Source organism: Mycobacterium sp. NPDC003323 (assembly GCF_053589535.1).
This window is the reverse complement of the sequence record NZ_JBSFSB010000006.1, coordinates 57672-114163: the sequence shown is the minus strand read 5'-3', so window position 1 is coordinate 114163 and position 56492 is coordinate 57672. Positions and strand designations below refer to the sequence as shown.

Annotated in this window: 58 protein-coding genes and 1 pseudogene (2 of these 59 cut by a window edge); 32 read left to right on the top strand and 27 right to left on the bottom strand. The window is 66.7% G+C overall.

Going from position 1 to position 56492, the window contains the following annotated elements:
* Positions 1-1609, top strand: the 3' portion of a protein-coding gene (gene aceA, locus ACWDUN_RS16345; protein ID WP_449930340.1) for an isocitrate lyase ICL2. It extends 671 nt beyond the left edge of the window; only the last 1609 of its 2280 coding nucleotides appear in the window; its start codon lies beyond the left edge, outside the window; the stop codon is at positions 1607-1609.
* A 49-nt stretch (positions 1610-1658) separates the two neighbouring features.
* Here the strand turns inward: aceA and ACWDUN_RS16340 are convergent, their stop codons facing one another.
* Together ACWDUN_RS16340 and ACWDUN_RS16335 are read right to left on the bottom strand one after the other, a co-directional pair.
* Positions 1659-3992, bottom strand: a complete 2334-nt coding sequence (locus ACWDUN_RS16340) for an esterase-like activity of phytase family protein (protein ID WP_449930338.1) — start codon at positions 3990-3992, stop codon at positions 1659-1661.
* Between the two features lie 140 nt (positions 3993-4132).
* On the bottom strand, positions 4133-5872 hold the full coding sequence (locus tag ACWDUN_RS16335) for a hypothetical protein (RefSeq protein WP_449930336.1): 1740 nt from the start codon (positions 5870-5872) through the stop codon (positions 4133-4135).
* Between the two features lie 411 nt (positions 5873-6283).
* On the opposite strand from ACWDUN_RS16335, the gene ACWDUN_RS16330 reads away from it, so the two are divergent.
* Positions 6284-6901, top strand: coding sequence for a glycoside hydrolase (locus tag ACWDUN_RS16330; RefSeq protein WP_449930659.1), 618 nt, complete (start codon positions 6284-6286; stop codon positions 6899-6901).
* A gap of 3 nt (positions 6902-6904) precedes the next feature.
* On the opposite strand, the gene ACWDUN_RS16325 is transcribed toward ACWDUN_RS16330, so the two are convergent.
* Positions 6905-8959: an alkaline phosphatase family protein gene (locus tag ACWDUN_RS16325; RefSeq protein ID WP_449930334.1), complete on the bottom strand. Its 2055-nt coding sequence runs from the start codon at positions 8957-8959 to the stop codon at positions 6905-6907.
* A 121-nt stretch (positions 8960-9080) separates the two neighbouring features.
* Here ACWDUN_RS16325 and ACWDUN_RS16320 point away from each other — a divergent pair, with 121 nt between their 5' ends.
* Positions 9081-10025, top strand: a complete 945-nt coding sequence (locus tag ACWDUN_RS16320; RefSeq protein WP_449930332.1) for a lytic transglycosylase domain-containing protein — start codon at positions 9081-9083, stop codon at positions 10023-10025.
* A 3-nt stretch (positions 10026-10028) separates the two neighbouring features.
* Here ACWDUN_RS16320 and ACWDUN_RS16315 read toward each other — a convergent pair whose 3' ends face one another.
* Complete coding sequence (locus tag ACWDUN_RS16315) at positions 10029-11027, bottom strand: zinc-binding alcohol dehydrogenase family protein (protein ID WP_449930330.1); 999 nt, start codon at positions 11025-11027, stop codon at positions 10029-10031.
* A gap of 175 nt (positions 11028-11202) precedes the next feature.
* Between ACWDUN_RS16315 and ACWDUN_RS16310 the strand changes: the two genes are divergently transcribed.
* The 7 genes from ACWDUN_RS16310 (at position 11203) to ACWDUN_RS16280 (ending at position 17311) form a co-directional block, all read left to right on the top strand.
* On the top strand, positions 11203-12582 hold the full coding sequence (locus ACWDUN_RS16310; RefSeq protein WP_449930328.1) for an FAD-dependent oxidoreductase: 1380 nt from the start codon (positions 11203-11205) through the stop codon (positions 12580-12582).
* A 371-nt stretch (positions 12583-12953) separates the two neighbouring features.
* A complete protein-coding gene (locus ACWDUN_RS16305; protein ID WP_449930326.1) occupies positions 12954-13685 on the top strand; it encodes a hypothetical protein in 732 nt (243 codons plus the stop codon).
* Entirely contained in the window at positions 13682-14017 is a 336-nt protein-coding gene (locus ACWDUN_RS16300) for a hypothetical protein (RefSeq protein WP_449930324.1), read from the top strand. Before ACWDUN_RS16305 ends, ACWDUN_RS16300 begins: the two co-directional genes overlap by 4 nt.
* Positions 14018-14113: 96 nt before the next feature.
* Positions 14114-14959 carry an SH3-like domain-containing protein gene (locus tag ACWDUN_RS16295; RefSeq protein WP_449930322.1) on the top strand — a complete coding sequence of 282 codons (846 nt, stop codon included), beginning with the start codon at positions 14114-14116 and terminating at the stop codon, positions 14957-14959.
* Between the two features lie 8 nt (positions 14960-14967).
* On the top strand, positions 14968-15687 hold the full coding sequence (gene scnC, locus ACWDUN_RS16290) for a thiocyanate hydrolase subunit gamma (RefSeq protein ID WP_449930320.1): 720 nt from the start codon (positions 14968-14970) through the stop codon (positions 15685-15687).
* Positions 15688-15698: 11 nt separating this feature from the next.
* Positions 15699-16043 (top strand): thiocyanate hydrolase, encoded by a 345-nt coding sequence (locus tag ACWDUN_RS16285; protein WP_449930318.1) that lies wholly within the window; start codon positions 15699-15701, stop codon positions 16041-16043.
* Between the two features lie 71 nt (positions 16044-16114).
* A complete protein-coding gene (locus ACWDUN_RS16280; protein ID WP_449930316.1) occupies positions 16115-17311 on the top strand; it encodes a metallophosphoesterase in 1197 nt (398 codons plus the stop codon).
* 1 nt (position 17312) lies between these two features.
* Here the strand turns inward: ACWDUN_RS16280 and ACWDUN_RS16275 are convergent, their stop codons facing one another.
* The 3 genes from ACWDUN_RS16275 to ACWDUN_RS16265 are packed head-to-tail and all read right to left on the bottom strand — an operon-like array spanning position 17313 to position 19200.
* A complete protein-coding gene (locus ACWDUN_RS16275) occupies positions 17313-17915 on the bottom strand; it encodes a CbiQ family ECF transporter T component (RefSeq protein ID WP_449930314.1) in 603 nt (200 codons plus the stop codon).
* On the bottom strand, positions 17912-18607 hold the full coding sequence (locus tag ACWDUN_RS16270) for an energy-coupling factor ABC transporter ATP-binding protein (protein ID WP_449930657.1): 696 nt from the start codon (positions 18605-18607) through the stop codon (positions 17912-17914). Before ACWDUN_RS16270 ends, ACWDUN_RS16275 begins: the two co-directional genes overlap by 4 nt.
* Positions 18604-19200, bottom strand: coding sequence for a biotin transporter BioY (locus tag ACWDUN_RS16265; protein ID WP_449930312.1), 597 nt, complete (start codon positions 19198-19200; stop codon positions 18604-18606). Before ACWDUN_RS16265 ends, ACWDUN_RS16270 begins: the two co-directional genes overlap by 4 nt.
* 106 nt (positions 19201-19306) lie before the next feature.
* Between ACWDUN_RS16265 and ACWDUN_RS16260 the strand changes: the two genes are divergently transcribed.
* The 12 genes from ACWDUN_RS16260 (at position 19307) to ACWDUN_RS16205 (ending at position 29826) form a co-directional block, all read left to right on the top strand.
* Positions 19307-20323 carry a TerC family protein gene (locus ACWDUN_RS16260; protein ID WP_449930310.1) on the top strand — a complete coding sequence of 339 codons (1017 nt, stop codon included), beginning with the start codon at positions 19307-19309 and terminating at the stop codon, positions 20321-20323.
* Positions 20324-20346: 23 nt separating this feature from the next.
* Positions 20347-21933, top strand: a complete 1587-nt coding sequence (locus tag ACWDUN_RS16255; RefSeq protein ID WP_449930308.1) for an MFS transporter — start codon at positions 20347-20349, stop codon at positions 21931-21933.
* A 130-nt stretch (positions 21934-22063) separates the two neighbouring features.
* On the top strand, positions 22064-23044 hold the full coding sequence (locus tag ACWDUN_RS16250; protein WP_449930306.1) for a Bug family tripartite tricarboxylate transporter substrate binding protein: 981 nt from the start codon (positions 22064-22066) through the stop codon (positions 23042-23044).
* 17 nt (positions 23045-23061) lie between these two features.
* Entirely contained in the window at positions 23062-23541 is a 480-nt protein-coding gene (locus ACWDUN_RS16245) for a tripartite tricarboxylate transporter TctB family protein (RefSeq protein ID WP_449930304.1), read from the top strand.
* On the top strand, positions 23538-25028 hold the full coding sequence (locus tag ACWDUN_RS16240; RefSeq protein WP_449930302.1) for a tripartite tricarboxylate transporter permease: 1491 nt from the start codon (positions 23538-23540) through the stop codon (positions 25026-25028). The genes ACWDUN_RS16245 and ACWDUN_RS16240 overlap by 4 nt, the downstream gene beginning before the upstream one ends.
* Positions 25021-25932 carry a sugar kinase gene (locus ACWDUN_RS16235; protein ID WP_449930300.1) on the top strand — a complete coding sequence of 304 codons (912 nt, stop codon included), beginning with the start codon at positions 25021-25023 and terminating at the stop codon, positions 25930-25932. Before ACWDUN_RS16240 ends, ACWDUN_RS16235 begins: the two co-directional genes overlap by 8 nt.
* A 13-nt stretch (positions 25933-25945) precedes the next feature.
* Entirely contained in the window at positions 25946-26689 is a 744-nt protein-coding gene (locus ACWDUN_RS16230) for an IclR family transcriptional regulator (RefSeq protein ID WP_449930298.1), read from the top strand.
* A complete protein-coding gene (locus ACWDUN_RS16225; protein ID WP_449930296.1) occupies positions 26677-27288 on the top strand; it encodes a bifunctional 4-hydroxy-2-oxoglutarate aldolase/2-dehydro-3-deoxy-phosphogluconate aldolase in 612 nt (203 codons plus the stop codon). Before ACWDUN_RS16230 ends, ACWDUN_RS16225 begins: the two co-directional genes overlap by 13 nt.
* 14 nt (positions 27289-27302) lie before the next feature.
* A complete protein-coding gene (mgrA, locus tag ACWDUN_RS16220; protein WP_449930294.1) occupies positions 27303-28355 on the top strand; it encodes an L-glyceraldehyde 3-phosphate reductase in 1053 nt (350 codons plus the stop codon).
* Positions 28352-28801: a heme-binding protein gene (locus ACWDUN_RS16215; protein ID WP_449930292.1), complete on the top strand. Its 450-nt coding sequence runs from the start codon at positions 28352-28354 to the stop codon at positions 28799-28801. The genes mgrA and ACWDUN_RS16215 overlap by 4 nt, the downstream gene beginning before the upstream one ends.
* A gap of 54 nt (positions 28802-28855) precedes the next feature.
* Positions 28856-29245 carry a TA system antitoxin ParD family protein gene (locus tag ACWDUN_RS16210; protein WP_449930290.1) on the top strand — a complete coding sequence of 130 codons (390 nt, stop codon included), beginning with the start codon at positions 28856-28858 and terminating at the stop codon, positions 29243-29245.
* The gene (locus tag ACWDUN_RS16205; protein ID WP_449930288.1) at positions 29242-29826 is read left to right on the top strand and encodes a zeta toxin family protein; all 585 of its coding nucleotides are present in this window, start codon (positions 29242-29244) and stop codon (positions 29824-29826) included. The genes ACWDUN_RS16210 and ACWDUN_RS16205 overlap by 4 nt, the downstream gene beginning before the upstream one ends.
* 13 nt (positions 29827-29839) lie before the next feature.
* Here ACWDUN_RS16205 and ACWDUN_RS16200 read toward each other — a convergent pair whose 3' ends face one another.
* Entirely contained in the window at positions 29840-30796 is a 957-nt protein-coding gene (locus ACWDUN_RS16200) for a hypothetical protein (RefSeq protein WP_449930286.1), read from the bottom strand.
* Between the two features lie 154 nt (positions 30797-30950).
* Between ACWDUN_RS16200 and ACWDUN_RS16195 the strand changes: the two genes are divergently transcribed.
* Together ACWDUN_RS16195 and ACWDUN_RS16190 are read left to right on the top strand one after the other, a co-directional pair.
* Entirely contained in the window at positions 30951-31811 is an 861-nt protein-coding gene (locus ACWDUN_RS16195) for an oxidoreductase (protein WP_449930284.1), read from the top strand.
* A 266-nt stretch (positions 31812-32077) separates the two neighbouring features.
* Positions 32078-32683 carry a hypothetical protein gene (locus tag ACWDUN_RS16190; protein WP_449930282.1) on the top strand — a complete coding sequence of 202 codons (606 nt, stop codon included), beginning with the start codon at positions 32078-32080 and terminating at the stop codon, positions 32681-32683.
* A gap of 6 nt (positions 32684-32689) precedes the next feature.
* On the opposite strand, the pseudogene ACWDUN_RS16185 reads toward ACWDUN_RS16190, so the two are convergent.
* The 4 genes and pseudogenes from ACWDUN_RS16185 to ACWDUN_RS16170 form a co-directional block, all read right to left on the bottom strand.
* Positions 32690-32825 (bottom strand): annotated as a pseudogene (locus ACWDUN_RS16185) (DUF3297 family protein); the annotation flags it as partial.
* 39 nt (positions 32826-32864) lie between these two features.
* The gene (locus tag ACWDUN_RS16180; protein ID WP_449930280.1) at positions 32865-34037 is read right to left on the bottom strand and encodes a Fic family protein; all 1173 of its coding nucleotides are present in this window, start codon (positions 34035-34037) and stop codon (positions 32865-32867) included.
* 175 nt (positions 34038-34212) lie between these two features.
* Positions 34213-34470, bottom strand: coding sequence for a DUF3297 family protein (locus ACWDUN_RS16175; RefSeq protein WP_449930278.1), 258 nt, complete (start codon positions 34468-34470; stop codon positions 34213-34215).
* A 59-nt stretch (positions 34471-34529) separates the two neighbouring features.
* Positions 34530-34811 (bottom strand): ribosome modulation factor, encoded by a 282-nt coding sequence (locus ACWDUN_RS16170; protein ID WP_449930277.1) that lies wholly within the window; start codon positions 34809-34811, stop codon positions 34530-34532.
* Positions 34812-35352: 541 nt separating this feature from the next.
* On the opposite strand from ACWDUN_RS16170, the gene ACWDUN_RS16165 reads away from it, so the two are divergent.
* The 3 genes from ACWDUN_RS16165 to ACWDUN_RS16155 all read left to right on the top strand — a co-directional run bounded on the left by ACWDUN_RS16165 (position 35353) and on the right by ACWDUN_RS16155 (position 39145).
* Complete coding sequence (locus tag ACWDUN_RS16165; RefSeq protein ID WP_110783354.1) at positions 35353-35811, top strand: SHOCT domain-containing protein; 459 nt, start codon at positions 35353-35355, stop codon at positions 35809-35811.
* Positions 35812-36381: 570 nt separating this feature from the next.
* Positions 36382-38025, top strand: coding sequence for a DUF6119 family protein (locus ACWDUN_RS16160; RefSeq protein ID WP_157837303.1), 1644 nt, complete (start codon positions 36382-36384; stop codon positions 38023-38025).
* A gap of 265 nt (positions 38026-38290) precedes the next feature.
* Positions 38291-39145 (top strand): hypothetical protein, encoded by an 855-nt coding sequence (locus ACWDUN_RS16155; protein WP_030133938.1) that lies wholly within the window; start codon positions 38291-38293, stop codon positions 39143-39145.
* A gap of 123 nt (positions 39146-39268) precedes the next feature.
* Here ACWDUN_RS16155 and ACWDUN_RS16150 read toward each other — a convergent pair whose 3' ends face one another.
* The 6 genes from ACWDUN_RS16150 to ACWDUN_RS16125 all read right to left on the bottom strand — a co-directional run bounded on the left by ACWDUN_RS16150 (position 39269) and on the right by ACWDUN_RS16125 (position 45680).
* Positions 39269-41392 carry a heavy metal translocating P-type ATPase gene (locus tag ACWDUN_RS16150; protein WP_141864101.1) on the bottom strand — a complete coding sequence of 708 codons (2124 nt, stop codon included), beginning with the start codon at positions 41390-41392 and terminating at the stop codon, positions 39269-39271.
* Positions 41393-41489: 97 nt separating this feature from the next.
* Positions 41490-41819, bottom strand: coding sequence for a metal-sensitive transcriptional regulator (locus tag ACWDUN_RS16145; protein WP_141864103.1), 330 nt, complete (start codon positions 41817-41819; stop codon positions 41490-41492).
* A gap of 71 nt (positions 41820-41890) precedes the next feature.
* Positions 41891-42166: a YHS domain-containing protein gene (locus tag ACWDUN_RS16140; RefSeq protein WP_141864105.1), complete on the bottom strand. Its 276-nt coding sequence runs from the start codon at positions 42164-42166 to the stop codon at positions 41891-41893.
* A 24-nt stretch (positions 42167-42190) separates the two neighbouring features.
* A complete protein-coding gene (locus ACWDUN_RS16135; protein ID WP_449930273.1) occupies positions 42191-44458 on the bottom strand; it encodes a heavy metal translocating P-type ATPase in 2268 nt (755 codons plus the stop codon).
* A gap of 41 nt (positions 44459-44499) precedes the next feature.
* A complete protein-coding gene (locus ACWDUN_RS16130) occupies positions 44500-45471 on the bottom strand; it encodes a heavy-metal-associated domain-containing protein (RefSeq protein ID WP_141864108.1) in 972 nt (323 codons plus the stop codon).
* On the bottom strand, positions 45468-45680 hold the full coding sequence (locus tag ACWDUN_RS16125) for a heavy-metal-associated domain-containing protein (RefSeq protein ID WP_030133932.1): 213 nt from the start codon (positions 45678-45680) through the stop codon (positions 45468-45470). The genes ACWDUN_RS16130 and ACWDUN_RS16125 overlap by 4 nt, the downstream gene beginning before the upstream one ends.
* Before the next feature lie 155 nt (positions 45681-45835).
* On the opposite strand from ACWDUN_RS16125, the gene ACWDUN_RS16120 reads away from it, so the two are divergent.
* Both ACWDUN_RS16120 and ACWDUN_RS16115 read left to right on the top strand, forming a co-directional pair.
* Positions 45836-46642 (top strand): alpha/beta fold hydrolase, encoded by an 807-nt coding sequence (locus tag ACWDUN_RS16120; RefSeq protein ID WP_141864110.1) that lies wholly within the window; start codon positions 45836-45838, stop codon positions 46640-46642.
* 656 nt (positions 46643-47298) lie between these two features.
* Positions 47299-47640 carry an alkylmercury lyase gene (locus tag ACWDUN_RS16115; RefSeq protein WP_449930270.1) on the top strand — a complete coding sequence of 114 codons (342 nt, stop codon included), beginning with the start codon at positions 47299-47301 and terminating at the stop codon, positions 47638-47640.
* A gap of 69 nt (positions 47641-47709) precedes the next feature.
* On the opposite strand, the gene ACWDUN_RS16110 is transcribed toward ACWDUN_RS16115, so the two are convergent.
* The gene (locus tag ACWDUN_RS16110) at positions 47710-48396 is read right to left on the bottom strand and encodes a DsbA family protein (protein ID WP_042509751.1); all 687 of its coding nucleotides are present in this window, start codon (positions 48394-48396) and stop codon (positions 47710-47712) included.
* 24 nt (positions 48397-48420) lie between these two features.
* On the opposite strand from ACWDUN_RS16110, the gene ACWDUN_RS16105 reads away from it, so the two are divergent.
* Both ACWDUN_RS16105 and ACWDUN_RS16100 read left to right on the top strand, forming a co-directional pair.
* The gene (locus ACWDUN_RS16105; RefSeq protein WP_030133928.1) at positions 48421-48804 is read left to right on the top strand and encodes an ArsR/SmtB family transcription factor; all 384 of its coding nucleotides are present in this window, start codon (positions 48421-48423) and stop codon (positions 48802-48804) included.
* 137 nt (positions 48805-48941) lie between these two features.
* Entirely contained in the window at positions 48942-49286 is a 345-nt protein-coding gene (locus ACWDUN_RS16100) for a DUF3703 domain-containing protein (protein WP_030133927.1), read from the top strand.
* A 47-nt stretch (positions 49287-49333) separates the two neighbouring features.
* Here ACWDUN_RS16100 and ACWDUN_RS16095 read toward each other — a convergent pair whose 3' ends face one another.
* The 8 genes from ACWDUN_RS16095 to ACWDUN_RS16060 are packed head-to-tail and all read right to left on the bottom strand — an operon-like array spanning position 49334 to position 55636.
* On the bottom strand, positions 49334-49927 hold the full coding sequence (locus ACWDUN_RS16095) for a TlpA family protein disulfide reductase (protein ID WP_030133926.1): 594 nt from the start codon (positions 49925-49927) through the stop codon (positions 49334-49336).
* Between the two features lie 58 nt (positions 49928-49985).
* Positions 49986-50585, bottom strand: a complete 600-nt coding sequence (locus ACWDUN_RS16090; RefSeq protein WP_269975774.1) for a cadmium resistance transporter — start codon at positions 50583-50585, stop codon at positions 49986-49988.
* Positions 50582-51088, bottom strand: a complete 507-nt coding sequence (gene lspA, locus ACWDUN_RS16085) for a signal peptidase II (protein ID WP_030133924.1) — start codon at positions 51086-51088, stop codon at positions 50582-50584. The genes ACWDUN_RS16090 and lspA overlap by 4 nt, the downstream gene beginning before the upstream one ends.
* Positions 51085-53052, bottom strand: a complete 1968-nt coding sequence (locus tag ACWDUN_RS16080; protein ID WP_030133923.1) for a heavy metal translocating P-type ATPase — start codon at positions 53050-53052, stop codon at positions 51085-51087. Before ACWDUN_RS16080 ends, lspA begins: the two co-directional genes overlap by 4 nt.
* Positions 53052-53459 (bottom strand): ArsR/SmtB family transcription factor, encoded by a 408-nt coding sequence (locus ACWDUN_RS16075; protein WP_030133922.1) that lies wholly within the window; start codon positions 53457-53459, stop codon positions 53052-53054. The genes ACWDUN_RS16080 and ACWDUN_RS16075 overlap by 1 nt, the downstream gene beginning before the upstream one ends.
* 17 nt (positions 53460-53476) lie before the next feature.
* Positions 53477-54445, bottom strand: a complete 969-nt coding sequence (locus ACWDUN_RS16070; protein WP_030133921.1) for a sterol desaturase family protein — start codon at positions 54443-54445, stop codon at positions 53477-53479.
* A 47-nt stretch (positions 54446-54492) separates the two neighbouring features.
* Complete coding sequence (locus ACWDUN_RS16065) at positions 54493-55260, bottom strand: helix-turn-helix domain-containing protein (RefSeq protein ID WP_030133920.1); 768 nt, start codon at positions 55258-55260, stop codon at positions 54493-54495.
* 16 nt (positions 55261-55276) lie between these two features.
* Complete coding sequence (locus ACWDUN_RS16060; protein WP_081843341.1) at positions 55277-55636, bottom strand: ArsR/SmtB family transcription factor; 360 nt, start codon at positions 55634-55636, stop codon at positions 55277-55279.
* Positions 55637-55723: 87 nt separating this feature from the next.
* On the opposite strand from ACWDUN_RS16060, the gene ACWDUN_RS16055 reads away from it, so the two are divergent.
* Positions 55724-56492, top strand: partial view of an NAD(P)-binding domain-containing protein gene (locus tag ACWDUN_RS16055; protein ID WP_030133918.1) — the 5' portion only. It continues 581 nt past the right edge of the window; the window shows 769 of its 1350 coding nt (coding positions 1-769); its start codon is at positions 55724-55726; its stop codon lies beyond the right edge, outside the window.

Here is a 56492-nt window from a genome sequence, read left to right as displayed (position 1 = left end):
GATCAAGCGGCTCAACACCGCCCGTTTCCAACTCGACGTCATGCGGGTGCCCGGCATCATCGTCGCGCGCACCGATGCCGAGGCGGCCAACCTGATCGACAGCCGCGCCGATGAGCGCGATCAGCCTTTCCTGCTGGGTGCCACGAACGTCAAGATCCCGCCGTACAAGTCCTGTTTCCTGGCCATCACCCGCCGCTTCCACGAACTCGGTGTCACCGAGCTCAACGGTCACCTGCTCTACGCCCTGCCCGACGGCGAATACGCGGCGGCCGAGGCCTGGCTGGAGCGGCAGGGTCTGCTCGACGCCATCGCCGCCGCGGCCGGCTCCTATCGGCCGGGCCAGTCGGTCGACGCGTTGTTCGACGGCGTCGAGTCGCAGTTCGTCGAGGCGTGGCAGAACGACGCCGGCCTGGAGACCTACGGTGATGCCGTCGCCGAACTCCTCGAATTCCGCGAGCGCGAGGGCGAGAAGGCCGATATCAGCGCGGCGGAATGGCGCGAGTTCGCACGGTCGGCATCGCTGTACGCCGCGCGGGAGAAGGCCAAACAACTCGGCGCGGATGTGGCGTGGGATCCCGAGCGGGTGAAGACGCCCGAGGGTTATTACCAGATCCGCGGCGGAATCCCCTACGCCATCGCCAAGTCGCTGGCCGCCGCACCGTTCGCCGACGTCCTGTGGATGGAGACCAAGACCGCCGACCTCGCCGACGCCCGCGAGTTCGCCGACGCCATCCACGCGGTGTACCCGGACAAGATGTTGGCCTACAACCTTTCTCCGTCGTTCAACTGGGACACCACCGGGATGAGCGATGACGAGATGCGAGCCTTCCCCGAGGAGATCGGCAAGCTCGGATTCGTCTTCAACTTCATGACCTACGGCGGTCACCAGATCGACGGTGTGGCCGCCGAGGAGTTCGCCACCGCACTGCGCCAGGACGGGATGTTGTCGCTGGCCCGTCTGCAGCGCAAGATGCGCCTCGTCGAATCCCCTTACCGCACACCGCAGACGCTGGTCGGCGGGCCGCGCAGCGATGCCGCGTTGGCCGCGTCGTCGGGACGCACCGCGACCACCAAATCGATGGGCAAGGGCTCCACCCAGCACCAGCATCTGGTGCAGACCGAGGTGCCCAAGAAGCTGCTGGAGGAATGGCTGGCGATCTGGGGTGAGCACTACAAGGTCGGCGAGACGCTGCGCGTGCAGTTGCGTCCCCGCCGCGCCGGTTCCGATGTCCTCGAGCTCGGCATCTACGGTGACGGTGAGGACAAGGTGGCCGATGTCATCGTCGACCCCATCAAGGATCGGCACGGCCGCAGCATCCTGACGGTGCGCGACCAGAACACCTACGCCGAGAAGCTGCGCAAGAAGCGGCTGATGGACGTGATCCATCTGTGGCTGATCCACCGCTTCAAGCCGGAGATCGTCTACTACGTCACCCCGACCGAAGACAACATCTATCAGACCGAGAAGCTGAAGAAGCACGGCCTTTTCAGCAACGTCTACCAGGAGGTCGGCGAGATCATCGTCGCCGATGTCAACCAGCCGCGCATCGACGAGCTGCTGGCACCCGACCGGGAGGCGCTGAGCCGGTTGATCCGTAAGGAGGACTAGCGATTTCGGTGAGGATACGGGCGGTCAGCGCCAGTATCCTCACCCAGGATCAGGACAGCGCCCGGTCGGCGGGGCCGAGATCCAGGAACACCGTCTCACCGTTGGCATCCTCGACACCGTCGTTGTCGGTGACGACATAGAGGTTCCCGTTGCCCGCGATGGCGAAGCCCTCGACCTTCTCCTGCACGTAACCCTTGGTGGCCGCCAGATCCGGCAACAGATCGCGAGCCGGCGTCTTGGGCAGCACCTTCGGCGCCTCGGTTCCGGTCACACCGGCCTCGGTCGGCAGCTCGACACGGTAGATCGCCTTGATGCGCGCATCGGGCCCGTTGAGCTTGTCGCGTTCGAGCACCAGCAGCGTGCCATCGTGCACCGCGATCTCGGACAGCCCGATCCAGTCACCCTCGGCGTCGGTGCTCTCCAGCTGGTAGCCGTACCACTCCCACTTCTGGTCGGCCGGGGTGTACTTGCCGATCCGGACCACACCCTCGGGGTCGCCCTTCACCTCACGCTGCACGGCCACCCAGATCGTCTCGCCGTCGATCGCCACACCTTCCAGCCCTTGGCCTTCCAGTCCGGCGGCGATCTCGGCGGGCAGCTTCACGCGATCGGCGATCGCCCCGTCGGGCGCCACGTTGATCAACTCGTTGCCCGTGCCCTCCTCACCTTCGACGGCCAGCACGTAACCATCGGGGCGCACCGCAAGCCCTTCGACGTCCAGCGCCACCGGCTCACCGTTGTCGGTGACGGTGATCTCGCTGTCGATCAGGGCGGGCGTCTTCGACAGGTCGACACCGAGGATCCGAGCCGGGCCATAGGCGATATCGGTGGCGGTGAACAACCGGTCCGGCGCCTCCGGGTCGGCCGCCAGCGCGCCGAGCGCACCCCAGCCGATGGGGGCACCGTCGACGTCACCGGACACGATCGACGGGAACGGCGGCTTGCCGCCGTCGGCGGCGAACGCCTCGCCGTACCCGTAGACGTTGACCGAGGCGCGGACCCGGTTGTCGGCCTCGTCGGCCTCCGACGAGATGACCAGCAGGTCGCGGTTCGGAATCGCCAGGATGCCCTCGGGGCCGGGCGTGGTCGGCATGATCTGGCGGAACACCGGGGCGGCGGGGTCGCTGACGTCATAGGCGGCGACAAAGTTGCTGCGCTCGGAGGCCACCAAAGCAGTTGGGCGGCCTCCGATCTCGGTGATCGACAGGCCCTCCGGCTCAGGCCCCTTGGACTCGGCGCGGGATTCCAGGTGCAGACCGGTACGCACCGCGAGTTGTTCGAAGGAGTTGCCGGCGTCCCACACGACCTCGCCGTTGGCGGCATCGAAGATCGTCCAGCCGCGGGTGCCACCCTTCCAGTCGCCCTCGTTGGCGGTGGCGATGTGGTCGTCGCCGATCCAGCCGATGGCGTCGGGTTCGCGCGGTGCGGCCTCTATGGAGCCGGTCTGGTCGAGCTTGGCGTCCTCGGCGGTGTCGATACCCTCGACGGCCTGGGCGCCGGCGGTGAAGATCGACGAGACGGCGCCGGTCCTGCCGTCGATGATCGCGATACCGTTGTTCTCCTGCAGCGTCAGCGCGACCTGACCGCGGGAATTGATGCTGACGTACTCGGGCTCGAGGTCTTCGGGGGTGTCCAATCCGGCGGCGCGGGCCTGTTCGACGTCGAGATCGACCCTGCGTGCCGTCCATTCGGTCGGCGCACCGGCCAGGGTGAGCAACTGCAGGAAACCGGTCGGCGGCTGCGGCAGGTCGCCTTCTTCACCACCGGGCGGGGTGAACTCCTCATCGCGCTGGTTCTCCATGGCGATCGCGGCGAACGAGCCGTCGGGGCTGATGGCGATCGAGTCGGGCTGCCCGCCCAGGTCGATGCTGTGCACCCGGGTCCGGTCGGCGACCCGCACGATGTCGACCCGGCCCGACGGGTTGGCGAAGTCTCCACCGGTGGTGTCCACGACCACCAGGACGAACTCGCCCAGCGCTGCCACCGAGGTGGGCTGATCATCCGCATGTCCGAGCTCCTCGAGCGAAAGTGTCCCGATGCCCGCGGGTTTCAACGGGTCCCGAATGTCGAGGAAGCCGATGCGTTTGGCTGCCGCGTCGGTGTAGATGACGGTGTTGCCGTCGGGGGTCACGGTGGAGATCTCGGCGACGGTCTCGGTCTTCGGGTCCTCGTCGGCCGGGGCGTTCAGGTACACCGGGTAGGTCGCGAGCCGGTGAAAGCGATCGGCGTCGGGCATGTTGAAGTCGATGGGCGAGGTGGCGCGCTGCACGGGGGCGCCGGGTTCAGCCTGATCACCACCCTGCTGATTGTCGGTGGAGCAGCCGGCGGCCAATAGTGCGGTGGCCGCGGCGGCTGCCGTCACGCGACTCAGGTTCGACGCCATCTTGGGACCCCTGTTCAGTTCGGCGGTGAAGTCGAGTGATCTTGACGAAGCCGGATGAACATCAGGCAACACCGAGGTGGCCAACGGGAAAGGGCCGGTCCTGGGTTCCCAGGACCGGCCCCTTTGCTCACATGCTGGGACTAACCGACGTTTCCGCCGATGTTGCCCGGACGGCCGCCGGGGCTGCCGCCCTCGCCGGGATTGCCGTTCGACTCGCCGCCGTTCCCGCCGTTGCCGCCGCGGCCGCCGAAGCTGCCGTCGCCACCGTTGCCGCCGTTGCCGCCAGTTCCGGAGTTGAGGCCCTCGTCGCCGACTCCGTTGCCACCGTTGCCGCCGCGGCCACCGCCGGTCAGGATGCCGCGGCCGTCGCCACCACTGCCGCCGCTGCCACCGATGCCGCCTTCGCCGTCCTCGGTGCCGTTGCCGCCGTCGCCGCCGCGGCCACCGCCGCCGAGCAGCAGGCCGCTGTCACCACCGCTGCCGCCGGATCCGCCGGTGCCCGTGCCGGTTTCGGATGTGCCGCTGCCGCCGGCGCCGCCGCGTCCGCCGCTGCCGACGATGGCATTGCTGCCGCCCGTTCCGCCGGCACCGCCGGTGGCGTTCCCGTCGGTCGCGGTCGCGTCGCCGCCGGTTCCGCCCCAACCGCCCGAACCCACCTCGACGACGCCGCCGGTGCCACCGGCACCGCCGACGGCCGAGCCTCCGGCGCCGGCGGTGGCATCGCCACCGTCACCGCCCCGCCCCGGGTCGTACAGGCCCTGGCCGGCGTCGCCGCCGGCACCACCGGTGGCGGTGCCGGCTCCGTCACCCTGCGCGGCACCACCGGCGCCGCCGTCACCACCGCCGCCCACGATGCCTGCGGTGCCGCCGTTACCACCGGCGCCACCGACCGCGTTCGCGCCCTCGGCGGTGCCGCCGTTGCCGCCATGGCCACCATTGCCACCGATCAGGCCGGCCGCGCCACCGTCGCCGCCGGCACCGCCGGTCTCGTCGGCGCCTGCTTGGTCGCCGTCGCCGCCACGGCCACCGTCACCGAAGATCAGACCACCGCGGCCGCCGTTGCCGCCGTCGGCGTTCAGGCCGGACCCGTCACCACCGCGACCGCCGTTGCCGAGAAGCCCTGCGGCGCCGCCGTTCCCGCCACCGAGTCCACCGTCGCCACCGCTGCCGAGCAGGCCGCCCTGGCCACCGTCGGCGCCGAAGCCGCCGGCCCCGCCGTTACCGAACAGCAGGCCGCCGCGGCCGCCGTTGACCCCGGCGGTGATCGAGCTGAAGCCGTTGCCGATCAGCAGGCCACCGTCAGGATTGGCCAGCGTGCCGTTGCGCACGAAGAAGCTGACGACCGGGATCCGGCCGCCGATGTCACCGAGCAGGCCGGCGATGGCGCCCGGCAGGTCACCGAGGTTGGTCTGCGCCACCTGCAGCGCGCCGCTTTCCGACGCCACCATCACGGTGACCTCGGTGTTGGCATCGCCACCGGTGCGCGCCACCGCATCGGCGAGCACCTCCGGGGTGAACTCGGGGGCGGCGCCGCCGGCGGCCGATCGCGCGGACCCGCTGCGCTCGCCGGACGCGCCGGCCGAACCGCTGTCGGTGGGCACGAACGTGATCAGCGTGCCGCCGGCATCGGCGGCCTCGACGCCCGGCGCGGCGGCCTCGGCGGCACCTGCGCCGCCGCCGACCTGCGCGCCATAGAGCGCATTGGGCGCCGGGTTGGGCAGCACAGCGGCCGCGAGGACCGGCTGAGCGTGCACGACTGCCGGACCCGAGATGGTTGCCGGTGCGGCAACATCGGTCCGTTCACCTTCTACTGCGACGACGGCGACACCGGTCGTCGCCAACACACCTGCTGCCAATGCCGAAAAGATTGTGCTGGGCACGTTTCCCACCGAAGCTCCTTAAGCTGACCCAATTTGCCGCGAGAAGTATGTCAGACATTTGCTTAGAAATCTCTCAGTTTGCGGCAAACCGGACAAAAGTGTCGGTGACTGACGTCAAGATCGGCGCTTGGCCGCTTATTTCCCCGTGGTTTCCACGGCAGCCGCGCACGGTTGTTGACATACGCATGGTTTGCTGAGGCTGCGCGCCGGGCCGTCCAATGTGCCCGTGACACCGATTGCTGTCCGGCCGCGTCCAGCGTACCGGTCGACGCGTACCGACTGCATGCCGACCCGGCACACCAGCGAACAGTTCGCCGACATCGGCTCCGTGCGCGGGACCGCAGGTTTAAGGTGCTCACCGTGAGCAGATTCGGGTTAGCCGGCAACCGGGGACGGTGGCTGGCGCTCGCGATGTCCGTCGTGGTCTCCGCCGCGGTGCTGGTTGCGCAGAACGCGTCCCCACCGCCGGCCGAGCGTGATGTCCCCGCGGCGAGCGGTGAGACCACCCGCCCGGCGGATCTGCCTGCCTTCTCCCCGAGTCCCGGACAAAGTGCCACCGAGGCCGAATTGTTGGCGGCCAGCGCTCCGGTCGAGCCGCGGGTGCTCGACTTCCCCCTGGACAAGGGTGTGGCCCCCGAAGGCGGGTTGCAGGTCAAGACCATCTGGGTGGCCCGGGCCATCAGCATGATGTTCCCCGAGATCGCCACCATCGGCGGCTACCGGCAGGATCCGCTGAGGTGGCATCCCAACGGCCTGGCGATCGATGTGATGATTCCGGATCACAACAGCGAGCAGGGAATCGAGCTCGGCAATCAGATCGCCGGCCTGGCGTTGGCGAACGCCGAGCGCTGGGGCGTCATCCACGTCATCTGGCGGCAGGGTTTCTACCCCGGCATCGGAGCGCCGAGCTGGACGGCCGACTACGGTTCGGAGACGCTGAACCACTTCGACCACATCCACATCGCCACCGACGGCGGCGGCTATCCCACCGGGAACGAGTCGTACTACCTCGGTTCGATGAAGCCGTAACGCTCACACCGCGATCGAGCCATCCCCGCACTGGCCGGCAACGATCGCGTCGGGATCGCCGCACACCGCGACCATCGTGATCACCTGGTTGGGGTCATACGGGGTGATGTCCGGCTCGGCGGGCGGCCACAGCGGGAAGATGCTGGCGCCGGTCACACCGGTGATCCGCGCGACGATCTGCGCGGCGAAGTTGGTCACCACGTAGCCGAGGTCGCCCAGGAACTCCGCCGGTCCGACGGCCGCGCCGGCCAGGAAGCTGACCAAGAAGATGTTCTGTCCGGCAACGTTTTTCAGGCCCCCGACCACGGTGTCGACGAACTGACCCAGGAAGTACGGGATGGAGGCGAAGATGGTGCGCGCGCCCAGCGCCACATTGGTGATGGTGTCGGGATAGCCGTTCTTGTCGATGATGTCCTGCAACGCGGCCCGCAGCGCGTCATCGTTGTCGATCGGGGTGACGTTGTTGTCCAGATCGGTCATCGACGTGCCATCGCTGTTCGGCCGGACCGGGACACCGAAGAGGGTGGCGACGGTCGGAGTGACGTCCACGATCTCGTATTGCAGGTTGACCGTCCCCGCGTCGAAGCCGTCACCGCGCACGACCACGAATGTCTCGGTCTCGTCCGGTGATTGGAAACCGTGGCCCAGACCGCGCTGCGGTTGGTGACCGTGGTCGGTGACCATGATGACGGTCCACGTCTCCCCCGTTGCGGCCTCCCAGGCCGCGACGTCTTCCATGATCTCGCCGAGATTGCGGTCGAAGTTCAGCAGCGCGTCCTTGTACTGCTGCGATGCGCCGCCGTACATGTGGCCGACCTCGTCGACCCCGACGAAGTAACTGAAGACGAAGTTGGCCACATTGGGGTCGGCGCCACTGATCACCGATTCGGTGACATCTCCGACCGCGTCATCGGTGAGCATCCAGTTCGTGTCACCGGGCACCTGGGCGATGAAGCGGATGTCGTCGGCCGGTGTGCTGCCGGCGCCGGCGATGGCCGCGATGACATCCCAGTTGGCGATCGTGGTGGTCTGGATCGTCGGGTCGTGGTCCTCGAGCTGATTGAAGATCGTCGGCCACTTGTCATAGGTCCACGGGGTGAAGATGTTGTTGATCACGCCGGTCCGTTCACCCCAGACACCGGTCAGGATGGATGACCACGACGGGTTGGAGATGGTCGTGTGCCCGACGATGCTCGACGGCGCGGTGCTGCTCTGCTGGATGAGCTCGAAGAATCTGGCGTTGGCGGGATCGGCCAGCACCCGGCTGAGGTTGGTGCCGTCCACGCCGATCAGCAGGACGTTCTTCGTCTGTACCGACGCGGCGGTCACCGCCTGCGGGGTCATGGTGCGGCGCAACGTGTTCCGTTCCAGTTCGTCGCGTACCGCCGCGAGCGCGGCGACCGCGACGGCCGCCTCCAGCGGCGGCGCTTCCGGATCGGTCTCGACCAACGGCTCATCGGTGCCCGCCGAGGCGATCTCGGCAGTCTCGGTCGGTGCACCCCCGCGCAGCACCGGATCGGCGGTGTCGACCGGTGTGGCGGCGGCGGCCGGCGCTGCGGTGACCGTCGCGGTGGTGACCGTTGCGGTGGCGTCCTCGGCGACTCGTGGCTGCAGCGATTCCTCCTGCGTGGCAGGACGTTCCGCGACGCGTGCCCGCAGCAGGGACCGGCGCGGACCCGCGTCGCCGGCGGCCTCACGGATCGACGCGGTGTAACCACGCCCGGTGGTCTTCTTGGCATCCGACGCGATCGTCGGCCCGGCTTCGGAGTCTTCGTCACCGGCGTCGCCGTCACTCGCCGTGTCATCGTCCTCGGCGTCCGCGCGGGAAGCCGGTTCGGCAGGACCGGACGGCGTGGAGGTCGCACCGGAAGTCTGGCCGGTCGAAGAGCTCGTCGCACCGTCGGATGCCGACGCCGAACTCGATGAACCTGATGTGCTCGACGGGGACGATCCCGCGGTCGAATCGGCAGATGCCGCCGGTGCGGCGGCCAGGGCGACGCCCACCCCCAGGGTCACCGCCAACGCCCCGACCCGACCGATGTACCTGGCGTAACCCATGGGAGTCCTTTCGAAGGCGGGACGAGGTCGCGGCCGTGCTCGACGTTGCTATGGTCGCCCCATCGACGTCACACGCTGCTCGGTGAACCTGTACCGCAAATTACGCCTCGGACACCGTCCGGTGGCCGGGAATGCACGAGTTGGTCTGGTCGCGCTGTTCGCGGTCGCCGCCCTGGTGTCCTGCGCCGATGCCTCGCCACCGTCGGTGCCGCCACCCACCGCGAAGCCGGCCCCCGGTGAAACCGCTGCTCCGACGATCGAGCCCCCGGTACCGGCAACTCCGGGCCCGGCACAACCGCGGCTCGCCCCCGATCCGGGAGCTATCGCCGATGATCTGGTCGCCGACGAACGGGTGCTACGCGACCCGTCGGCATCGGCGCACGCGTTGCGTGAGGCTGCCCGCCGCCAGCAGATGGCCTACCGGACGATCGGACGGCACCCGCAATGGGATGAGATCGCGCGCCCGCGTATTCCGCAGGAACTGCTGACGATCTACGACCTGAACGTCGGAGCGCGCCGACACCTGGACGCGCTGCTCACCGGCGAGGCCAATGACACCGTGCCGGCCTGGCGCATCATCGACCCGCGACCGGCCGAGGAACTGCTGGGGTACTACCGCGAGGCCGAGTCGGCCTCGGGTGTCGGCTGGAACTATCTGGCCGCGGTCAACCTGATCGAGACCCGGCTCGGCAGCATCACCGGCACCAGCAGCGCGGGTGCGCAGGGACCCATGCAGTTCCTACCGTCGACGTTCGCGGCCTACGGCGACGGCGGTGACATCAACGCGCCGCGCGATGCCATCCTGGCCGCGGGACGGTATCTCGCCGCCAACGATTTCGCGTCCGATCCCGACCATGCGCTGTTCCGGTACAACAACTCGGACCACTATGTGCGGGCGGTCAAGGACTATGCGGCGGTGCTGGACGCCGATCCCGCCGCGTTCACCGGCTATCACCGGTGGGAGGTGTACTACCGCACCACCGCCGGAGATGTGTTGCTGCCCATCGGATATGAGGCACTCGCGCCGATTCCGGTCGGCGAGTACCTGGCGGCGCACCCGCAGTGACGATCACCGGGTGACGACCACCTTGCCGATCATCCGGCCGGTTTCGACGGCGCGGTGCGCCTCCCGGATGCCCTCGGCGTCGAACCCGGTGACGACCTTGGTGACGGTGGTCGAGACCTCGCCGCGATCCACCAGATCGGCGGTGGCGGCCAGCAGGTTCTGCTGGGCGATCATGTCATGACCGTAGAGCGATCGGGTGAACATCAACTCCCAGTGCCACGCAATGCTCTTGGCCTTGAGCGGCACCAGCTCCAGGCCCTCGGGCTCGTCGATGGCGGTGATGTGACCGAACGGGCGCACGATATCGGCGTAGATCTCGACATTGCCGGCCGAGTGCGGCGAGAACAGATAGTCGATACCTGCCGGTGCCACGTGCAGTGCCTGCGAACGCAGGTCGTGGTGGTCGATCACCAGATCGGCTCCCATCTTCGCGGCCCATTCCCGTGAATCGTCCCGGCTCGCGGTACCGATCACCCGCACGCCGGAGAGTCGCTTGGCGAGTTGGATCATCACCGATCCGACGCCGCCGGCGGCGCCGAGCACCAGCAGGTCCCCGGTCGATTCGGGGGTGAGCGCGAACCGTTCGAAGAGGGTCTCCCATGCGGTGATCGTCGTCAGCGGCAGCGCTGCCGCCTCGGCGAAGGACAGCGTCGCCGGTTTGCGGGAGACGATGCGTTCGTCGACGGCGTGCAGGTCGGAGTTGGTGCCGGGACGGCTGACGTCCCCGGCATACCAGACCTCGTCGCCCACCGACAGCGTCGTGACCTCGGGGCCGACCGCTTCCACGACGCCGGCGGCGTCATGGCCGAGGATCGTCGGCACGTGCGAATGCGTCAGGGCGCGCCGACGTTTGATGTCCACCGGGTTCACCGAGACCGCTTCGACGCGAACAAGGACATCATGTGGTCGCAGTTCGGGAACGTCGATCACCAGGTCCTGCAATGCGTCCCGGTCATCGATCGACAAACCCTCGAACGAACCGACTGCCTTCATGGTGGCCATCTGTGCCTCTTTCTTCTCGATCTGCGCTCAGTGCTGCCCAACGCCGACTCGCCGCCTTTCAATCCCACCGGGACGGACCCCATGCGTGAGGGTGATCACGGCGTTCGGATAAATATGGGAGGCGGCGGCGTTGCGCTCTGCGGACAAGCCCGCCGAACACTCGAAGGAATTGGTCATGGCATCTGATCTGTCGGTCGATCTGCTGGTCATCGGATTCGGCAAGGGTGGCAAGACGTTGGCCGCCACACTCGGCAAGCGCGGACAGCGGGTGGTGCTGGTCGAACAATCGCCGCAGATGTACGGGGGCACGTGCATCAATGTCGGGTGTGTGCCGACGAAGTCGATGGTCTTCCGAAGCGAGCAGCTGCGCCCGGGTGACGACGGCATCGCCGCTCATGCCGCCGCGGTGACCGCCACCGCCGAGTTGACCGCCGATCTGCGCGCGGTCAATCTCGGCATGTTCGAACCGATCCCGACCGCGACCGTGCTGACGGGTCGTGCCGTGTTCACCGCCGCGGACACGGTGTCGGTCGCCACGGATACCGGCACGATCACTGTCACCGCCTCGACCATCGTCGTCGGGACAGGATCGGTCCCCGTGATCCCGGACATCCCGGGATTGCGCGACTGCCCCGTGGCCGTCACCAGCGCCGAACTGCTCGAGCGGGTGCCCCGCCCGGATCGGCTGGTCGTGCTCGGCGGCGGGTACATCGGCCTGGAATTCGCCTCGATGATGGCGGGGTATGGCACCGATGTCACCGTGCTGGAACAGCATTCGCAGATCCTGCGCGCCGAGGACGGCGATGTTGCCGCCACCGCACGTGCCCTGCTGGAGCGTCGTGGCGTCACCGTCATCACCGGAGCGACGATCGAGGGTGTCGAGACGGTCGACGGCGGCGCTCACGTCGGCTACTCCGTGGGCGGCCAGACCGCGACGGTGCCCGCGGACACCATCCTGGTGGCCCTCGGGCGCATCCCGGACACCGACGGACTCGATCTGGCGGTCGCGGGGATTCAGACCACGGACCGCGGCGCGATCGTCGTCGACCAGTTCCTGCGCACCACCAACCCGCGCGTCTATGCCGTCGGCGATGTCAACGGCGGCGCACAGTTCACCTATATCTCACTGGACGATCAACGCATCGTGCTCGACCAGCTGACCGGCGCCGCACACCCGCGATCGACCGAACACCGTGCCGCCGTGCCGAACTGCCTGTTCCTCTCGCCGCCGTTGGCACGGGTGGGACTGACCGAGGATCAGGCGCGCCGCTCCGGTCACACCGTCCGGGTCGCGGTGAGCCCGGTCGCCGAGCTGGCGACGGTGCCGCGGGCCCGCATCGTCGGCGAGACCGACGGTGTGATGAAACTCGTCGTCGACGCCGACACCGATCTCATCCTGGGCGCGGCGCTGTTGTGCCACGACGCACATGAGGTCATCAACCTGGTGTCGCTGGCCATGCGCCACGGGATCACGGCGACCGCGATGCGCGACGGCATCTACACCCACCCGTCGATGTCGGAGTTCTTCAATCAACTGCTGGGCATGCTGCAGTGACGCGTCCCGGTGTCGACCGGTGGCGCTATGCCGCGACCGTCGGACCTGGGAACAGGTCCGAGCCGTCGCCGGATGCACCCACGAGCAGGGGCGCGCATACCGCGCACGGCCCGGGCCCGAGGACTGGATAACCACACCCCGGACAGGATCCGACCTGCCGCTCCCCTGCGTTCGTCATGAGGCTTCCTTTCGCCGCCGCACAAATACCCCTGCACGACGCGTTTCATGCAGGTGCGCGTCAATTTCGTCGCAGAGTGTACGACCGCGCGCCCGCGATACGTGATTCGCACAGATCGCGGGCCCTTCGGCGCGCCGGAACCGCCTTTACCGCCGATGCGCGGGAAGATACTGGTGTGGTTGTTGATGCGAATGTGACTGAAGGTGCGACCCCTCCGGCGACGTCTCCCGAGCAGAACGACACGTCGCCCGAACCGTCCGCCGCCGCTGCCCCCACGCCCGCCGCGGTACCGAAGCCGTCATGGTCGATGCCGAAGAATCCGGTGACCCGCGATCACCTCGACCACGCCGGGCGATTCCTGCTGAAGGTCGGTACCGCGATCGCGCGCTTCATCGCCGCCGTTGCCCGCTTCGGTGCCCGCCTCGTCCAGCGACTCATCCGCGCCGTCGACTCCGTACCACCGACGCTTCGTGTCCTGGCCGGTGTTGCCGTGTTGATGCTGTTCGGCATCGTCGGCGCGATCGCGTGGCAGAACACCGCCGGATTGTTGTGCACCGTCGTGGTGGTCCCGGTCTGCGCCATCACGCTGGGCGCCCTCGGGTATCGCTGGTTCAGCGGGCTCGGTGGCCGTTCGTCACAGCAGTCGGTCACCGTCAGTGCCTCCGAGTCCGATCTGCAGCGCTCGATCGAATACGTCGACAAGAAACTCACCCTGGCCCTGGGCGCGTTCGGCGCCGAACGTAATCAGTCCGCGATGGTCGCGCTGTTCCAGGCCAAGACCGCCATCGAACTCACGCTCGGCACCGACAGCACGGCCACCTCGATCGAGACTTTGTTCGCCGCCGACGAGAACACGGCGCGACCGCGGATCCGGGTCGGCTCGAAAACGGCGTTGCGGGACAGCAATACCCTGGTGGCCTCGTGAACGGTCAGGTCGCCTACATCGAGGACGACTACACGTTGGTCATCAACCGCGGCTCGCAGGCCGGCGTGCGCGCGGGCATGGTGTTCGCCGTGCATTCGGAATCCGATCAGGTGATCGTGGACCCCGAGTCCGGCCGCGAACTCGGCAGACTGACCCACGAGAAGGTGCGGGTCAAGGTGTTCGATGTGCAGCCGCTGTTCGCCCGCGCGCACACCGTCGCCCGGACCGACGACTTCCACGGACTGTTCCAGGCAACCGCGGTGGTGACCATCGACGTCGGCGACACCGTCGAGTCGGTCGCCGACGCGACACCGAAGTCCGACAGCGGATAGCCCGTTCCGCCGATTTCGGCCGGTTTGCTGCGGGAACCGGCCGGTTCGGTTCATGCTGAGACCCGACAGTCTTTCCTCCACCTCTCGGGACAGCCCATGCCGACGTCGGAAGAACGCATCAGACGACTCGCCCTGCTCTCCAGGCTCACCACCACATTCGACGAAGACCCGCAGTGGCCGTTTCCCGATCAGGTGAACAGTGAGCATTTCTGGGCCTACCTGAAGAACGCCCACGATGTCGGCGGTGAGCCCGATGTGCCGGCGGTGTACCAGAACAAGGAGGAGGAGCACTGGGAGCTGATGACCTATGTGCTCTGTGAAGTCCTTGGCTGGCAGGGGATCTGGGTGTCCGAGGAACGGCGTCGGCTGGCCAACGTCGACGTCGGCCGGTCCATCTACCTGGGGTGGCCGTACTACAGCCGATGGTTGTGGTCGGTGGGGCGGTTGCTGATCGAGAAGAAGCACATCAGCTGGGCCGAACTCACCGACCGACTGGCCGAGGTGCAGCGGCGCTACGCCGGTCTGCCGCCGGGTTCACACCTGGAACCCGCCCCCAGATTCGAGGGCGACGGTGCGGCGGTCACCCGCAACAAGCACCATCTGCACGCCCAGGGCATCGGTGACCCGCAGGTGTTCGCCGGGAAGGCCGGGCCCGCGAGGTTCGCCGTCGGCGATCCGGTGGTCGTGCGCGATCTGCCGGCCATGTACTACACCCGCACCCCCGAATATGTCCGCGGCGCAGCGGGGGTCATCGCCGATCTGGCCTACGAGAGTCCCGCCCCCGAGGACGAGACCTGGGCCGACGAGGACGCCAGGCCCGAGTGGTTCTACATCGTGCGTTTCACGCAGACGGAGTTGTGGGGTGACACCTACTCGGGCCCACCCCATGACACCTTGCAGACCGAGATCCCGGAGCGGTGGCTCACCGCGCCCGACAGATAGGACACGCCATGTCCGACAACCACGATCACGGCCACGACCACGATGGTGACCATGTGCGCACCGTCAAGCCGATGGTCGACGAGATCACCGATTTCGAGGTCCTGGAGATCGCGCTTCGCGAACTGTGTATCGAGAAGGGCTTGTTCACCGCGGCACAGCACCGGCACTTCACCGAGTTCGCCGAACACATCGGCCCGACCCCCGCGGCGCGGCTGATCGCCAAGTCCTGGCTCGACCCGGAGTTCAAATCCCTGGTGCTCGCCGATCCGATCACCGCCTGTCGGGAGGTCGGCGTGGATTGGTTGGCGCCCACCGGTTTCGGGACGCCCAGCGATTTCGTCGCCCTCAAGGTGCTGGAGGACACCCCCGAGGTGCACCACGTCATCGTGTGCGCGCTGTGCTCGTGCTACCCGCGACCGATCCTCGGCAACTCCCCGGAGTGGTATAGGACCCCGAACTACCGGCGCCGCATCGTGCGCTGGCCGCGTCAGGTGCTCTCCGAATTCGGCCTGCAACTACCCGATGATGTCGAAGTGCGCGTGGAGGATTCGAACCAGAAGCATCGTTTCATGGTCATGCCGTTGCGGCCCGCGGGCACCGACGGCTGGACCGAGGATCAACTGACCGAAATCATCACCCGCGACTGTCTGATCGGGGTCGCGTTGCCCCAGCCCGGGGTGACCACCAACGTCATCACCGCCACCCGGCCCGCCGCCGACCCGATCTGAGGGGCACGACGATGAGCTTCGACGACCCCATCGACACGTTGCAGGGCATCGCGGGCAGCGATCAGACCTGGCCGGCCGTGTCCGCCAAGCACGGCGTCGACAACGCGCTGCCGCCCTGGAAGACCAGTCTGGACGGGCTCACCGACGCGCTGGACCATGCCGAGTGTCGTGACCGGTTCGGCTTCCAGGATCGCCGCGACGAGGAGGACCGGTTGGTGGCCACCCGGTATCGGCACCTGCCCTATCCGGAGAATCAACTGATGGCACTTGCGCATTCGCTGATCGCGCGGGGCCTCGTCGACGAGAGCGAACTGAGTGATCGGCTGGCCGCGGTCCGCAGGCGGCTGGAAGCCTGACCGGACACTCAGCCGGTCTTGGCTAGGCTCGCTGGATGACTTCCCACCGGGCGCGAGGCTGACCGCGGCGCATGTTCATCATCATCCTCAGTTCGGTGTTGGCGCTGGCGCACGTCTATGTGTGGAAACGACTGATCCGCGACACCACCGCGCCGGGACGCACCCGTAACATCGCGACCGGCGTGCTGATCGCCCTGGCAGCGGTGTTGGTGACGACCCTGTTCGTGCCGCGCTTCACCGGGATCGACGAGTCGGCGTGGTTCGCCTGGCCGGGCTACATCTGGTTCGCCGTGGTCGGCTATCTGTTGCTCGCGCTCTTGCTTCTGGAACCCGTGCGGCTGCTGCTGCGCGGCTGGGTCAAGGGCGGTAGCCACCCCGCGCCGGCCGCGGCCGAGCCGCCGGCAACCCAGACCGCCGAATCGGCCACGCCGGTCAACCGCCGGGTGTTCCTGGCCCGCACCACTGCGGTGGCCGCGGGTGTCGCCTCGGTGGGGCTGGTCGGATACGGGGCGGCCACCGCGCTGGGGCCGCCGAACATCCTGCGGGTACCGATCCGGCTGGGCCGGCTGGATCGGGCGTTCGACGGTTTCCGCGTCGCGGTGGTCTCCGATGTCCACCTCGGCCCGCTGCTCGGACGCGCGCACACCGAACGGATCGTCCGGATGATCAACGAGACCGAGCCCGACCTGGTGGCGATCGTCGGCGATCTGGTCGACGACTCCGTCGAGAAGCTCGGCCACGCCGCGGAGCCCCTGCAGGACTTGGTGTCTCGCGAGGGATCCTTCTTCGTCACCGGCAATCACGAGTACTTCATCGAGGACACCGTGCCGTGGCTGCACGAACTGGACCGACTCGGTGTCTCCCCGTTGCGCAACGAGCACACCGCGATCCGCCGTGGCGGCGCCGCGTTCGACCTCGCCGGCGTCAATGATCTGGCCGGCGCGGAAAGCGGTGACCCGCCCGACTACGACCGGGCCCTGGGCGGCACAGATCCGGCGCGCCCGACGATCCTGATGGCCCATCAACCGGTGATGGTGCACGAGGCCGCCGCACGAGGGGTGGATCTGCAGCTGTCCGGTCACACCCACGGCGGCCAGACCTGGCCGTTCCAGTACATCGTCGGCGCGGTGCAGCCCGCACTCGCCGGGTTGTCGACGCATCAGGACACCCAGCTCTACGTGAGCCGCGGCGCCGGTTTCTGGGGGCCGCCGGTGCGTATCGGGGCGCCGCCGGACATCTCGATCCTGACGCTGAACGGCGAGCAGTAGGTCAGTCCAGACCGCGGGCGATCAACGCCTCGTTGAAATCATCGGCGGCCCGCAGCGCGGTCACGATGATCGGCACGAACACGATCCGGGCCGAGATACGCAGCCCGCGGGCCCGCCGCGCCTCGTCGACCTGCCGGATGATGTCCACCAGCAGCGGGATCGACCGGATGGTCAGCGCCAGCGCGACCGCCACCTGGCGGACCGGGAACCCGAAGCGCGCCAATGGTGTCATCGCCCGCGTCGCGGCGTCGAGCATCGCAGTGGTGCGCGTCGTCACCGTCACCATCGTCGCCATGACGACGGCCAGCAGTAGCACCCCGCACACCACCAGCGCACGCCGCCAGTCGGTGAGCAGAATCTGCAACACGAAGATGAACCCGACCACCCAGAAGACCTGTCGCAGTTGGCCGATCAACGTCCACACCGACAGCCGGGCCGACACCGCAGCCAGGATCACCACCGCCGCGGCCACCGCCAGCCGGGCCGGCGTGCTCACCAACACCGTCATCGCGATGATCGCCCCGCCCAGCCCGAGCAGCTTCGCCCCGGCCGGCAGCCGATGCAACCACGACGTGCCGGGCCGGTACTCCCCCAGCACGGTCACGTCATCAGCCGCCGGTAGGCGTCCAGCGCGACCGACGGGACATCGTCGGCCACTACGCGGCCGTCGTCGAGCACGATGACCCGGTCGACATCGTCGACGAGGTCGAGGTCGTGGGTGACGATGATCAGCTGGGTGTCCAGCGCGGCGAAGGCGGCCCGCAGCATCCGGGCATTGCGCAGATCCAACAACGTGGTCGGCTCATCGGCCACCACCACGGCCGGCTCGGTGACCAGCACCGTGGCCAATGCCAGCAGTTGCTTCTGGCCGCCGGACAACAGATGCGCGGGTTGGTCGGCATGCCCGTCCAACCCGAATCTGGTCAGCACCTGCGCCACCCGCTGCGCCCGGGCCTGCTTGTCCAGCGACAGCCGTGACAACGACAGTTCGACGTCCTCACCGACGGTGGGCATCAGGATCTGCCGGTCCGGGTCGGTGAAGACGAACCCGACGAGGCGACGCACCCGCTTGGCGGCGTGTCGGGTGTCCAGGCCGTGCACGCGGACCGCGCCGGTATCGGGTAGCACCAACCCGTTGAACAGTCGCGCCAGCGTCGACTTGCCGCTGCCGTTGGCGCCCACGATGGCGACCCGGCGTTCGGTGATCGTCAACGAGACATCACGCAGGACGGCGCGCTCGCCGTAGGCGTGCGAGACGCCGTCGATGACCAGCGCGCCAGGCGGGTCATCGGTCACCGTTGCCGCCACGGGTCGATCAGACCGGGCCGGGCCCGGTGCACCTGAGCGGCCACCACCCCGCACAGCACCGCCTTGGCCAGGTCGCCGGGGATGTAGATCCCGTTCGTGGACAGCGCCGCCCACCACGACAGGTCGGTGCGCAGCATCAGACCGGCTGTGCCGAACAGGTAGATCACGGCCATTCCGCCGACGATGTTGACACCGATACCCCAGATCACCCGGTAGCGCGGCATCATCAGCGCCGTCAGCGCACCGATCACGATGACGGCGGGCAACCAGCCGACGAAGAACCCGGCCGTCGGCGAGGACAGCGAGACCAGTCCGGTGCGACCGCCGGCCAGGATCGGCAGCCCGGCGATGGCCAGGATCGCGAACAGGGCGATGGCCAGCGCGCCCTTGCGCGGACCCAGGATGGAACCCGCCAGCATCACGCCGAGGGTCTGCAGGGTGATCGGCACGCCGCTGGGTCCGATCGTCAACGTTCCGGGCAGACCGAGTGCGGCCAGCAGACCGGCGAACACCGCGGCCTGGGTCAGGTCGCCGGACTCGATGCGGCCGAACCGGCCGGGCTTGGACGTCTGCGCACTCACCAGGGAATTATGGTCGACGCCACTTCGTGGTTGACGCCTCCCCCGACTGGGTATCGATGATCTTGAACTGCGGAACCGGTGGCGGAAGCGGAGGTAGCACGGACACATGCTCGATATCAGCCCGGTGACATGGGGTGTGACGATAGGCGTGATCATCGCGCTGCTTGCGGTGGATCTGCTGCTGGCCGCGCTGCGCCCGCACCATGTCGGATTCAAGGAAGCCACCGCCTGGTCGGTGTTCTACATCCTGATCGCGGTCGCCTTCGGTGTGTGGTTCGCCATGGCCTACGGCGGGGACGCGGGCACCGAGTATTTCGCCGGCTATCTGGTCGAGAAGAGCCTGTCGGTGGACAACTTGTTCGTCTTCGTCATCATCATGACGACGTTCGCCGTGCCCGAGGAACATCAGCACAAGGTGTTGACGTTCGGCATCATCCTGGCGCTGATCATGCGGGCGATCTTCATCATGCTCGGCGCGACGCTGCTGTCGCTTTTTTCCTTCATGTTCCTGATCTTCGGACTGCTGTTGATCTACACCGCGATCCAGCTGTTCCGGCATCGCAACGAGGATCCCGATGTCGAGAACAACATCGTCGTGCGGGCGACGCGCCGATTCGTGCCGGTCTCCGACGACTACGACGGCGGCAAGCTGTTCACCCGGCAGCAGGGCCGGCGGCTCGCCACCCCACTGCTGGCCGTGCTGATCGCGATCGGCAGTGTGGACCTTTTGTTCGCCCTGGATTCGATCCCGGCGGTCTTCGGTATCACCAGTGAGCCGTATATCGTGTTCGCCGCCAACGCGTTTGCGTTGCTCGGTCTGCGGGCGCTGTTCTTCCTCGTCAAGGGTCTGCTGGACCGGCTGGTGTACCTGTCAACGGGTCTGTCGATCATCCTGGCGTTCATCGGCGTCAAGCTGGTGCTGCACTGGGGCCATGTGGACATCAACCCGAGCATCCCGGAGGTCAACACCTACCTCAGCCTGGCCGTGATCATCGTGATCTTGGTGATCGTCACCGTCGCCAGCCTCATCAAGACCAGCCGCGACCCCAGCGCCAAGGCCCATCCCGGTTCGCTGCGGGCCAGCAGTCGCAAGCCCGACGAGCAGCCGGGCAGCGCTCGTTAGATTGACCCGGTGAGGATGCCCAGATGACCACGCCGATATCGACCTGGGCGCCGCTGCGGTCACCGATCTTCCGCGCACTGTGGATCGCCCAGTTCGTGTCCAATCTGGGCACCTGGATGCAGATGGTCGGCGCACAGTGGATGCTCGTCGGCGATCCGCGCGCCGCGGTGCTGGTGCCGCTCGTGCAGACGGCGACCACACTGCCGGTCATGCTGCTGGCCCTGCCGTCGGGGGTGCTCGCCGATCTGATCGACCGGCGCCGGCTGCTCATCGCGACCCAGGGGGCGATGGCCGCGGCGGTGGGTCTGCTCGCCGTGCTGACCGGTGTCGGATTGACGACGCCGACGGTGCTGCTGTTGCTGTTGTTCCTGATCGGCTGCGGCCAGGCACTGACCATGCCGGCCTGGCAGGCAATCCAGCCGGATCTTGTTCCAGCTCCGCAGATCCCGGCGGCAGCAGCGCTGGGCAGCATGAGCATGAACGGTGCGCGCGCCATCGGCCCGGCCATCGCGGGAGCACTCGTGTCGCTGTCGGGTCCGACGGTCGTGTTCGCGCTCAATGCGGTGTCCTTCGTCGGCACGGTCGTCGTGCTGGCGCTGTGGCGCCGCCCCGAGAATGAGCGCAACTTTCCCTCCGAGCGCGCGCTGGCGGCGTTGAGTGCCGGCGGCCGCTATATCCGCAGTTCGCCGATCGTGCGCCGGATCCTGTTGCGCACCGCATTGTTCATCGGCCCGGCCAGCGCATTGTGGGGGTTGCTCCCGGTGATCGCCGACCGGCGGTTGGGGCTGACATCCGCGGGCTACGGCCTGATGCTGGGCGCGCTCGGTCTGGGTGCCGTGCTGGGCGCGGTAGCCCTGTCGCGGTTGCGGTCACGCTTCGGCGAGAACAGTCTGCTGATCATCGCCGCGGTCGGATTCGCCGGCGCGACAGCCGTTCTGGCATTGGTCAACAGTTTCGCGGTGGTGCTGGTGGCCCTGGTCTTCGGCGGCACATCCTGGCTGCTGTGCCTGTCGACGCTGAATGCGTCGATGCAGCTGAGCCTGCCGGGCTGGGTGCGGGCGCGGGGACTGTCGGTGTATCAGCTGATCTTCATGGGTGGCCAGGCCATGGGTTCGCTGCTGTGGGGCCTGCTCGCGGGGGCGAGTTCACCGGTGACCAGTCTGCTCGTCAGCGTCGGACTGCTGACCGCCTGCGCGGTGTCAACGCTGTTCTGGCCGTTGCACGCCAAGACCGGCAGCATCGACCTCAGCCCGTCCTCGCACTGGCCGGAACCGTCGTTGGTCTTCGAGCCCGAACCGCTCGACGGGCCGGTTCTGGTGATGACCGACTACCGCGTCTCGGTCGACGACGAACCGGAGTTCCTGGCCGCCATGGCGGTGCTGGGCCGGTCCCGGCAACGCACCGGCGCCGCACGGTGGCGGGTCTACCGCAGTGTCGAGCGGGAGCAGACCTTCGTCGAGACGTTCATCGTGCGGTCCTGGGGTGAGCACCTGCACCAGCACCACACCCGGCAGACCGGGCAGGATCTGCTGATCGAACAGGCCGTCGAACGGTTTGTCGACGGTAAGCCGGTCGCCCATCATCTGATCGCGGTGCGACCGCCGCGTTGACGCGCCGGCTCGACACCCGACTGACTCACAGCACCGCAGGACTATGCCGCCGGTCACATGGTGCGCTACGCTCTGTGCACACTCAGCAACACTGTTGCATATTGTGCAACACGAGCCAATGGAGGTTCCCGTGCCACGATCGCGTCCGATGCGCACCCTGATCACCGGCGGCGCCCTCGCCGCGATGCTGTTCGCCACGTCGGCGTGCGCAGACCGGTCATCCAACGGCGCTTCCGAGGAGAATTTCCCCAGCGGCGACATCACCCTGCTCACCCCTACCGCGGCCGGCGGGGCCACCGACCTGACCGCGCGCACCCTGGGCAAGCAGATGGAGGGTGACCTCGGCGTCAGCGTCATCGTCGAGAACCGGCCCGGCGGCGCCGGTTCGGTGGGCATGGAGTACCTCGCCGAGCAGGAGCCCGACGGCTACACCATCGCCGTGCTGCCGGTGGAGGTCAGCATGCTGGGCCACCAGGGCTACTCGATCGATCCGGCCGCCTATGAATTCCTCGGTCAAGTCAACTCCCAACCCGGGACCATCGCCGTCCCCGCGGACAGCCCCTACACCACCCTCACCGAGTTGATCGACGCCGCCAAGGCCGCACCCGGGTCCATCACGGTCTCCAATGCCGGGCCCGGGTCCATCTGGGAGGCGGGGGCTCTGGAGCTCGGCCGGGTTGCCGGCGTCGAGTTCTCCGGCGTTCCGTTCGACGGCGGTGCCCCGGCGGTGTCGGCGGCAATCGGCAAGCAGGTCGACGCCGTCGTGGCCGGCATCGGCGAAACGGCACCCGCACACGATGACGGGCGCCTGCGCGTCCTGGCGGTCTTCACCGATGAGCCGGCGCCCGCACTTCCCGACGTGCCCACCGCCAAGTCGCTGGGCTTGGACGTGGTGATCGGCAGCTGGGCCGTGATCGCCGCGCCGGCCGGGCTGCCCGACAATGTCGCCACCCGACTCGAGGAGTCCATCGAAAAGGCTGCCGCAGCAGAGGAATACACCGAACTGATCGAGTCGGGCGGCAACATCCCGCTCTACCGGTCGGCCGAAGAGACCAGCACCTTCGTCACCAACGAATCGGACAGGTTCGCAGATCTGGCGGCGCAGCAGTGACCGCCGAGCTGACATCGATGACGCAGGATCCGGTGCTCGAGCAGCCCGTCCGAGAGCCGAATCGCCGCGGTTACGAGGTGGCCGTCGGCGGTGCGGTCGCCGCGCTCGGCGTCGCCTGCCTGGTACTTACCAACCAGCTCGAACTGTCCCGGGACGGTGGGGCGTTCGGTCCACGCTGGTGGCCCACCGCGCTGTCCATCGCGATCATCGCCACCGGCGTGGTGCTGGTGATCCAGGCGGTCATCAGCCGAGTGTCCTCCGACGAACCGCGGATCACCCGGTCCGGCGGTATCACGCTGGCCGCCACCGTGGCGAGCATCATCGGGTACGGGATCGCGTGGCAGTACCTGGATTTCAGGGCCGTCACCGTCGTCCTGCTGATCGGCCTGACCTTCCTGTTCGGCGGCCGTAGCATCAAGGCGCTGATCGTCTTTCCGCTGGTCACCACCCTGATCCTGTGGGCCATCTTCGGATTGCTGCTGCGGGTGCCGCTGTGAGCGCCGTATTCGACGGGTTCAGCGCCCTGGCCGACCCGAAGATCGGACTCTGCCTGCTGATCGGCGTGCTGTTGGGCACCCTGGTCGGCGCCGTGCCGGGCATCACCGCCGCGATGGCGGTCGCGCTGGCCGCCGGTTTCACCCTCACCCTCGAGCCGCTGGAGGGCCTGGCGGTCCTGCTGGCCATCTACGTCGCTGCGCAATTCGGCGACCGGGTGCCCTCGATCCTGATCAACACCCCCGGCACACCGGCCTCGATCGCGACCACCTTCGACGGTTATCCCCTGGCCCAGCAGGGCAAAGCCGGTATCGCGCTGACCAGTTCGGCGCTGGTGTCGGCGTTCGGATCGGTGATGGGTCTGCTGATCCTGGTGTTCGCCGCCCAACCGATCGCCGGGATCGCGCTGAAGTTCGGCCCCGCCGAGATGTTCGCCTTGGTGGTCTTCGGGATGACGATGATGATCGGCGTCTCGGGCGGCCGCGTCGCCAAGGGGCTGGCGGCCGGTGTGCTCGGCCTGCTGCTGGGGACCATCGGACGCGATCCCATCACCGGTGAGGGCCGGTTCACCTTCGGCATCAACGAACTCAGCTCCGGCATCCCGTTCATCGCGGCCATCGTCGGCCTGTTCGGCATCGCCGAGGTGTTCAACCAGATCATCTGTCGGCACCCGCATCTGACGCCGCCCCCGATCACCCAGTTGGGCAAGTGGTGGCCCAACCGTGCCGAGCGACGCACTCTGACCAAACCCGCGCTGATCGGTTCCGGTGTCGGGGCCGTCGTCGGCGTCGTCCCGGCCGCCGGCGGCGATATCGCCGGCATCGTCGCCTGGGATCAGGCCCGGCGCGCCTCCAAGAACCCCGACAAGTTCGGCAAGGGATCGCTGGAGGGGCTGGCCGCCGCCGACACCGCGAGCACGGCCACCATGGGCGGCTCGCTGACCACGACATTGGCACTCGGCGTGCCCGGCGACGCGGTGATGGCGGTGATGATCGGCTCGATGATCATCTGGGGCCTGCAGCCCGGCCCGACCCTGTTCGTCGACTCCCCCGACCTCGTCTACAGCCTGGCCGGCATCATGCTGCTGGCGATCCTGGCGGCCCTCGCGCTCTCGCTGGTCCGGATGCGCGGTGTGATCAAGTTGCTGGACCTGCCTCAGCAGTATCTGTGGGCCGTCATCATCGTGTTCTGCATGGTGGGCACCTATGCCGTGCAGAACAGCGTCTTCGATGTCGCGCTGATGTTGATCTTCGGTCTACTCGGTCTGGTGCTGCGCCGCAACGGTTTCCCCGCAGGACCATTGGTGCTGGGTCTGATCCTGGGACCGCTGGCCGAGAGCAATATCCGCCGGGCCTTCCTGATCGACGGTGCCGCCAGCATCTACACCAGCGGGATCGCGCTGGGGCTGCTGGCCCTGAGCGCCCTGGCGATCTTCGGTCCGCGGTTGCGGGCACTGATGAAACGGCGCAAGGAGACCGTGGATGCATGAGGTGCTGTGCCTGGGTGAGACGATGACGCTCGTCGCACCCGTGGGCGCGACCCCGCTGGCGACGGCCGATCTGTTCACCCTGCACATGGGCGGTGCGGAATCGACCGTTGCGCTCTACCTCGCCGAACTCGGCCACGACGTGGCGTGGGCCAGCGCGGTGGGCAACGATCCGCTCGGTCGCCGGATCGTCGACGAGATCACCGCGCACGGTGTGAACACCTCGCTGGTGCGCTATCTCGACGATGCGCCCACCGGGGTCTACTTCAAGGATCCCGACGGCGGTGCGACCACCGTGCACTACTACCGCAAGGGTTCGGCGGCCTCGCGGATGGATGTCGAGAGCCTGAGCGGACTGCCGCTGCGGGAAGTGCCGCTGGTGCACGTCTCCGGAATCACCCCCGGCCTGTCGGCGACCTGCCTGGCCATGTTCGGCACGCTGTACGACCTGTGCATCGGGTCGCCGACGCGGATCTCATTCGACGTGAACTACCGGCCCGGCGTGTGGAACGCGGCGCAGGCCGCTCCGGTGCTGCTGGACTTCGCGCGGCTGTCCGATGTGGTGTTCGTGGGTCGCGACGAGGCTGCGACGCTGTGGGGCACCGCCGATGTGGAGTCGATCGCCGAGCTGATCATGGCCGCCCAGAACCGGGTGCAGACCCTGGTGATCAAGGATGGCGGCGTCGGAGCCACCGAGATCACGGCGTCGACAACGACATTCGCCCCCGCGCTGCCGGTCGATATCGTCGAGGTGGTCGGCGCCGGTGATGCGTTCGCGGCCGGCTACCTGTCGGGTCTGTTGACCGGAAAGGACGCCGATGACCGCCTGAGCATGGGGCATCGGCTGGCCGCCCGCGCGTTGTCGAGCACCTCCGATTTCGTGCCCGTCACCGACGGCCGGGGCTGAAAGGGGCTTCGCTGTGTCGCAGAGCATCGAAAGAGCGGTGGAGACACTGGAGTTCGTGGCGATCCGACCCCGCACGCAGAGCGAGGTCGCCGTGCACCTGGGCGTGCACCGGTCCACCGCGCTGCGGGTGCTGCAGACCCTCACCGAGTACGGTCTCACCCGCCGCCAGCCCGACGGCCGCTACGGCGTGGGCTACCGACTGGCCGGACTGGCCGGACTGGCGCGCGAGCAGTTCGACCTCGCCAATCTGGCCCGCCCGCATCTGGTCACCCTCGGCGAGATGTGCTCGCACACCATCCACCTCGCCGCGCTGGAGGGTGGGCGCATCATCTACACCGACAAGGTCGAGCAGCCGGGCATGGTCAAGCTGTACTCGCAGATCGGGGCGCCGGTGTGTCTGCACACCGCCGGTGTCAGCAAGGCCATCCTGGCCTACCAGGAGCCCGACGTGGTGGACGCGATCATGGCCGGCGTCACGTTCGAACGGCACACCGACACCACCATCACCTCGCGCCGGCAGTTCGACACCACGCTCGCCGACGTCCGGGAGCGCGGCTGGTCCACCGATGACGCCGAGTACGAGGACTACGTGAACTGCGTGGCGATGCCCATCCGCGACTCCGGTGACAAAGTCGTTGCCGCCGTGTCGATCACCTCGCTGAAAGCGCGCGCCGATCTCGATGCGCTCAAACAACTTCTACCCGACCTGACCACCGTGACCGACAACATCTCCAAGGAGCTGGGATGGCGACAGTGACCGACTGGTTCGACGAGGCATTCGCGACCACACCCGTGATGGCGATCCTGCGCGGGTTCAGCCCGCAACGGACCGTCGAATTGGCACAGCGCGGCTGGGATGCCGGGATCAGTTGTATCGAGGTGCCGATCCAATCCGCCGCGGCCGTCGAGGCGCTGGTGGCCACGGTGGACGCCGGTGCGCAACGAGGCCGCCCGGTCGGTGCGGGCACGGTGATCTCGGCCGAGCACGTCGCGACCGCCCGGGCGGCGGGCGCCGCGTTCACCGTGGCACCGGGATTCGATCCCGCCGTTGCCAGGGCAAGTCTGGATGCCGGGATGCCGCACCTGCCCGGCATCGCCACCGGCTCGGAGATCCAGCGCGCCATGGATTTCGGGCTCGGTTGGCTCAAGGCCTTTCCGGCCTCGGTGCTGGGCACCGGGTGGTTCTCGGCGATGGCGGGTCCGTTTCCGGACGCCAAATTCGTCGCCACCGGCGGAATGAACGCCCGCAACGCCACCGAGTACCTCGATGCCGGGGCTCGCGTCGTAGCCGTGGGCTCGGCGTTGGAGGACGACGCGCAGATCGAACTACTGACCAACCTCTTCGCAGTCCGATAGGAGTACTGAAACCGATGCCCTCCCTGCTGAACGACGCCTACACCCCGGCGGCGGACCGCTACGACACGATGAACTATCGGCGGGTCGGCAGCACCGGCCTGGTGCTGCCCGCCGTCTCGCTGGGTATGTGGCACAATTTCGGCGACGACACGCCGTTGCAGCGCCAGCGTGACATCATCCGGGCCGCTTTCGATCTCGGTGTCACACATTTCGACCTGGCCAATGGTTATGGCCCGCCCATGGGCTCGGCGGAAAAGAACGTCGGCCGCATCCTGAGCGAGGACTTCGCCAATCTCCGCGATGAGCTGATCATCTCCACCAAGGCCGGCTACAACTTCTTCCCCGGCCCCTACGGCAAGGGCGGCGGCGCGAAGTATCTGCTGGGCAGCCTGGAGCATTCGCTGCGCAGCCTGCGGCTGGACCATGTCGACATCTTCTACAGCCACCGGTACGACCCGGACACGCCGCTGGAGGAAACCGCCCGTGCGCTGGACGCCGCGGTGCGCTCGGGCAAGGCGCGCTATGCCGGGGTGTCGTCGTACTCCGCCGAGCGGACGTTGGAGATCGCCGGACTGCTCGAGCAGCTGGGCACACCACTGGCCATCCATCAGCCGTCCTACTCGATGCTGAACCGGTGGATCGAGCAGGGGTCGCCGTCGCTGCTGGATGTGCTGAGCGACAAGGGAATCGGTTGCATCGCGTTCTCTGCGTTGGCCCAGGGGCTGCTGACCTCGAAGTACCTGAACGGGATCCCCGAAGGTTCGCGGGCCACCCAGGGCAAGACGCTGCGCGAGGGCATGCTGTCGCAGCGCAATCTCGACAATGTGGCCGCGCTCGACAAGATCGCCCAGCGGCGCGGGCAGCCGTTGGCGCACATGGCGCTGGCCTGGGTGATGCGCCAGGACGCCGTGTCCTCGGTGCTGGTGGGGGCATCGCGGCCGGAGCAAATCGCCGACAGCGTGCACGCCCTGTCCAGCCCCGGTTTCAGCGATGACGAACTCGCCGAGATCGACCGGTATGCGGTCGACGGTGAGCTCAACATCTGGCTGGCGTCCTCGACGGCATGAGCGCCGACGACAATCCGGTATGGCTGGACGGCTTCGACTACGCCGACGCATGGCGGCTTGGCTGTCAGATGCGCGCCGCCGCGCTGGAGCAGTCGCTGCCGCTGGTGATCGGCGTGGTGCACGGCGATCAACGGGTGTTCCACACGTCGCTGCCGGGCGCGTATCCCGAAAGCGATCACTGGCTGGAACGCAAACTCAACACCGCGAAACGCTACGGGTGCAGCTCGTTGGGTGTGTTGGAGTTCTTCACCGAGACCGGCCGCGACTTCGACACCCAATCCCGGCTACCCGCGGGTGAATACGCCGCGGCCGGCGGGGTGGTGCCCATCCGGGTCACCGGTGTGGGCGTCGTCGGTTTTGTCGGGGTGTCGGGGTTGCCACACCGTGAAGATCATGCGTTCGTGACCGACCAACTGAGGGTGTTCGGTACGGGCTCACGGGCCTGAATCGTCGTAGCAGATTGCTACAGTTGTGTGGCAATCTGCTACGACGGAGGCGCCATGGCGAACACGGCGGATCGGGTCACGCGCGTGGCCGCCGATCTGATGGACAGTGCGGCCGCCGAAGGGGCTCGGCAGAGCCGGTCGGCCAAGCAGCAACTCGACCATTGGGCCCGCGTCGGTCGGGCGGTGTCCGCGCAGCACGCGGCGGCCCGCCGCAAGGTGGAGGCCGCCCTGGCCGGCGGTGTGGAGTTGAGCGAGCTGAGCACCGAGGAAGGTGTCGTCTACAACGCCGAGATCTCGGCGGCCATCGAGGAGAACCTGGCCGAGACCGATTACGGTGCGCTGCTGTCGGCGCGCGGTATCACCACCGTCGCCCTCGATGAGTCCGGGCAGATCGTGCAATACCGACCCGACGGCAGCTCGTCGGTGCTGTATCCGCACGGGTGAAGCGACTCGACCTCGTCGTCGGCTCCAACGGCGCCGGCAAGTCGACGTTCATCGAACTGACCCTCGCCCCACTGCTGCCCGGCAGTCCCGCCGTCAACGCCGACGAGATCGCCAGGCACCGGTGGTCCGCGGCGCCGCTGGAGCACGCCTATGAAGCCGCGCGCATCGCCGCCGCCACCCGGGCCAAGTTGATCGAGCTCGGTGAGTCGTTCATCGCCGAGACGGTGTTCTCGCACCCGTCCAAGCTCGAACTCATCGACTCCGCGCACAGCGCCGGCTACACCGTGGCGCTGCACGTCGTACTCATCCCCGAGGAACTTGCCGTGCAGCGCGTCGCGCATCGGGTCGCCGCCGGTGGCCACAACGTGCCCGAGGACAAAATCCGGCAACGCTATCGACGGCTCTGGGATCTGGTCGCCGCCGCCGCGACCCGCGCGGACACCACCGCCTTCTACGACAACAGCACCCGGCGCGGGCCGCGGATCGTGGCTCAGCTCAACTGCGGATCCGCCCTCGGTGCGCCGTCGTGGCCGGCGTGGACACCGCAGGCACTGACCACCCGATGGCCCGCCGAGGACTGACACCGCGGCCCCATCATGCGGCCTGACCCGTCGCGCGCACCGTGGCGCAGGCCTGCTCGAAACTCGCCCACTCGGCGGCGGTCGGTCGCGGTCCGGCGTCGGACAGGGCCGCCGCGCTCACCACGGCATCGGGCAGCCCCTCGGCGCCGAGCAGCTCAGCCAGGTTGGCCAGGCGACCGGCCGGACTGTCCTCGTGACTCTGGAATACCCGCTTCTCCAACCAAGATCGGGCCGCGGTGACGCCGGCGGCAAGGTCGAGTGCGGGTGCGGTGATGTGGGTGCCACAGCGGCGCAACTGTTCCTCGTAGCGGTCCTCCCAGAACTCGGTTCGCCATCCCGGCCACAGCTGCGGCAGCCACCGCAACAGCCCGGGGTCCGGGTTGGTCATCCATACGCCCAGGGTCTTGTTCGGCACGTTGACATAGACGCCGCTCTCGGGCACCAGCCCCAGTTTCAGGGATGGTTGCCCGGGCCCGGGGAGCATGTCGAGCAGCTTCGGCCCGTGCCAGGCTGCACTGCACCCCCACCACAACGGCCACGCCCGCACCCGGCCGATTAGATCGATCACGGTGACCAGGTGGTGCAGGTGTCCGGTGCCGCTCGCCAACGTCAGTTCAGGTTCGGAAGGCCTGTCCCGCAACGGCGCCGGCGCACCGACATAAGCGGCGATCTCGGCCGTCGTGCCGTAGGCCCAGGAGATGGTGTAGCCGGGCCAGAGCATCCGCAACACCTCGAACATGGCTCGACGTTCGTTCATCGTCGACATGAGCTCTTCACCGAAGAAGAGCAATCGGCGCTCGACGAGGTCGAGCAGCAGACCGCCGTCGGACCACAGCTCGTCGGTCCAGAACTCGCTCGTTTCCTGCGCCAGGATGTAGCGCGTGGCCAGTTCGGGTCCCGCGAGCAGGGCGTCGAGCATTCTGCATCCCGCCCAGTGCGCGTACCGCAACTGCCAGCCGTCGTCATCCACCAAAACGATGTTGGCCCTGTTTCCCATGGTGCTCCCCTACCGGACAGGCGCCGCCGCGGTGGCGGCGCTCACTTGTCCGGCAGTATTCGCACGGGCTCCGACAACTTCGGTCGGCGCTACCCGGTTTGTCCACAGTCCGAGGTAGTTTCCAGATGTGACGACGACAACCTTCCCGCTCGGCCCGTACGCGGTCAATCGCGTCGGCTTCGGCGCCATGCAGCTACCCGGCCCCGGTGTCATGGGACCGCCACGCGATCACGACCAGGCCATCGCCGTGCTCAAACGGGCCGTGGAACTGGGCGTGGACCATATCGACACCGCACAGTTCTACGGACCCAGGGTGGCCAACGAGCTCATCCGTGAGGCGCTGCATCCCTACGCAGACAACCTGGCCCTGGTGAGCAAGGTCGGCGCGCGGCGTAATGAAGCCGGCGAATGGCTCGCCGCGCAGGAGCCCGATGACCTGCGCGCCGATATCGAAGACAACCTCCAGACGCTCGGTGTCGACAGGCTCGCCGCGGTGAACCTGCGCATCCACTCCGGTGACCCCAGCAGTGTCGGTGCGGTGGACCGTGAGTTGTTCGACCGTCAGCTGACGGCCATGATCTCCGCCCGCGACGAGGGCCTCATCGCGGGTATCGGCCTGTCCAGCGTCTCGGCCGAGCACCTGAAGATCGCGCTGGACCGCACCGAGATCGTCACCGTGCAGAACGCCTACAACTTCCTGGACCGGTCGTCGCAACCCGTGCTCGACCTGTGCACCGAACGCGGCATCTCGTTCGTGCCGTTCTTCCCGCTGGGTTCGGGGTTCAACCCCGACAACCCGGTGCTGAACAACCCCACGGTCAAGGAGACCGCCGCCGACCTCGGGTACACACCGGCGCAGATCGTGCTGGCGTGGACGCTGGCCGTCGCGCCCAATGTGCTGCTGATCCCGGGCACCTCGTCGGTGGCGCATCTGGAGGAGAACGTCGCGATCGCCGACATCGAGTTGCCGGCCGGCTTCACGCTGTAACCGATTGCCAGGCGGTACCGGTCAAGCGTATCGGCGTGAGGTGTTGCTCACACTTCGTGTCATTCGCTGCCCGGCACACTCTTTTGGGCAGTACCCGCTGAGTAGGTTGCCACGGCAGCGAAAACCGTTGACTCGTCGATATTTCGCGCTTCGCCCCAGCGAAAGACGGTGCCCGACAACCGTAGTTGACCTGTGGCGTGCGTCGCACAATGCGACGACACAGCGATTTGCCTTCGCCCGCATACCCGCCGATAAGGTGCGTCGGCGTGAGCAGGCAGAAGACCACCATGGCCGGGCGCCGCAGGTCGGCAATCCTGGCAGCGGTTGTCGTCCCCGCCGCCACCTTTCTCGTCACCGACGCACACGCGGGCGCCGATATCCCGGCCGCCGCGTCCGCGTCGCCACCGTGTTGCATGGAGGTGGTGACGCCGGTGCCCGGCGCGGTGCAGACCCTGCAGACCGTCAGCCCAGAACTTCCCGTCGGGGTGGCGCCGGAGCAGGGGCTGCAGGTCGAGACCATTCTCGCGGCGCGTGCCGTCAGCACGGAGTTTCCCGAGATCCTCACCATCGGCGGAGTGCGCGCCGATTCCATGCGGTGGCATCCCGATGGCCTCGCGATCGACGTGATGATCGCGAACTATCACTCCCAGGAGGGCATCGCCCTCGGTGACCGCGTCGTCGCGTTCATCCTGGAGAACGCCGAACGGTTCGACCTGAACCACATGCTCTGGCGGCAGACCTCCTACGGCCCGGGCCGCGCGCCGCGGCCGATGCGAAGCCGGGGTTCGGACACCGCCGACCACTACGACCACGTACACATCGCCACCAACGGTGGCGGGTACCCCCGAGGTGGCGAGACCTACCTGCGCTGAGTGTCCCTACGCTCCGCGGAAAAAGGGTTCGACCGTGCCGCTGAGCTTCACCACCATCGGGTCTCCGCGGCGATCCTTGGCGGTGGGAACTTCCACCCTGATCCTATTCGTGCACTTTGGTCTTCTCGACGCCGTTCAAGCGCGGAAATCGGGCAGGACGACCTGGGGCGCCGGCCGAGGATTACCCGCGTCGGCCGGCCCGCTCGGCGAAACCGTCCAGCGCATCCAGGATTTCAGGGGCGCGCCAGGCACGGTTGCGGGCCCGGTCGGTGAACTCGACGACGATGCCGGCCTCGGCGAGAGGACCGATGTAGCGGCGGGGGTGGTCGGTGGAGAGGCCCAGTTCGTCGCGCAGAAGCACACCGTTGACGACCGGCCGCCGGGTCAACAGGTCGGCAACCCGCCACACAGCAGAGTCCGACCGCGCAGTGATCCGGTCATTCCAACTCGCCCGGATCTCGCGCAGCGCAGTGATCAGCTGGCGGCCGTTGACAACTGCGCGCTCGCTGGCGCGGGCGAACGCTTCGACGATCGGCGCGAGATCTCCTTCCCGGTAGGCGGTGAGAGCGGCGAAGTAACCATCGGTATCCGACAGCAACCCGGCGGACACGGGAACCGTCACCTGGCGAGTCAAGCCCTTGTTCCGCAGCATCGACTGCACCAGAGCACGCCCGGTTCGACCGTTGCCATCGGTGAACGGATGGATGGTCTCGAATTGGGCATGCGCCACCGCGATCTGCGCGAGCAGTGCAACGTCGTCGCGGGCGGCGAAAACGATCAAGTCGTCGATCGCAGCGGGAACGCGCTCATGGCTTGGCGGAACGAACATCGCGCCTTGTGGGCTGTTTCCGCCGCCGATCCACACCTGCTCGGTACGCCACTGCCCCGGCGTATGACGCGACTGGCCGACCATCAGCGCGGCATGCATGGCCAGGATCGCATCAGCGTCAACACAATCCGACAGTTCGATTGCCGCGGTCATCGCCGCGGTGTTCGCGACTACCAGCTCGGCATTGGCCTTCCCCTTAGCGCCTGGCAGTTCAGCCTCGGCGATCGAGCGTGCTGAGGCAGTGAGGTTCTCGATGCGCGAGCTGGCCGCGGACTCGCTACGCAAGAGCACCGCCGAGAACGGCGCAATCTCGCCTTTGAGTTCGGCGTCCAATCGAGTGATGGCGAGGCTGGCGTCCTCGGCGGCCGTGTACACATCCGGCGGTAGCGCCACCTGCAGGTCGGCGATAGCCGGGGGGAACGCCGCCCGGTACGGCCCACCCCGGCGAGACGACCGGGAGTATCTGCCGCCGTGGCTGGGCGTCCAGTCCAGCGTCTCGTAGTTGAGCGCAGCAAGTGTCGCCATGATCGCATGATAGCGACACTTAATCAGATAAGTGTCGCTAATTATTAGAGTGGCGGCACATACGCTTTGCTACCTTCGAGCGATGGCGACACTTACCCGCGCATGTGTCGCCACACCCGGGAACACAGCGTTCCCATGAACGAGTGGCTGGCGAACGGCGCGCCCCCGCAACCTTTTACTGGGCTTCGCGGAAGAAGGGTTCGACCGTGCCGTTGAGCTTGACCACCATCGGGTTTCCGCGGCGATCCTTGGCGGTGGGAACCTCCACCCGTACCCAACCCTCGGCCACGTCGTATTCGTGCACATTGGTCTTCTCGACACCGTTGACGAGAATGCCGACGCCGCGGATGAGCGCCTCTTCGTCGTAGAAGGGGCTGCGCGGATCGATGGACAGGTGGTTCGGGGGAACGTCTGTGTTCTGGTCCTCGGACATGATCTCTTTCGTGGAGTTCGCAGGCTCGGGGCGTGATCTCCGGGAGAACCTACGCGACCCTATCGTGGCGGGTTCGACGTGGGCGGGCACAGGCGGCCCAGCGGACTGCGGGGCGCGAGGCGTCCGTGCGGTGACACGGTGAGCCGGATCCACGCGACCCGGCGTGCTCGGTAATAGCGCTGCATCGCCGGGCCGGTCTCGATCCGGATCCTCATCATGCGCGAGTAGCCGACCCTCCAGAGTCTCGCCAGAAGCGATTGACCGTCGTAGGGATTGCGGTCGCCGGGTTCGGCCACCATGCCCGAGTACAGCGCATACATGTACTCGGCGCGCTTGGACACTCAGTCAGCATGCCCGGCGCGGACCGAAATCATGCGCATGCCGCGCCGCGGGATCGGGCAAACGGGAAAGGCACCCTCCGATGGAAGGTGCCTTCGTCTGCGTCGGGCTGACAGGATTTGAACCTGCGACCACTTGACCCCCAGGGAGCTCAATGCCGTCTCGTCGTGTCTCAGCGCGTCTCATCTGTGCAGTTCAGAGGCCATTTGGCGTCTCAAGCGTCTCGCCGCGTCCGGGCTGTTTGAACACGTCTTGGGACACTCTTGGGACACTCTTGGGACACTGTGCAGGTTTCCCTAGGACCAGACGCGGTGCCCGGAGCTGGACCGAAGTTACAAATCGGAGCGGAATCTCTGTTATCAGCCCGCCAGTTTCCGAATGTTTGCCGTAGCCGTCTGGGCCGCGCCTCCCGCGTTGATCGATGGCACAAAGCCACTGAGGCCGATCATCACGGGCGCGGCCCGCCAGAGGGTGAGCAATCTGCACTTCCCTGTCATGGGTCGTCGATATCATTGCCGGCTATTGACTTAGGATGGGGACAGCGTGGCGCGAGAAGTGGGCAACTCGATCGGGCTCGGGTTCGGCAATGGAAGCGTGATCGACTACGGCGATAGCGTCGAGTACCGCCAGACCGGAAAATTGATCCCGGCCTTCCGGGTGACAGTCGCAGACATCACCGGTTTCTCAGTCCGCAAAGTGACACGCGACGACAAGAAGCGACTCGACGCGTCAGCGCTGCAACAGGTGTTTGTCGTGCAGGGCTCAGGAACGACCCTCGCAGAGGTCGCGGTAAACCACGGGACCGCCGCCAAGATTGAACAGGTGCTGCGCGCCCACCCGAGATTTGGGACCAACGTCCATCAATCGACGCCCGGCGCCAGTTCCACCGCTACGCCCACCACATCGTGGGTGGACGAGCTCGCCAAACTCGCAGCTTTGCGAGACACAGGAGTGTTGACCTCCGAAGAGTTCGAAATCGCCAAGCGCAAACTCATTAGCTGAGCTGCAGTCGGGCACACGAGCGACAGAGCTCAATCTGCGCGTCAGCAGCACTCGACTAACGACTTCGGGTGTTCAGCGCTCGTCCGAACAGCGGCCCGGGCCGGCAGTCGCGATGCGCCATGGCCGCCCGCGACAGCTCGCCCGTTTATTAGGTCAACGTGGTGAAAAGCACAACTATTGTCGCTTCTTTTGGTGCCGACTAGAAATGCTGCGCCACTGACCCCTGCGTCGCCATTAGTTTCCATAAAGTTCCGGTCAATGGCATTTCCGTCCTGGATTGAAGTTGCGGTAAACGCACGAGTGTGCAGCTTCGAGTCCAGTTGCGGCTTCGGACTATGTGCACTGCCAGGCGATCAAGGATGGATCTTTGCTCGAGCGGTGTAGGGGCTGACCTGAACGACGAATTCACCAACGCGCTGTCGGCGATGCGCACTCAGTTGGACGAGCAGATCTGGTAGACCGCTGTTTAATTGGCAACTTTGCAAATTGCTCGATCTTCGAACATCAAGATCCGCGGCGCCGCCACCCTCGGTCAGGCTCGCCGTGCGTCTTAACCAGAAAGGAACCTCCGTGGCTGGCAAGGCATCAGCGACGTCAACTACCTTGTACCGGCTGACTGCGGTTCCCAAACTCAAGGACGCGATACGCGATAAATACCTCGACGATGATGCCAAGTTCACAGAAGTGGACTGCACGGTCGGCGATCGTGCAGCCCTGTTGGTTCATGGACATATGAAGACCGATCGCGCCCGTTGGGCAGATCGACTCGGATCCCTGATCAATGTTCCATTCGATGCCGCCAACCAGAACGCGGCCGCAGTGCTTGTCATTAGAGGCGAGGGCGCCACGGCGTGGGCAGTCACCTACGGGATGGGGTTCCATCTTCTCGAGCAAGCACGCGTTGATCCCGGTTTTGGCCAGCGGATTGCAATCCGGGTTGCCCACCCGGACAGCTTGAACTCACTTACTAGTAAGACTATGGACAGTCGCGCAAAAGTGGACCGATCGTCAATCCCGTCCGGATCGCAGCTGAGTGGCTTCGGACTTGGGGATTTCGGGGAGCTCGTGACACGGATAGTAGCTACCGCCGAAATCACAGGTCTCACCGTCGGCAAGACGTTCACCCTGCGCGGTGCCGACGCGCTAAACCTGCCGCTGGCCCATACGCCTGAGAGCTTTCTAGCCGATCTATCCGCGCTCGAGGAAACTCTTCGAAAACCTCCGCTTCAGGAACTTCAGATTCTCGAGCAACTCGTCGCTTTCAAGAAGGACAGCCCCGAAGCGATCAGACTCGACGGTCTGCTGGCGATAGCTTTGCTCGACAGTGCCGACACCAAGGTCAGCGTGGCGTGGCCACATGAAGCCATCAACGAAAATGGAACACCCGAAGCATACAAATTGAAAGGTCGCCGAGGCCCAAAGGCCCCGCAGGACGGCGTGCCCACAATTGAGACCATTCGTCAGGCGGTCGACCCGGCCGATCCCTTGGGATCGCTTACACGCCAACGGATCCAGCTATTCAGTGACCCCGCGGCCCAAAACCCGATCAGCTCTGACATTGCAGTCCGCAAGTGGGTAGCGTACGAGACCCTCTTGGATGGCCGTCGATACTTTCTACACGACGGTATGTGGTACCTCATGGACGACAAGTACGCTTCGCAACTGCAGGACCGGGTACGCGAAATATTCAGCACTACTTGGGGATTGACCCTTCCAGCTTGGCAGATTGAGAACGGCAAGAAGGTCGATGAGGAAGATTACAACAAGGAGGCGGCGCGACAAATTGGCGGAGTTGTCCTAGACCGTCGACTAATCAGGACCACCCAGAACCGGCGGGGATTCGAAACTTGCGACATCCTCGCCCCCGACGGTGCACTGGTGCACGTGAAGAAGTCCGATGCCTCGGCGCCGCTGAGCCACCTATTTGCGCAGGGCCATAACTCAGCCCACTCGCTCACTCATGACAACGAGGCGCGGGAGAAGTTTCGCGAGCTCATCCAAAAGCAGGGCGGCAACACGGATTTGCTTAGAGAAAAGCCCTCGGCGGTAGTGTTCGCCATCGCAAAGGCTGCGGGTGAGCAATTCGATCCCGAATCATTGTTCAGCTTCAGCCAGGTCACCCTGGTTAGGACGGTCGACGACCTTCGTGCCAGAGGTATTGAAGTGATCGTTTTCCCCATCGAGAGCGCCGACGGCTCAAACCTTGAGAAGTGACGGTGACTGGCGCAAGCGATGAACGTAGTCGACACGCCGCATGGGGCAGATACGAGACACTGGCTCGGCATGATGCACCGTGCACGACCCTGAGATAGATCTTCGGGCTTTCGCCGATAACGCCTCGCTGGAAAACGCCCGATCGATAAACAACGATGAGCGAAAAGGGGACTGCCCCGGGGCAGTCCCCTCAGAAGCTGACATCGACCTCATCTACGTAGAAGGACCGTAGTTGATGACGAATGAATCTCGGTCGGGTTGAGATGTGATGTCATGCAACCGCTGTCGCGGATGGCGCTGTCATCCTAATTCGGTGGCGCCAAAGACAGCGAAGAAAACCGACAGCCGGTTGGCGGCTCGGCTAGCCGCGCTCGCTTCGCTGGGCGCTTCGGTTATCCACTTCGCCGTCGTACCCACCCACTGGCAGGAGTGGATGCCCGCTGGCGTGTTTTTCACATCGATCGCCCTCTCCCAACTGCTGTGGGCGCGGCTGGTTCTCACACGAACCACGACTCCTGTGCTTGCTGCCGGCACCATGCTCAACCTTGGAGCCATTGCGCTGTGGGCCATGTCCAGGACCGCGGGAGCCCCGTTCGGCCCCCACGCCGGGGAAGCGGAACTGATCCAAGCCGCGGACCTGTGCGCACTGTTGCTTCAAATTTACGTCGTGATGGGCGCCAGCTGGGTGTGGTACCGCGGCCTGCAAGGAGAGCCGGTACCGTTGTTCGGCAGCGCAGTAGTGCTCATGGGCGCAGTCGGTGTCGTGGCGCTGGCGTCCACGGTGGGTGTTGCTTCAGGTCTGCAGCACGGCCATCATGGGCCAGCGAGCGCAGACGGTGGTCACCACGGGGCGACCCCCGAGGATGCGCATAGCGATCACCACGGCGCTGACGTTAAGCCCGAGGAGCACGATGACCCTGGGACGACCGGCGAGCATGTCCATAGCCCTGACAGCAACCACGAACCGGCCACCCCGGCGCCGGTGAACGAGCCTGCCGGCGAATCGGCCACACCACCCGAAGTTCCGACGCCGACCGAAGTTCCCGCCTCACCCGATGTTCCAGCCCCAGCCGCGGTCCCGCTGCATGACGACCACAGCGATCACGATCACGGTGAGTAAACAGCTGATCTCGGCGCTGATGTGGCCCGGTAGGCAGATGTCCTCGTCGCTGCCGCCGCCGACCGATCCTCGAAAGTGCCGTGGACCGGATAGGCCGCGCGTGCCAACGCGCCGCCTGCCGTGTCAGCGATCCAGGACTGCGCGTGTGCTGGCCGCAGGGCTCAGGTCGAGGCGGCGCAACAGTTGCGCGTTAAGCGCCACGACGATCGTCGACAACGACATCAAGATCGCGCCGACTGACATCGGCAGCACAAACCCGATCGGTGCGAGCACACCGGCAGCCAAGGGCACTGCGATGAGGTTGTAGCCCGCCCCCCACCACAGGTTCTGCTTCATCTTTCGGTAGCTGGCACGCGACAGTTCGATCACCGACAACACCGAGCGCGGGTCCGAACTGGCCAGTATCACGCCGGCAGAGGCGATGGCCACGTCGGTGCCGGCGCCGATCGCGATGCCAACGTCGGCTTGCGCCAACGCGGGGGCATCGTTGACACCATCGCCCACCATGGCGACCTTCTTGCCCTCCTGTTGCAGCGCAGCAACTTTCGACGCCTTGTCTTCCGGGCGTACTCCGGCGAACACCCGATCTATGCCAAGTTCGTGACCTACCGCCTGCGCGACCGCTTCGGCGTCACCGGTAATCATGACCACCTCGACGCCGAGCTTGTGCAAGGCATCGACCGCTTCGCGGGACTCGGGGCGAATCTCATCGGCCAGGCGGAGGCCGCCGAGCACAGTGCCGTCGCGGACGACGTGCAGGATGATCGCGCCCTCGTCGCGCCACGAGGTCGCCGCGTGAACTTCCTGTCCGCCGATCTCGTCGAGCAGGCGCGGGCCGCCCACCCGGATCTCGTGGCCCTCCACCGTCGCGGTCACACCCACCGCCGGGGAAGATGAGAAGCCACTGGCGCGCGGCACAGTGAGTGCGCGCTCCTCGGCGGCTTTCACGATTGCCCGCGCGAGGGGGTGTTCACTGTCGGCCTCGGCGGCAGCGGCCAAGGCGAGCACGGTGTTGTCGTCGAGGTCGCCGCTGGCCTCGATCGCGGTCACGGTCGGTTCACCCTTGGTCAGGGTGCCCGTTTTGTCGAAGAGCACGGCGTTAACGGTGCGCATGCCTTCGAGGGCGAGGCGATCCTTGATCAGAACGCCGCCCCGCGCGGCGCGCTCGGTCGCGATCGACACCACCAGTGGTATCGCCAATCCCAACGCATGCGGGCAAGCGATGACGAGCACGGTGATCGCCCGGACAACGGAGGCATCAGGGTCTCCGACAATCGACCACGCCACGGCGGTGATGGCGGCCGTCCCCAAGGCGAACCAGAACAGCCAGCCCGCCGCTCGGTCGGCGAGGCGCTGGGCTCGCGAGGACGAGTTCTGCGCTTCGGTGACCAGGCGCTGGATTCCCGCCAGGGCGGTGTCATCGCCGGTGGCGGTAATTTCGACCCGCAACCCGGAATCGGTGGCCACGGTTCCGGCCGTCACCGCATCTCCGACGCCGCGGGCCACCGGCCGCGATTCACCGGTCACCATCGACTCGTCCATGTCCGCGCGTCCGTCGACGATCTTGCCGTCGGCGGGGACGCTGCCACCGGGTCGCACAACCACCAGATCCCCCACCCGCAGGTCGGCGGGTGAGACGGTGACGATGCGCTCGCCGTCGACCTTCTCGGCCTCGTCGGGAAGCAGGGCGGCCAGGGAATCCAGTGCGGAGGTGGTCTGCGCCAGGGAGCGCATCTCGACCCAGTGGCCGAGCAGCATGATGACGATCAGCAGCGCCAGTTCCCACCAGAACTCCAGTTCGTGGTGGAGCACACCCAGGCTCGCGCCCCAGGAGGCGAAGAATGCGACGGTGATGGCCAGACCGATGAGCAGCATCATTCCCGGTTTGCGGGAACGGATTTCGCTGACGGCGCCGGTGAGGAAGGGGCGACCGCCAACGACGTACATGACCGTGCCCAGCAGTGGTGCGATCCAGCGGCCGCCGGGGACGTCGGGCACTGCGTAGCCGAGCAGCATGGCGAACATGGTCGAGAACGCGATGACTGGGATGGCGATGATCAAGTTGATCCAGAACAGCTTCCGGAACACGGCAACATGATCGGCGCCGTGGCCGGCGTGACCCCCGTGGTCGCCATGGTGGTCGTGGCGGACGTTGGTGTCGTGAGCAGGGTGCTCGCCGTGATCGTCGTGGTTGGCGTGAACGCCGTTGTGCGATGCCGGTAACGCGTGCTCGTCGTGGCTGGTCATGTTGCGCTCTCCTTGAGGAGTCTCACGTGTCTGTTCGCGCCAGGGTGTGCAGCGGCGACGATCCCAGGCGGCCGCGTCGCTGCACCGCCGGTGCGGGTCATGACCGCACGAGTCGGGCGATGGCTTCGGATGCTTCGGTGAGTTTGGCGTCGGCGGCTGGCCCCCCGGCGGCAGCGGCGTCTCGAACGCAGTGTCGTAGATGGTCGTCGAGCAGGGCCAGCGCGACGCTCTGCAGGGCTTTGGTCAACGCGTCAGCCTGGGTGAGGATGTCGATGCAATAGCGTTCCTCCTCGATCATCCGGCTGATGCCGCGGGCTTGGCCCTCAATGCGTTTCAAGCGTTTGAGGTACTTGTCTTTGTCGGTGATGTAGCCGTGGTGCACCGAACCCGATGCCGGGCAGTCATCAGCGTCATCGACGTGCGTCATGGCAGATCCTTCGTTCCGGTGAGCGTGGGCACCGCCGCCGGGCTCTCGGCGGCCGGTGTGTGAGATGTCAGTCACGCCGCGCTGGCGTACTTGTCGGGGTCACGATCGAACCGCGGTCCACATCCTTTACAGCACAACCAGTACCGTCGGCCGCGGTAGTCGCGGAACAGGCCCGCGGCTTCGGCGGCCGTCTTGTCCACTGGCGTGCCGGGCATCACCGGGCATGTTGCCCGGTCCGTTGCGGGGTCGAGGAGGTTCGTGGCCGCAGGATTGATGATCGTCGTGTCGAGGTCTGGTGTTGAGCCGCTGCAGCAGCAGCTCGACGTCAGGTTCTTTTTGTCGGACATGGGTTCTCCTTGATGCGGTAAGGGTTAGTGAGTGGGGGCCGAGGATGTGGATGTGAAGCCGCGCAGTCGGAGGCTGTTGCCTACGACGAAGATGCTGGAGAATGCCATGGCCGCGCCGGCGAGCATGGGGTTGAGCATGCCCAGTGCTGCTACCGGTATGGCGGCGACGTTGTAGGCGAACGCCCAGAACAGGTTCGTCTTGATCGTCGATAATGTTTTGCGGGATAGCCGGATCGCGTCGACGGCGCTGCGCAGGTCGCCGCGTACCAGGGTGATGTCGGAGGCTTCGATCGCGACATCGGTTCCAGTACCCATGGCCAGGCCGAGGTCGGCTTGGGCGAGGGCGGGCGCATCGTTGACGCCATCGCCGACCATCGCCACCGTTTTGCCCTCGGCTTGCAGCCGGGCGATGACGTCGACTTTGTCTTTGGGCATGACCTCGGCGATCACGGTGTCGATGCCGACCTCGGCGGCGATCTGGCGGGCGACGGCTTCGTTGTCCCCGGTGAGCAGCACAGGCGTCAGACCGAGTTCCCGCATCTGTGAGATCGCCTGAGCGCTCGTCGGTTTCACGGTGTCTGCGACGACGAGTACTCCGCGAGCCTGACCGTCCCAGCCGACGGCGACCACCGTCTTGCCCTGCGCTTCGGCCGAGCTTTTTGCCTGCACCAACTCTGGGCTCAGGTGTTGGGTCCAGTCGGCGAGCAGTGATTCGCGCCCCACGACGACGGCGTGGCCGTCGACGACGCCCTGCACACCCTTGCCTTCGACGTTGGCGAAATCCTCGGGGGTGGGTAGCGTCCCGAGTTCTTCGGCGGCGGCGGTGGCGATGGCTTGGGCGATCGGGTGCTCTGAGGCGTTCTCCAATGCGCCGGCCAGCCGGAGCAGGTCCACGCGTTCGGTTCCCTGGACGGTAACGACGTCGACCAGGGTCATCTTGCCGGTGGTGACGGTGCCGGTCTTGTCCAGCACCACGGTGTCGACCTTGCGGGTGGACTCCAGCACCTCCGGGCCCTTGATCAACACGCCCATTTGCGCGCCGCGACCGGTGCCCACCAGAAGTGCCGTCGGCGTAGCCAAACCGAGCGCGCAGGGGCAGGCGATTACCAGGACCGCCACCGCGGCCGTGAAGGCGGCCGCGACTGGGAAGCCCGCGCCCAGCCATGCGCCGAGTGTGATCACCGCGATCGCGAGGACGATCGGCACGAAGACGCCGGAGATGCGGTCGGCCAGACGCTGGACCTGGGCTTTGCCGGTTTGTGCGTTCTCCACCAGTTGGGCCATCTGCGCCAGCTGGGTGTCAGAACCGACGCGGGTGGCGCGCACCACCAGCCGCCCGCCGGCGTTGACGGTTGCACCGACCACGGTGTCCCCTGGGCCGACCTCCACGGGGACCGATTCGCCGGTCAGCATCGAGGCATCGACCGCTGATGTCCCCGTCGCCACCACCCCGTCGGTGGCGATCTTCTCTCCCGGGCGCACGACGAACTCGTCGCCCACCATCAGGTCCTCGACGGCGATCTTCGTTTCCGCGCCGTCGCGCAGAACGGACACCTTCTTAGCGCCCATCTCCAGGAGGGCGCGCAACGCCGCGCCGGCTTGCCGTTTGGACCGTTTCTCGAAGTAGCGCCCGGCAAGGATGAATGTTGTTACGCCAGCGGCGACTTCGAGGTAGATGTTGGCGGCGCCGTGAGACGGTGCGAGTGTCAGTTCGAAGGGATGCTTCATTCCTGGGGTGCCGGCGGTCCCGAAGAACAGCGCGTATAGCGACCATAGGAAGGCCGACAAGGTGCCCAGGGAGATGAGCGTGTCCATCGTTGCCGTGGCGTGGCGCAGGTTGGCCCAGGCTGCGCGGTGAAACGGCCACGCCGCCCAGACGATCACCGGCGCAGCCAGCACCAGCGAGGCCCACTGCCAGTAGGTGAACTGCAGCGTGGGGATCATCGCCATCGCGATGACCGGCACCGATAGCAGCACCGAACCGGTCAGCCGGTGGCGCAGGGACACCCTTTCGGGGTCGTCGGTCTCGCCTGTCTCTCCGGGCGGGGCGGGCTTCTCCGGTGTGGGTAGCGCGGCGCTGTAGCCGGCGTTTTCCACCTCGGCGAGCAGCTGCGCGGGATCGTATCCGTCGGGCACCGTGACGGTGGCCTTCTCGGTCGCGTAGTTGACCGTGGCCGCGACGCCGTCGATCTTGTTGAGCTTGCGTTCGATGCGGTTGGCGCATGAGGCGCAGGTCATTCCTCCGATGCGTAATTCAATGCTCGGGCCGGACACGGGTGTCGATGTCGTCATGTGTTGCCTCTGTCTTTCAGTTTCTAGGCGGACGGAGGTCGTCAGTGCCCGCCGGCATGGCCGGTGTCGCCAGGCGATTCTGGTGAGGGCTGATTGGTGTCGCCGCGTGCGGCGTCGACGACGAAGGTGGCGGTGTGCACGGTGTCGTCGACCTTGAAGTCGAGGTAGAGCAGGTAGCGACCGGCGGTGGGTGCGGTCGCGGCGAACGACACCGCAGGCCCACCGGTGCGGTCCCCCTGGGGCTCAGCGCCCTCAGGGTGCACGTGCAGGTACGCCAGGTCGCCCTCACGCAGCGCGACGAGGTGACCGTATGCCCCCAGGTAGGGCTGCAATGTGCTCACCGGCTCGCCGTCACGGGAGACCTTCGCTGTGACCTGTGTCGAGACGCCCGCGGTAAGCGCACCGTCGAGTTCCACGGTGTACCCGGCAATTTCGTCCACCATGCGTGCGGCCACCGGCATCGACGGGGAGAACTCGCCAGCCACGTCGACTGTGCGGGTGAGCGTGAGTTTGGTACTGCCAGCCTGGGCAGGTTGAAAGTCCGCGAACACCCGGTAGGTCCCGGCGGACTTCCAGACCCAGGGCGTCGACCATATGCCGGTTGCCTGATCTAGGACCGGGTGTACGTGCGCGAAATGCTCACCATCAGAACGGACGACGATGAGATGCAGCTGCTTGTCGTGCACCGTCGCGTAGTCCAGAAGCGGCGCACCGCTGGGATCAGCAATGGTGAAGCTCAAACTGCCACGATCGTTGGGTGCGCCGGGTGCCCGCACCGCGCTGAGCGCGTATCCGTCTTGGGCGAGCGACAACCCCGGCGGATCAGCGGACAAAGGAGATACCGGCAACGCCTGCTCGATCGGCGCGCTGTGATCAACCGCGGGCTCAGCGCCAACGTGCTGAGTGGCCGTCACCGCGGTGTCGGGGTCGACCGCCGCGGCGGTGACGTACGCAGCCGTGAACGCCACCGCCAGTCCCGCACCGAAAGCGGCCAACCGTCCCGCAGCGTTCATGCGACACGCACCGCCGAATAACCGGCCTCGTCGACCGCATGCAGGATCTGGGCGTCATCGACGGGACCGCTGGAAGTCACGATCAGAGTGCCCGTCGAAGCGCTCACCTCGACGTCTTGAACCCCGGCGACCTCGCTGACTTCTTCTCGCACCGACAGCTCACAGTGCCCGCAGGTCATTCCCGTGACGGCGTACGTGATCGTGCTCATGACCGAACTCCCATCTTCAACGCGTGATACCCCTACCCGGTATGCGTACACCAACCTATACCCCTAGAGGGTATGTTGCAAGGGCGGGTTCCTCGGACCCTTGGCGATGCCGCGTCGACGCCGGTCGAGGAATCCGCGACGAAGGGAGAGAACCGATGGGGGTGCGAACGTTGCACGCCGGGGATGACGGCTGGCCGCTCATGGGCGAGGTCGTCGGCCGCGGCGAGCTGATCGTCATGCTGCACGGCGGTGGGCCCGACCACTACAGCATGCGGCCGCTTGCCAATAGACTTGCTGGCCGGTATCGCGTTGCGCTGCCGGATATTCGAGGATATGGAGCATCGCGATGCCCCGACCCGACGTTGCACCGCTGGGATCAGTACGTCACCGACGCCATTGAGATCATGCACGCGCTCGACGCCACGTCCGCCCACTTTGTCGGCGCCGGCCTCGGCGGCACGATTGCCTTGCGGACATGTCTGGAACACCGCCATGTCGCCCGGTCCGCAGTCATCATCAGTGCTGAAGCTATCGAGGACGACGAGGACAAGGCTGCCGACACAGAGCTGATGGACCGTTTCGCCAACCGCGCCCGCTCCCGCGGTTTACAGGCCGCCTGGGAGCTGTTTGTCCCTCATCTTCAGCCGCTCATTGCCAACCTCGTCACCGAGGCCATTCCGCGCGCTGACGCTCAAAGTGCCGCTGTCGCAGCGACAATCGGTCATGACCGCGCTTTCGCGACTGTCGAGGAACTCCGGCGCATCAACACGCCGACGCTCATCATCGCCGGCGACTACTCACGCCACCCTACGCAACTCGCGCGCACCCTCGCCGACGCCCTTCCGCACGGAGAGCTTGCCGAGGTCGCGATGTCCGACCTGCTCGCCAACGCTGAAGACCTGGCGCGCGCCTTCGGCCCGGCAATCGAACAATTCCTCGCCACGTCGGACCGGGACATTTAAGGCCATCAAATAGCGGCGCAGCCCGTCAGGGACACCGAGGTGGCCGCGGTCCGCAGGCCCTTAGCTGCAGCAGGATTTCCCCGTATCGGCCTTGATAGGGCGGCGCCCGCCGGCGATTTGGCTAAACGTGCACAGGGCCACGCACTTGGCGATCGACCGTATGGTTGAACTCTGGGTGAGCCGCCGGAGTTTCTCTTGTGCCGTCATGAACGATAGGCCTCCCAGTCGACGAGGTACCCGCCGTGGATACAACCGCAAAGTACCCCTCGGGGGTATCCCCGCACAATGTGCGACATGTCAGACGTTTGTCGCCAACCTCTGCCATTCGGCGCCTACGCGCTTATTGCCAGCCCTATCTTCGCAGGCCCCGTCAGCGGTACAGATCAACGCCGGCAGTCGCGGCAACGTTACTTGCGCGTCGAGCACCTGGCCAGTGGCGCAAACTCGGACGTAGCCGAGGATCGCCGTCCTGCAATGACTTCTCACTGCTTACCGCCATCGAGGATCTGAGACACGCCGTGTGGGACAAGAAATGAGACATCGCGACTTGGCGCTATGCGGCCGGCAACGTGGGCAGCCCAGGGCGGTCTCATTTCTTTAAAAACGAGACAGCAGGGGAGATCGTGCGGAGACGTCCGTACTTGAAGGTGAAGCGCTTGCCGGCTCTTTACGCGCACAATCGGCATATGAGAGTGGAAATTGTCTATTTCGACGGGTGCCCGAATTGGCAGGAAGCCGGTGCTCGTGTGGGCGCGGCAGCAGCCGGATTGGCCGACGTCGAGATCACGTATCGGCGGGTCACTACGGACGAAGAGGCAGCCGCCTTGCCGTTCGCGGGCTCTCCCACCATCCTCATCGACGGCACAGACGCTTTTGACGATGCGGTACCGGTGACGGAGTTGGCGTGCCGGGTGTATCAGACCGATACCGGACTGATGGGGTTGCCAACGGTCACCCAGCTGAACGAAGCGTTGCGGCGCCGACAGTCGCGCAGCTAACCGATGCGTGGGCACTAATGTGAGACAGCAAACGGATCGCCGCGTTGGTTCTAACGAGACAAGGGCGCCTTATCCGCGCTCCAGAGCTTGGTCGAGTGCCGTAGTCAGGTCGTCGTAGCTGCGCGGCTGGATCCGCTCGTTGTTGATGAAGAAGGTGGGTGTTCCCTGTACACCGAGTGCGGTGCCGTCGGCGATGTCGAGTTGGATGCGTTGCAGGGTTGCGGGGTCGTTGTAGGTGGCGTCGAAGGCCTCCATCTCCAAGCCCAGCTGTTGGGCAAAGCCCCGGAAGACGTCGTCGGCGGGAACTTGTTGCTCGCCCCACTCTGCTTGTGTCTCATACATTTTGCGGTACATGGCTTCGAGTTGACCTTGTTGGGCGGCGGCTTCCACCGCGCGTGCGGCGCGTTCGGCGTTGAAGTGCGAGCGCAGCGGAAAGTAGCGCAGCACGAAGTTCACCCGGTCGCCGTACTCGGCGCGGAGCTGCTCGATGGCGGGATAGAGTGCCCGGCAGCCTTCGCATTCGAAGTCGAGAAACTCGACGAAGTAGACCTCGCTGTCGGGAACCGAGTTGAGCCGGTGGCTGTTTTCCCGGACCGTCTGCCCGGCTGACCCGTCGTCGACTGCGATGTCGGGAGCTGAGCCGGTATCGCGCACGGAGAGAAACACGACGGTCCCCACGGTCGCGACCGCGATGACCAAGAGCGTGAGGAGCACGCGGGTACTGGCCAGGATCGAGCCGGGGCCTTTCATCTTCATATCAACGTACTTTAGTATATCGATATGGCCGAGCCGGTGGACACCTGCGACCTGCTGTGTTTGGACCTCCCGCATGCAGAGTCCATCCGGGCCGCGGTGCCCGACAACGCCACCGTGCAGGCCGCAGCCGCAGCCGCGCGTGGCCTGGCGGACGGCACCCGGCTGTCCATAGCGGCCGCGTTGGCCACTGGCGAGGAATTGTGCGTCTGCGACATGGCCTGGGTGGTGGGGTTGTCTCAGGGTTTGGTGTCACACCATCTGCGTCAGCTCAAGAATGCGTCGTTGGTGTCCTCGCGGCGCCAGGGGAAGTTGGTGATGTATCGGCTGACCGAGCGTGGGCGCCAGTTGACGGCCGCGGTGTTGTCCGGTGTGGCCGCGGTTGCTGGAGAGAGTCCGAATCGTGGCTGATGCGTGCTGCAGCCCGTAATCCGATGCCGAGTTCAGGGCGGGTCCTGAAAGTGTTGACAAGTAACGAATGCCGCTGGTGGCGGTGGCCGTCTTGCGGTCGTGACCGCACTGCCGACCGTACGACAGGAGCGAGTGTGATGCCAAGGATCAGTGCGCAGGCCCGCCTGGTGTATCGCAGCGAAATGGACGCCGCCATGAAAGCCGAGGATTCGCTGGTGCGATGGCGACATCTGGAGAGGGCTCACATCGTGTCGCAGCCAGATCCATGGCTGCACACCTGCAACCACGCCGCCATGCTGGTGTTGGCCGTGCGCCAGCACGACCGCCGCGAAGCGCTCGGGCAGGTGCTGCGCCTCATGGTCGCTGCCCCTGGGTCGATGACCGGTCGGTATCCCGTCGGCAACACCGGCCGTGTCACGGCGGGGCTGATGACACCGATGCCCGTCCCCGACGACCTCGCCGCAGTCTTAACCAGCAGGTGAACACCGCCACGGCGATCTCGCACTCAAAGCTGCTGTCCAGTGAGGAGTCATCGCTCGGTGGTCAGCCGATCGAGTAGAGGCCGTAGGTCTTCGGCTAGTAGTGCCATGAGGTACACCGCGGCGACCCGTTGGCGGTCGAGGACCATCGTGGTGGGGACCACGCTGGTCGGATAGGTGCGTCCCAGGGTGATGAGGCTGCGCATTGCGGGGTCGAAAATGGAGGGATATTGCACGTTGCGGTCAGTGACGGAATCGCGTGCAGTATCTCTGTTGTCGCGTACGTCGATACCCAGGAACTGCACACCGCGGTCGCGGTATTCGGCGTAGACCGTCTCCAGTTCCGGAGTTTCGGTGCGGCAGGGCGCACACCACGAGCCCCACACGTTGATCAGGACCACCTTCCCGGTGAAATCCGACAGCCAGATCGTTTCGTCGGTGAACAAGTCGGGGCCGTTCAGGTCGCCGATCGTCACCCGACTCGAAGGTGGGTCGTAGAAGATCGCGGTCTGGCCGCCGGGGGAAACGAAGTCGAACGTACCGCCTTGGGCGACGGCATCCTCACCAGTGGTGCAGCCGGTGACCTGGGCTGCCGCGATGACAAGGGCTGCCGCAACGGCCACTATTTGCCTGACGCTACGCATGAAACCTCCTTCACCACAAGCGTTCTGGCGTTGATGTGGCGCGCGGGCGGGGCCTGCCTCACTCTGAGAAGACCAGGCCGCTGACCAGGATGAAGATGCCGAGGGCGATCAAGACGATCGGGAACAGCACGTGTTCCCAGCGTTCGAGGACCTCGGCGATCGGCCGGCGGGTGGCGACGAATTTGGCGGCGACGACGAGGTCCGCGACGAGCACGAGGAAGACGACGCAGTAGGCCACCACGGCCGCGGGTCCCACGCTGAGGAAGACCGGGACGTAGACGCCGATGTTGTCCCCGCCATTGGCAAAGGTGACTGCCGCGACGGTCCAGATGCCGACGTTCTTACCCGCGACTCTTCCATCGTCGTCGTCATCGTCGTTTCCACGCCAGGCTTCCCATGCCGCCCACAGTCCCAGGGCCAGGGGTATGAGCCCGAAGTACGGAATGATCTCCGGGGGAAGGAACGCCCCGGCACCCAACGTCACCAGCACCGCCGCGCCCAGAATCCCCGCAAACCCTAGGTACTGGCCTGCGGTGATCCGGGCCGTTGTTCCGCGTTGCCCCGCGCCGCGGGCGAAGAACAGCGACAGCACGATGATGTCGTCGATGTTGGTGACGATGAACAGGCCGATCGCGGGCAGAACTGACGACAGGATCATGCGCCGGCCCCCGTGGCTGCGGTGTCGCTGGTGCGCCAGCTCGCCACAGCGAGGACGGCTCCGCCGCCGACGACGAAGACGTCAGCGAGGTTGAAGGTCGGAAACCAGCCCGTGTGCTGGTAGTCGGTGACCAGTCCGTCAGCGGCGCGATCGATCAGGTTGGCCACCGCGCCACCCAGCATCGCGGCCAGCGCCAGCACGACGGGCAGCGCGGCGGTGCGAGTGACGCGGACCGCGAACACCGCGAGTGCGACCACGATCACGCCGGTGACGCCGAGCAGGACCGCTGGGGGCAGGGTGTCGCCGAGACTGAATGCCACCCCGGGGTTGAACGCCAGCCGCAGGTGCAGCAGACCGAGATCTGTTGAGCTGCCATCGTTCAGCGCCCGGGCGGCCCACGTCTTCAGTCCCAGATCAAGTCCGGCGGCGATGACCGCCGTGGCGGCCAGGGTGATCCGGCCCCGAATTACCCTGGCCTCGGCGCCGGTGTGGCCAGCGGTCACGACGGCGCGCCCACCGGCGCCGCGCGGGTGTCGCTGGCGGCCGGATCGACCGGCGCAGCGGCCAGTGGCTTGGTGCGCCCAGCCCGCACACCGTTGGCGATGACCACGATCTCGGCGAGTTCGTGGACCAGCACCACGGCGGCCAGCCCGAGCACCCCGAACAGTGCCAGCGGCACCAACGCGATGATCAGGCCCAGGGATAGGCCGACGTTTTGCAGCATGATCCGCCGCGCCCGGCGCGCGTGGGTGAACGTCTGGGGCAGGTGGCGCAGGTCTTCGCCCATCAACGCCACGTCCGCGGTTTCGATGGCCACGTCGGTGCCCATCGCGCCCATCGCGATACCGACGTCGGCGGTGGCCAGCGCGGGAGCGTCGTTGACGCCGTCGCCGACCATCGCCGTGGGGCGCTGGGCCCGCAGCTCTTCGATCAGTCGCGCTTTGTCTTCGGGGCGCAGCTCGGCGTGCACGGCGTCGATCCCGACGTCGCGGGCCAAAGCCGCTGCGGTGGCCTGGTTGTCGCCGGTGAGCATGGCGACGTGGTAGCCGTCGCGGCGCAGCCGGGCGACCACCTCGGCGGCCTCGGGGCGCAGCTCGTCGCGCACGGCGATGGCACCGATGACCTGGCTGTCGTGTTCGACGAGGACGGCGGTGGCCCCCGCCTGCTGCATGCACGCGACCTCCTCGGCGAGCGGGCCAGGGTCGAGCCAGCCGGGGCGGCCCAGACGAAGCGTGTGCCCATCGCGGCGTCCGGTGAGCCCGGCGCCGGTGACGGCCTCCACGTCGGTGGCAGGGATGACGTCCTCGACGGCGGCGAGGATCGCCGCGGCCAGCGGGTGCTCGCTGCGCGCTTCCAGAGCCGCAGCCAGATCCAGCACCTGCTCGCGGGTGGCGCCGTGGGTGGTGGCCACGTCGATGACTGCGGGCCGGTTCGCGGTGAGCGTCCCGGTCTTGTCCAACGCGACACCGCGGATCTTGCCCAGCCCTTCCAGCGCGGCGCCGCCCTTGACCAGCGCACCGAGCTTGCTGGCGGCGCCGATGGCGGCCACCACGGTGACGGGCACCGAGATCGCCAGGGCGCACGGCGAGGCGGCGACCAGCACCACCAGGGCACGTTCGATCCAGGTGGCCGAGTCCCCGAGCAGGCTGCCGATCACCGCGATCAGCGCCGCGACGATCATCACCCCGGGAACCAGGGGTTTGGCGATGCGGTCAGCCAGGCGTTGGGAGGCGCCCTTGCGGGACTGTTCGGCCTCCACGATGCGCACGATGCGGGCCAGCGAGTTGTCCTCGGCGGTGGTGGTGACCTCCACCTCGAGCACCCCGGTGCCGTTGATCGACCCCGCGAACACCTCATCACCGGGCCCAGCCTCCACGGGGACCGACTCACCGGTGATGGCCGAGACATCCAGCGCGGTGCGGCCGTCGCGGATGATGCCGTCGGTGGCGACGCGCTCACCGGGCTTGACCAGCATCCGGTCGCCGATCCGCACATCGGCTGTCGCCACGGTCTTTTCGCTACCGTCACGCAGCACTGTCGCTTCGTCGGGCACCAGCGACAACAGTGCGCGCAGTCCGCGGCGAGTGCGCGCCAGCGAGTACTCCTCCAGTCCCTCGCTGATGGAGAACAGGAAGGCCAGCATGGCGGCCTCACCCACCTCGCCGAGGATCACCGCGCCCACGGCGGCGATGGTCATCAGCGTGCCCACGCCGATCTTGCCCTTGGCCAGCCGTGTGAGGGTGGACGGCACGAAGGTATAGGCGCCGGCCAGCAGCGCCACCGCTTCCAGCGTGCGCACGACCGGCTCGGCGACGTCGAGGAACCCGGCGATCACCGCTGCCAGCAGGAACACCCCCGAAATGGCGGCGAACTGCAGTTCCTTGATCTGCCACAGCCGCTCGGGCTCACGCTCCTCCTCGTCGGCGCCGCGGGGTTCGTCGTTGCCGCAGCCGCAGGCGTCGCTCATCAGCGAGTCTCCTTCGTGCTGGTCGTCGCGTCGGTGCGGGAGCGGGTGCCGTAGGTGGGGCACAGTGCGACGGCGTTGCCGGTGGCGGCGAGCAGTGTTTCGGCGGAGGCGAGCAGGTCGAGCAGTTCGGGGCGGGTCAGCGAGTAGAACACCTGCCGGCCCTCGGGGCGGCCGGTGACCAGCCCGCAGTCCCGCAGGCACGCCACATGCGCCGACACGGTGGACTGGGCCAACCCCAGCTCTCCGATCAGGTCGGCCACGCGGGCCTCCCCGTCAGCGAGGCGGCGCACGATCGCCAACCGAGCCGAATCGGAGAGGCTGTGAAATAGCGCCACCGCCGCATCCAGATTCGAGGAGTTTCCTGGGGCGCTGCCGCCGAGGCACGCATCCGATTTATTCATCGCCATATGACGATTATGACCGGTTAGCAGCGATACTTTTCGCTGGGGTCGGGCGTCGACGTCTCGGTGCCGTTCGTCGCCGCGGTGGCGGTGGGTGTGAGGGTGCATCCGCCGTCGCGGGTGAACGGGTAGATCATCTGGCGCAGGTAGCCGCTGGGGTAGTCGGGTTTGGCGGCCATGCCGAGTTGGGTGGAGTCGAATCGTCGGGCGGGGTCGTAGGAGTAGGTGCGCAGCAGGTGATCCCACACCAGGGTGAACAGTCCGAAGTTGACGTCACCGATGCCGGCCCACTTGAGGTGGTGAAAGCGGTGGCCTTCGTTGAGGGCTAGGACGTACTTGGCGGGACCGATGCGGTAGTCGGCGTTGGAGTGCTGCAACAGCAGCTGGATTGCCACGGCCAGCGCCAACACGGAGGCCACGTTGACGGGCAGGCCGATCAGGATCAGGGGGGCCACGCCGGCGGCCATCTCGGCGGTTTGGTGTAGGGGGTGTTTCATCAGGCCGTTGAGGCCGTAGAAGCGGGTGATGCTGTGGTGCACCGCGTGGAATCGCCACAGCACGCCGATCTTGTGGCTGGCCAGGTGTACGACGGTGATGCCGAAATCCGCGACCAGGATCGCGGCTAGCACCTGTGCGACGAACGGCCAACTGTACGGCCACAACTGGGGCGCGGGCACGATCGCGGCGAGCAGCGGGATGGCGGCCACGCTGCCCAGGATGAGGGTTTCGTTGACCGCGACGTGGATGCGGTCGCGGGTGCTATCGGCACGGTCGTGGTTCCACTCGGGGTCATACGGGATGACCCGTTCGACCAGAAACGCCGTCGCGATCGCGACGACCAGAATGACCATCAACCAGTACTTCGGTGCCCCGGCCGCGGCCACGGCGATACCCGCGCCGTTGAGGCCGATCAGCATGAACGGCACATAGCCGTACCGGGCCACCACCTGAACCGCGCTGGTGGCCATCGATGTCATGGAAGTCGTACTCATGCCTTGATCGTCGCGGCCGCCGCCACGGCGGGGCTTGAACGATTCGGCTAACCGGTGCTGTCGAGATCCCAGGACACGTGCCGGCTCAACACCGAGGGCGCCAAGCCGAACATCTCGCGGGTCGTGCGAGAAAGGTGCGCGCTATCGGCGAAACCCGCACCGTGCGCCGCCCCAGTGAGGTCGTCCCCGGACTGCACGCGGGTGATCGCGATCCGCAGCCGCGACCACAACACGTAACGGCGTAACGGAATCCCGACCTGCTCAGTGAACAAATGCGTCAGCCGACTCGGCGAAATCCCGACCCGTGCAGCTAATTCTGTACCGCTGACCGGGCCCGCCGCCACAAGGTCAGGCAACAGCCGCAACGCGTCAACGATGGCGGGATGGTGCGCCCTGTCGTCTACGGCAAGGACGGGCGCCAGGTGCGCGATCAGCTCGTCGACCACCGTGGCCAGCGCTCGCCGACGGGTGAACGTCAGCACCGGGGCAACAGTCCACCCAGAGTGGACCGCACGCAGCTGCGCAGACCGTCCCGGCGCGGACTCCGGCTCCAGGAACACCACCGTGCCCTCCGGCGCTCCGACCTCGACTCGATGGGGGGCATCGGCGGGCACGACCACCTTCGTGCCGCGGTGCCGCGCGCCGTGCTCGTCAAGCACCGTGAACGCCGTTGTCGCGGTGATGATCTGCACGGCGTGATGGGCGTGGGCATCGGTGGTGCCGATGGACCCGGTGAACGCCAACACCCCCGGACGCAGCAGTGCCGCACCGCCCCAGCGCGGCTCCACGCCGAGATCAAGGCCGGACCTATTCATCGCCATCGAACGATGGTCATTCTGAATGCGTCGACATTGCGGTGGCGATGCGGTCCAGGGCTGCGACATTGACGCGGTAGTAGGCCCACTTGCCGCGTTGGTCGCGGCTGACGAGGCCGCTGTCGACGAGCAGCTTCATGTGATGGGACACCGTGGGTTGGCTCAGCCCAAGTGGCTCGGTGAGGTCGCAGATGCAGGCTTCCCCACCGTCTGATGCGGCGATGAGCGACACCAGTTTGACCCGTGCCGGGTCGGCAAGCGCCTTGAACACCGAGGCGAGTCGTTCGGCGGCAGCGGTGTCCAGCACGCCGCCGGTCAGCGGTGAGCAGCAGCTGGCCACATCACTTGAGGTCAACGGTGCGGTCGCGGTTGCCATGTCCTCATGATGGCACACGCATTGACAAACGTCGATGCGTCAAGCACGATCAGTCCCATCGAAGAACGTCGATGAGAGGAGTGGGGCATGTCAGAGCTGCCCGTCGTAGTGATCGGGGCCGGACCGCTGGGTCTGGCGGCGGCCGCGCATCTACTGGAGCGCGGACTCACCCCGCTGGTGTTGGAGGCCGGCCAAGGTCCAGGATCGGCCGTCGAGCAGTGGGAGCACGTGCGCACGTTCTCCCCGTGGCCCGAACTGGTGGACCCCGCCGCCGAACGACTGTTGGAGCCGACGGGCTGGACGGCCTCCGCTTCCGGATTCCCGACCGGCCGGGAGTGGATCGACGACTACCTGGCACCGTTGGCGGGCGCCTTGGGTGAACGGGTCCAGTACGGCGCGCGAGTGGAGGCGGTGTCCCGGTTGGGCCGGGACCGGCTCGTCACGCCTGGTCGTGCCGAGACGCCGTTCGTCGTGCACGTGAGCAACGCTGACGGAACGGAGTGCCGGGTGCAGGCCCAGGCGGTCATTGACGCCTCGGGCACCTGGGGCCAGCCCAACCCTGCTGGCGCTGACGGGGTTCCGGCGATCGGGGAACGCGCGGCAGCGACCTCCGGGGTGCTGACCTATGTTCCGCCGACCCTCGCGCAGGCCTCAAGTTTGGCAGGCAAGCACGTGGTGGTGGTCGGCAGCGGGCATTCGGCGATGACCGCGGTGATCCAGCTCGGCGAGGTGGTCCGCAAGGATCCCTCGACGACGGTGACGTGGGTACTGCGCCGCGGGGTCTCCGAGGACACCTTCGGCGGGGGCGCCGCCGATGAACTGCCCCAGCGCGGCGCTCTGGGTGTGCGATCCAAGG

Excerpts from the sequence above, each read along its gene's own strand:
- ACWDUN_RS16095 (WP_030133926.1), bottom strand. The coding sequence starts at position 49,927 with ATGCGTAGCGTCAGGCAAATAGTGGCCGTTGCGGCAGCCCTTGTCATC.
- ACWDUN_RS16120 (WP_141864110.1), top strand. The coding sequence starts at position 45,836 with ATGGGGGTGCGAACGTTGCACGCCGGGGATGACGGCTGGCCGCTCATG.
- ACWDUN_RS16310 (WP_449930328.1), top strand. The coding sequence starts at position 11,203 with ATGGCATCTGATCTGTCGGTCGATCTGCTGGTCATCGGATTCGGCAAG.
- ACWDUN_RS16075 (WP_030133922.1), bottom strand. The coding sequence starts at position 53,459 with ATGGCGATGAATAAATCGGATGCGTGCCTCGGCGGCAGCGCCCCAGGA.
- scnC (WP_449930320.1), top strand. The coding sequence starts at position 14,968 with ATGTCCGACAACCACGATCACGGCCACGACCACGATGGTGACCATGTG.
- ACWDUN_RS16210 (WP_449930290.1), top strand. The coding sequence starts at position 28,856 with ATGGCGAACACGGCGGATCGGGTCACGCGCGTGGCCGCCGATCTGATG.
- ACWDUN_RS16325 (WP_449930334.1), bottom strand. The coding sequence starts at position 8,959 with ATGGGTTACGCCAGGTACATCGGTCGGGTCGGGGCGTTGGCGGTGACC.
- ACWDUN_RS16260 (WP_449930310.1), top strand. The coding sequence starts at position 19,307 with ATGCTCGATATCAGCCCGGTGACATGGGGTGTGACGATAGGCGTGATC.
- ACWDUN_RS16285 (WP_449930318.1), top strand. The coding sequence starts at position 15,699 with ATGAGCTTCGACGACCCCATCGACACGTTGCAGGGCATCGCGGGCAGC.
- ACWDUN_RS16180 (WP_449930280.1), bottom strand. The coding sequence starts at position 34,037 with ATGGCGACACTTGCTGCGCTCAACTACGAGACGCTGGACTGGACGCCC.
- ACWDUN_RS16080 (WP_030133923.1), bottom strand. The coding sequence starts at position 53,052 with ATGAGCGACGCCTGCGGCTGCGGCAACGACGAACCCCGCGGCGCCGAC.
- ACWDUN_RS16135 (WP_449930273.1), bottom strand. The coding sequence starts at position 44,458 with ATGACGACATCGACACCCGTGTCCGGCCCGAGCATTGAATTACGCATC.
- ACWDUN_RS16245 (WP_449930304.1), top strand. The coding sequence starts at position 23,062 with ATGACGCAGGATCCGGTGCTCGAGCAGCCCGTCCGAGAGCCGAATCGC.
- ACWDUN_RS16215 (WP_449930292.1), top strand. The coding sequence starts at position 28,352 with ATGAGCGCCGACGACAATCCGGTATGGCTGGACGGCTTCGACTACGCC.
- ACWDUN_RS16175 (WP_449930278.1), bottom strand. The coding sequence starts at position 34,470 with ATGTCCGAGGACCAGAACACAGACGTTCCCCCGAACCACCTGTCCATC.
- ACWDUN_RS16070 (WP_030133921.1), bottom strand. The coding sequence starts at position 54,445 with ATGAGTACGACTTCCATGACATCGATGGCCACCAGCGCGGTTCAGGTG.
- mgrA (WP_449930294.1), top strand. The coding sequence starts at position 27,303 with ATGCCCTCCCTGCTGAACGACGCCTACACCCCGGCGGCGGACCGCTAC.
- ACWDUN_RS16330 (WP_449930659.1), top strand. The coding sequence starts at position 6,284 with ATGTCCGTCGTGGTCTCCGCCGCGGTGCTGGTTGCGCAGAACGCGTCC.
- ACWDUN_RS16110 (WP_042509751.1), bottom strand. The coding sequence starts at position 48,396 with ATGAAGATGAAAGGCCCCGGCTCGATCCTGGCCAGTACCCGCGTGCTC.
- ACWDUN_RS16255 (WP_449930308.1), top strand. The coding sequence starts at position 20,347 with ATGACCACGCCGATATCGACCTGGGCGCCGCTGCGGTCACCGATCTTC.
- ACWDUN_RS16125 (WP_030133932.1), bottom strand. The coding sequence starts at position 45,680 with ATGAGCACGATCACGTACGCCGTCACGGGAATGACCTGCGGGCACTGT.
- ACWDUN_RS16130 (WP_141864108.1), bottom strand. The coding sequence starts at position 45,471 with ATGAACGCTGCGGGACGGTTGGCCGCTTTCGGTGCGGGACTGGCGGTG.
- ACWDUN_RS16060 (WP_081843341.1), bottom strand. The coding sequence starts at position 55,636 with ATGGCAACCGCGACCGCACCGTTGACCTCAAGTGATGTGGCCAGCTGC.
- ACWDUN_RS16280 (WP_449930316.1), top strand. The coding sequence starts at position 16,115 with ATGTTCATCATCATCCTCAGTTCGGTGTTGGCGCTGGCGCACGTCTAT.
- ACWDUN_RS16235 (WP_449930300.1), top strand. The coding sequence starts at position 25,021 with ATGCATGAGGTGCTGTGCCTGGGTGAGACGATGACGCTCGTCGCACCC.
- ACWDUN_RS16225 (WP_449930296.1), top strand. The coding sequence starts at position 26,677 with ATGGCGACAGTGACCGACTGGTTCGACGAGGCATTCGCGACCACACCC.
- ACWDUN_RS16100 (WP_030133927.1), top strand. The coding sequence starts at position 48,942 with ATGCCAAGGATCAGTGCGCAGGCCCGCCTGGTGTATCGCAGCGAAATG.
- ACWDUN_RS16105 (WP_030133928.1), top strand. The coding sequence starts at position 48,421 with ATGGCCGAGCCGGTGGACACCTGCGACCTGCTGTGTTTGGACCTCCCG.
- ACWDUN_RS16140 (WP_141864105.1), bottom strand. The coding sequence starts at position 42,166 with ATGTCCGACAAAAAGAACCTGACGTCGAGCTGCTGCTGCAGCGGCTCA.
- ACWDUN_RS16065 (WP_030133920.1), bottom strand. The coding sequence starts at position 55,260 with ATGAATAGGTCCGGCCTTGATCTCGGCGTGGAGCCGCGCTGGGGCGGT.
- ACWDUN_RS16150 (WP_141864101.1), bottom strand. The coding sequence starts at position 41,392 with ATGACCAGCCACGACGAGCACGCGTTACCGGCATCGCACAACGGCGTT.
- ACWDUN_RS16315 (WP_449930330.1), bottom strand. The coding sequence starts at position 11,027 with ATGGCCACCATGAAGGCAGTCGGTTCGTTCGAGGGTTTGTCGATCGAT.
- ACWDUN_RS16090 (WP_269975774.1), bottom strand. The coding sequence starts at position 50,585 with ATGATCCTGTCGTCAGTTCTGCCCGCGATCGGCCTGTTCATCGTCACC.
- ACWDUN_RS16145 (WP_141864103.1), bottom strand. The coding sequence starts at position 41,819 with ATGACGCACGTCGATGACGCTGATGACTGCCCGGCATCGGGTTCGGTG.
- ACWDUN_RS16340 (WP_449930338.1), bottom strand. The coding sequence starts at position 3,992 with ATGGCGTCGAACCTGAGTCGCGTGACGGCAGCCGCCGCGGCCACCGCA.
- ACWDUN_RS16295 (WP_449930322.1), top strand. The coding sequence starts at position 14,114 with ATGCCGACGTCGGAAGAACGCATCAGACGACTCGCCCTGCTCTCCAGG.